53 protein-coding genes, 1 other RNA gene, 5 pseudogenes and 1 riboswitch are annotated in these 56,882 nt (G+C 37.8%); of the genes and pseudogenes, 30 read left to right on the forward strand and 29 right to left on the reverse strand.

Annotation, left to right across the window (positions count from 1 at the left end; genetic code table 11):
- Positions 1–615, forward strand: a pseudogene (locus JCM10991_RS15345) (hypothetical protein); the annotation flags it as partial.
- A 325-nt stretch (positions 616–940) separates the two neighbouring features.
- Here JCM10991_RS15345 and aroD read toward each other — a convergent pair.
- The 4 genes from aroD to JCM10991_RS02765 form a co-directional block, all read right to left on the reverse strand.
- Positions 941–1,696 (reverse strand): type I 3-dehydroquinate dehydratase, encoded by a 756-nt coding sequence (aroD, locus tag JCM10991_RS02750; protein ID WP_025020477.1) that lies wholly within the window; start codon positions 1,694–1,696, stop codon positions 941–943.
- Between the two features lies 1 nt (position 1,697).
- The gene (locus JCM10991_RS02755; protein WP_023859934.1) at positions 1,698–2,576 is read right to left on the reverse strand and encodes a shikimate dehydrogenase; all 879 of its coding nucleotides are present in this window, start codon (positions 2,574–2,576) and stop codon (positions 1,698–1,700) included.
- 57 nt (positions 2,577–2,633) lie between these two features.
- Complete coding sequence (locus tag JCM10991_RS02760; RefSeq protein WP_025020479.1) at positions 2,634–4,328, reverse strand: FAD-dependent oxidoreductase; 1,695 nt, start codon at positions 4,326–4,328, stop codon at positions 2,634–2,636.
- Positions 4,329–4,457: 129 nt separating this feature from the next.
- On the reverse strand, positions 4,458–5,348 hold the full coding sequence (locus tag JCM10991_RS02765; RefSeq protein WP_025020480.1) for a LysR family transcriptional regulator: 891 nt from the start codon (positions 5,346–5,348) through the stop codon (positions 4,458–4,460).
- A gap of 162 nt (positions 5,349–5,510) precedes the next feature.
- Between JCM10991_RS02765 and JCM10991_RS02770 the strand changes: the two genes are divergently transcribed.
- The 11 genes and pseudogenes from JCM10991_RS02770 to JCM10991_RS12365 all read left to right on the forward strand — a co-directional run bounded on the left by JCM10991_RS02770 (position 5,511) and on the right by JCM10991_RS12365 (position 16,292).
- Positions 5,511–6,350 (forward strand): sugar phosphate isomerase/epimerase family protein, encoded by an 840-nt coding sequence (locus tag JCM10991_RS02770; protein WP_023859937.1) that lies wholly within the window; start codon positions 5,511–5,513, stop codon positions 6,348–6,350.
- A gap of 15 nt (positions 6,351–6,365) precedes the next feature.
- On the forward strand, positions 6,366–7,193 hold the full coding sequence (locus JCM10991_RS02775) for an SDR family NAD(P)-dependent oxidoreductase (RefSeq protein WP_025020481.1): 828 nt from the start codon (positions 6,366–6,368) through the stop codon (positions 7,191–7,193).
- 77 nt (positions 7,194–7,270) lie between these two features.
- A complete protein-coding gene (locus JCM10991_RS02780; RefSeq protein WP_025020482.1) occupies positions 7,271–8,464 on the forward strand; it encodes an MFS transporter in 1,194 nt (397 codons plus the stop codon).
- A 179-nt stretch (positions 8,465–8,643) separates the two neighbouring features.
- A complete protein-coding gene (locus JCM10991_RS02785) occupies positions 8,644–9,558 on the forward strand; it encodes an alpha/beta hydrolase (protein WP_025020483.1) in 915 nt (304 codons plus the stop codon).
- Between the two features lie 17 nt (positions 9,559–9,575).
- Positions 9,576–10,661, forward strand: coding sequence for an SLC13 family permease (locus JCM10991_RS12360; RefSeq protein WP_202813090.1), 1,086 nt, complete (start codon positions 9,576–9,578; stop codon positions 10,659–10,661).
- Complete coding sequence (locus tag JCM10991_RS15630) at positions 10,658–10,849, forward strand: hypothetical protein (protein ID WP_202813091.1); 192 nt, start codon at positions 10,658–10,660, stop codon at positions 10,847–10,849. Before JCM10991_RS12360 ends, JCM10991_RS15630 begins: the two co-directional genes overlap by 4 nt.
- 53 nt (positions 10,850–10,902) lie before the next feature.
- On the forward strand, positions 10,903–11,733 hold the full coding sequence (locus JCM10991_RS02795) for a DUF5067 domain-containing protein (protein WP_025020484.1): 831 nt from the start codon (positions 10,903–10,905) through the stop codon (positions 11,731–11,733).
- 425 nt (positions 11,734–12,158) lie between these two features.
- Positions 12,159–12,581, forward strand: a complete 423-nt coding sequence (locus tag JCM10991_RS02805; protein ID WP_025020486.1) for an OsmC family protein — start codon at positions 12,159–12,161, stop codon at positions 12,579–12,581.
- A 15-nt stretch (positions 12,582–12,596) separates the two neighbouring features.
- Positions 12,597–14,210, forward strand: coding sequence for a peptide ABC transporter substrate-binding protein (locus JCM10991_RS02810; RefSeq protein WP_025020487.1), 1,614 nt, complete (start codon positions 12,597–12,599; stop codon positions 14,208–14,210).
- Positions 14,211–14,367: 157 nt separating this feature from the next.
- Positions 14,368–14,529, forward strand: coding sequence for a zinc-ribbon domain-containing protein (locus tag JCM10991_RS14790; RefSeq protein ID WP_081781927.1), 162 nt, complete (start codon positions 14,368–14,370; stop codon positions 14,527–14,529).
- Between the two features lie 441 nt (positions 14,530–14,970).
- Positions 14,971–16,292: pseudogene (locus tag JCM10991_RS12365) on the forward strand (MATE family efflux transporter).
- A gap of 65 nt (positions 16,293–16,357) precedes the next feature.
- Here the strand turns inward: JCM10991_RS12365 and JCM10991_RS02825 are convergent.
- The gene (locus JCM10991_RS02825; RefSeq protein ID WP_025020488.1) at positions 16,358–17,083 is read right to left on the reverse strand and encodes an alpha/beta fold hydrolase; all 726 of its coding nucleotides are present in this window, start codon (positions 17,081–17,083) and stop codon (positions 16,358–16,360) included.
- Between the two features lie 311 nt (positions 17,084–17,394).
- On the opposite strand from JCM10991_RS02825, the gene JCM10991_RS02830 reads away from it, so the two are divergent.
- From JCM10991_RS02830 to dapG, 3 genes are all read left to right on the forward strand, one after another.
- Positions 17,395–18,003, forward strand: a complete 609-nt coding sequence (locus JCM10991_RS02830) for a DedA family protein (protein ID WP_025020489.1) — start codon at positions 17,395–17,397, stop codon at positions 18,001–18,003.
- A gap of 118 nt (positions 18,004–18,121) precedes the next feature.
- The gene (locus JCM10991_RS02835; RefSeq protein ID WP_023859949.1) at positions 18,122–18,382 is read left to right on the forward strand and encodes a MerR family transcriptional regulator; all 261 of its coding nucleotides are present in this window, start codon (positions 18,122–18,124) and stop codon (positions 18,380–18,382) included.
- 824 nt (positions 18,383–19,206) lie between these two features.
- Positions 19,207–20,394, forward strand: a complete 1,188-nt coding sequence (dapG, locus tag JCM10991_RS02840; protein ID WP_025020490.1) for an aspartate kinase — start codon at positions 19,207–19,209, stop codon at positions 20,392–20,394.
- A 911-nt stretch (positions 20,395–21,305) separates the two neighbouring features.
- Here the strand turns inward: dapG and JCM10991_RS12370 are convergent.
- Complete coding sequence (locus JCM10991_RS12370) at positions 21,306–21,494, reverse strand: phage holin (protein WP_081781928.1); 189 nt, start codon at positions 21,492–21,494, stop codon at positions 21,306–21,308.
- Positions 21,495–21,692: 198 nt separating this feature from the next.
- Positions 21,693–23,006: pseudogene (locus JCM10991_RS15635) on the reverse strand (phage portal protein).
- A 51-nt stretch (positions 23,007–23,057) separates the two neighbouring features.
- Between JCM10991_RS15635 and JCM10991_RS14795 the strand changes: the two are divergent.
- From JCM10991_RS14795 to JCM10991_RS16035, 3 genes are all read left to right on the forward strand, one after another.
- Positions 23,058–23,186: an Arm DNA-binding domain-containing protein gene (locus JCM10991_RS14795; RefSeq protein WP_155889556.1), complete on the forward strand. Its 129-nt coding sequence runs from the start codon at positions 23,058–23,060 to the stop codon at positions 23,184–23,186.
- Positions 23,187–23,493: 307 nt separating this feature from the next.
- Positions 23,494–23,832, forward strand: a complete 339-nt coding sequence (locus JCM10991_RS16030; RefSeq protein WP_025020491.1) for a tyrosine-type recombinase/integrase — start codon at positions 23,494–23,496, stop codon at positions 23,830–23,832.
- 35 nt (positions 23,833–23,867) lie between these two features.
- Positions 23,868–24,221 carry a tyrosine-type recombinase/integrase gene (locus JCM10991_RS16035; RefSeq protein ID WP_369384692.1) on the forward strand — a complete coding sequence of 118 codons (354 nt, stop codon included), beginning with the start codon at positions 23,868–23,870 and terminating at the stop codon, positions 24,219–24,221.
- Positions 24,222–24,304: 83 nt separating this feature from the next.
- On the opposite strand, the pseudogene JCM10991_RS12385 reads toward JCM10991_RS16035, so the two are convergent.
- Positions 24,305–25,583 (reverse strand): annotated as a pseudogene (locus tag JCM10991_RS12385) (nucleobase:cation symporter-2 family protein).
- Between the two features lie 3 nt (positions 25,584–25,586).
- A complete protein-coding gene (locus tag JCM10991_RS02885; protein ID WP_025020493.1) occupies positions 25,587–26,165 on the reverse strand; it encodes a xanthine phosphoribosyltransferase in 579 nt (192 codons plus the stop codon).
- Positions 26,166–26,214: 49 nt separating this feature from the next.
- A riboswitch (purine riboswitch) is annotated at positions 26,215–26,310 on the reverse strand.
- A 225-nt stretch (positions 26,311–26,535) separates the two neighbouring features.
- Between JCM10991_RS02885 and JCM10991_RS02890 the strand changes: the two genes are divergently transcribed.
- Positions 26,536–26,736 carry a hypothetical protein gene (locus tag JCM10991_RS02890; RefSeq protein WP_023860312.1) on the forward strand — a complete coding sequence of 67 codons (201 nt, stop codon included), beginning with the start codon at positions 26,536–26,538 and terminating at the stop codon, positions 26,734–26,736.
- Positions 26,737–26,774: 38 nt separating this feature from the next.
- On the opposite strand, the gene JCM10991_RS02895 is transcribed toward JCM10991_RS02890, so the two are convergent.
- Positions 26,775–27,395: a DUF4097 family beta strand repeat-containing protein gene (locus JCM10991_RS02895; RefSeq protein ID WP_025020494.1), complete on the reverse strand. Its 621-nt coding sequence runs from the start codon at positions 27,393–27,395 to the stop codon at positions 26,775–26,777.
- A gap of 102 nt (positions 27,396–27,497) precedes the next feature.
- Positions 27,498–28,964 carry a cardiolipin synthase gene (gene cls, locus JCM10991_RS02900; RefSeq protein WP_035187869.1) on the reverse strand — a complete coding sequence of 489 codons (1,467 nt, stop codon included), beginning with the start codon at positions 28,962–28,964 and terminating at the stop codon, positions 27,498–27,500.
- Between the two features lie 144 nt (positions 28,965–29,108).
- Between cls and JCM10991_RS02905 the strand changes: the two genes are divergently transcribed.
- The 3 genes and pseudogenes from JCM10991_RS02905 to JCM10991_RS12390 all read left to right on the forward strand — a co-directional run bounded on the left by JCM10991_RS02905 (position 29,109) and on the right by JCM10991_RS12390 (position 34,001).
- Positions 29,109–29,960, forward strand: coding sequence for an aminotransferase class IV (locus tag JCM10991_RS02905; RefSeq protein ID WP_025020496.1), 852 nt, complete (start codon positions 29,109–29,111; stop codon positions 29,958–29,960).
- 141 nt (positions 29,961–30,101) lie between these two features.
- Positions 30,102–31,442, forward strand: coding sequence for an FAD-dependent oxidoreductase (locus JCM10991_RS02910; protein ID WP_025020497.1), 1,341 nt, complete (start codon positions 30,102–30,104; stop codon positions 31,440–31,442).
- Between the two features lie 40 nt (positions 31,443–31,482).
- Positions 31,483–34,001 (forward strand): annotated as a pseudogene (locus tag JCM10991_RS12390) (M1 family metallopeptidase).
- A gap of 114 nt (positions 34,002–34,115) precedes the next feature.
- On the opposite strand, the gene JCM10991_RS02920 reads toward JCM10991_RS12390, so the two are convergent.
- Together JCM10991_RS02920 and JCM10991_RS02925 are read right to left on the reverse strand one after the other, a co-directional pair.
- Entirely contained in the window at positions 34,116–34,943 is an 828-nt protein-coding gene (locus JCM10991_RS02920; protein ID WP_025020498.1) for an exodeoxyribonuclease III, read from the reverse strand.
- A gap of 18 nt (positions 34,944–34,961) precedes the next feature.
- Positions 34,962–35,291 (reverse strand): hypothetical protein, encoded by a 330-nt coding sequence (locus JCM10991_RS02925; RefSeq protein WP_025020499.1) that lies wholly within the window; start codon positions 35,289–35,291, stop codon positions 34,962–34,964.
- Between the two features lie 222 nt (positions 35,292–35,513).
- Between JCM10991_RS02925 and JCM10991_RS12395 the strand changes: the two genes are divergently transcribed.
- Entirely contained in the window at positions 35,514–37,244 is a 1,731-nt protein-coding gene (locus JCM10991_RS12395; RefSeq protein WP_369384694.1) for a monovalent cation:proton antiporter family protein, read from the forward strand.
- Between the two features lie 39 nt (positions 37,245–37,283).
- Here JCM10991_RS12395 and JCM10991_RS02935 read toward each other — a convergent pair whose 3' ends face one another.
- Complete coding sequence (locus JCM10991_RS02935) at positions 37,284–37,937, reverse strand: site-specific integrase (protein WP_023860303.1); 654 nt, start codon at positions 37,935–37,937, stop codon at positions 37,284–37,286.
- Positions 37,938–38,039: 102 nt separating this feature from the next.
- On the opposite strand from JCM10991_RS02935, the gene JCM10991_RS14800 reads away from it, so the two are divergent.
- A complete protein-coding gene (locus JCM10991_RS14800; protein ID WP_051527940.1) occupies positions 38,040–38,408 on the forward strand; it encodes an alpha/beta hydrolase-fold protein in 369 nt (122 codons plus the stop codon).
- 134 nt (positions 38,409–38,542) lie between these two features.
- Here JCM10991_RS14800 and JCM10991_RS02945 read toward each other — a convergent pair whose 3' ends face one another.
- From JCM10991_RS02945 to JCM10991_RS15090, 5 genes are all read right to left on the reverse strand, one after another.
- The gene (locus JCM10991_RS02945) at positions 38,543–39,178 is read right to left on the reverse strand and encodes a hypothetical protein (protein ID WP_162149485.1); all 636 of its coding nucleotides are present in this window, start codon (positions 39,176–39,178) and stop codon (positions 38,543–38,545) included.
- A gap of 8 nt (positions 39,179–39,186) precedes the next feature.
- The gene (locus JCM10991_RS02950) at positions 39,187–39,558 is read right to left on the reverse strand and encodes an acyltransferase family protein (RefSeq protein WP_155889558.1); all 372 of its coding nucleotides are present in this window, start codon (positions 39,556–39,558) and stop codon (positions 39,187–39,189) included.
- Between the two features lie 148 nt (positions 39,559–39,706).
- Complete coding sequence (locus tag JCM10991_RS15085; RefSeq protein ID WP_155889559.1) at positions 39,707–39,874, reverse strand: hypothetical protein; 168 nt, start codon at positions 39,872–39,874, stop codon at positions 39,707–39,709.
- On the reverse strand, positions 39,846–40,523 hold the full coding sequence (locus JCM10991_RS12405; protein WP_056986681.1) for an ATP-grasp domain-containing protein: 678 nt from the start codon (positions 40,521–40,523) through the stop codon (positions 39,846–39,848). Before JCM10991_RS12405 ends, JCM10991_RS15085 begins: the two co-directional genes overlap by 29 nt.
- A 41-nt stretch (positions 40,524–40,564) precedes the next feature.
- Positions 40,565–40,729 (reverse strand): hypothetical protein, encoded by a 165-nt coding sequence (locus JCM10991_RS15090; protein ID WP_155889560.1) that lies wholly within the window; start codon positions 40,727–40,729, stop codon positions 40,565–40,567.
- Between the two features lie 214 nt (positions 40,730–40,943).
- Between JCM10991_RS15090 and JCM10991_RS02965 the strand changes: the two genes are divergently transcribed.
- On the forward strand, positions 40,944–41,321 hold the full coding sequence (locus JCM10991_RS02965) for a hypothetical protein (RefSeq protein WP_156409498.1): 378 nt from the start codon (positions 40,944–40,946) through the stop codon (positions 41,319–41,321).
- A 32-nt stretch (positions 41,322–41,353) separates the two neighbouring features.
- Here JCM10991_RS02965 and JCM10991_RS02970 read toward each other — a convergent pair whose 3' ends face one another.
- Positions 41,354–42,526 carry a GGDEF domain-containing protein gene (locus JCM10991_RS02970; protein ID WP_025020502.1) on the reverse strand — a complete coding sequence of 391 codons (1,173 nt, stop codon included), beginning with the start codon at positions 42,524–42,526 and terminating at the stop codon, positions 41,354–41,356.
- A gap of 178 nt (positions 42,527–42,704) precedes the next feature.
- Between JCM10991_RS02970 and JCM10991_RS02975 the strand changes: the two genes are divergently transcribed.
- The gene (locus JCM10991_RS02975) at positions 42,705–43,559 is read left to right on the forward strand and encodes a patatin-like phospholipase family protein (protein ID WP_025020503.1); all 855 of its coding nucleotides are present in this window, start codon (positions 42,705–42,707) and stop codon (positions 43,557–43,559) included.
- Positions 43,560–43,616: 57 nt separating this feature from the next.
- Here JCM10991_RS02975 and JCM10991_RS14315 read toward each other — a convergent pair whose 3' ends face one another.
- Positions 43,617–44,138, reverse strand: coding sequence for a TetR/AcrR family transcriptional regulator (locus JCM10991_RS14315; RefSeq protein WP_025020504.1), 522 nt, complete (start codon positions 44,136–44,138; stop codon positions 43,617–43,619).
- Positions 44,139–44,427: 289 nt separating this feature from the next.
- On the opposite strand from JCM10991_RS14315, the gene JCM10991_RS02985 reads away from it, so the two are divergent.
- Positions 44,428–44,667: a hypothetical protein gene (locus tag JCM10991_RS02985; RefSeq protein ID WP_025020505.1), complete on the forward strand. Its 240-nt coding sequence runs from the start codon at positions 44,428–44,430 to the stop codon at positions 44,665–44,667.
- Between the two features lie 75 nt (positions 44,668–44,742).
- On the opposite strand, the gene JCM10991_RS02990 is transcribed toward JCM10991_RS02985, so the two are convergent.
- The 8 genes from JCM10991_RS02990 to JCM10991_RS03030 all read right to left on the reverse strand — a co-directional run bounded on the left by JCM10991_RS02990 (position 44,743) and on the right by JCM10991_RS03030 (position 52,542).
- A complete protein-coding gene (locus JCM10991_RS02990; protein ID WP_162149486.1) occupies positions 44,743–45,651 on the reverse strand; it encodes a sensor domain-containing diguanylate cyclase in 909 nt (302 codons plus the stop codon).
- Positions 45,652–46,399: 748 nt separating this feature from the next.
- Entirely contained in the window at positions 46,400–47,617 is a 1,218-nt protein-coding gene (locus JCM10991_RS02995; protein WP_025020507.1) for an ABC transporter permease, read from the reverse strand.
- A complete protein-coding gene (locus JCM10991_RS03000; protein ID WP_025020508.1) occupies positions 47,614–48,507 on the reverse strand; it encodes an ABC transporter ATP-binding protein in 894 nt (297 codons plus the stop codon). Before JCM10991_RS03000 ends, JCM10991_RS02995 begins: the two co-directional genes overlap by 4 nt.
- A gap of 262 nt (positions 48,508–48,769) precedes the next feature.
- Entirely contained in the window at positions 48,770–49,753 is a 984-nt protein-coding gene (locus tag JCM10991_RS03005) for a DHH family phosphoesterase (protein WP_025020509.1), read from the reverse strand.
- A 176-nt stretch (positions 49,754–49,929) separates the two neighbouring features.
- Positions 49,930–51,069, reverse strand: a complete 1,140-nt coding sequence (locus tag JCM10991_RS03015) for a THUMP domain-containing class I SAM-dependent RNA methyltransferase (protein ID WP_025020510.1) — start codon at positions 51,067–51,069, stop codon at positions 49,930–49,932.
- A 94-nt stretch (positions 51,070–51,163) separates the two neighbouring features.
- An RNA gene (gene rnpB / locus JCM10991_RS14805) (RNase P RNA component class B) lies at positions 51,164–51,533 on the reverse strand.
- Between the two features lie 17 nt (positions 51,534–51,550).
- On the reverse strand, positions 51,551–51,892 hold the full coding sequence (gene gpsB / locus JCM10991_RS03025) for a cell division regulator GpsB (RefSeq protein ID WP_025020511.1): 342 nt from the start codon (positions 51,890–51,892) through the stop codon (positions 51,551–51,553).
- A 95-nt stretch (positions 51,893–51,987) separates the two neighbouring features.
- Complete coding sequence (locus JCM10991_RS03030) at positions 51,988–52,542, reverse strand: SLOG family protein (RefSeq protein ID WP_025020512.1); 555 nt, start codon at positions 52,540–52,542, stop codon at positions 51,988–51,990.
- Between the two features lie 120 nt (positions 52,543–52,662).
- Between JCM10991_RS03030 and recU the strand changes: the two genes are divergently transcribed.
- From recU to JCM10991_RS03045, 3 genes are all read left to right on the forward strand, one after another.
- Complete coding sequence (recU, locus tag JCM10991_RS03035) at positions 52,663–53,286, forward strand: Holliday junction resolvase RecU (protein ID WP_025020513.1); 624 nt, start codon at positions 52,663–52,665, stop codon at positions 53,284–53,286.
- 63 nt (positions 53,287–53,349) lie between these two features.
- On the forward strand, positions 53,350–55,635 hold the full coding sequence (locus JCM10991_RS03040) for a transglycosylase domain-containing protein (RefSeq protein ID WP_025020514.1): 2,286 nt from the start codon (positions 53,350–53,352) through the stop codon (positions 55,633–55,635).
- Between the two features lie 78 nt (positions 55,636–55,713).
- Positions 55,714–56,847: a DUF998 domain-containing protein gene (locus JCM10991_RS03045; RefSeq protein ID WP_025020515.1), complete on the forward strand. Its 1,134-nt coding sequence runs from the start codon at positions 55,714–55,716 to the stop codon at positions 56,845–56,847.
- The last annotated feature ends 35 nt before the right edge of the window (positions 56,848–56,882 follow it).

Genomic DNA, 56,882 nt, shown 5'->3' on the forward strand with positions numbered 1-56,882 from the left:
AAAGCTGATAATATTAGCGTAGTGGTTTCACAAAATTTCCAACAAAACGGTTTCTCTAATTTACCTAAAGCTATTTTAAACGCCTTTACCTACGCTGGGTTCCAATGTGTAACTTTACCAACCATTATCGCTTGTGGAAAAGTTTTTCAGGGACAAAAGAATTACGGTGAAAAGAAATCTATGTGGGTTTCTTTCGTAATGAACACCGTTGCTTTAGGAATGGCTGTTATCATGTTGATGAGTTACCAAGGTATTTACTCCAAGAGTGAAGCAGGCTTAACTTTACCGACTTTGACTTCTTTAGCATCTATGCACATGGATTGGATGATGATTGTCTACGGTATTACTTTAGTGTTATGTTTAATCTCGACCGGGGTTACGACAACGTTTGTCTTTGTGAGTCGTTTTGAAAATTCCAAGGTCGTGGCTAAAATTCAAAATCCTGTTCGTCGTCGCATAACAATTTCTGCCTTTATTATTATTTTATCCATGACCATTGCGTTAGCAGGTTTGACCAATATTATCAAATTCGGTTATGGTTACTGTGGTTATTTAGCCATTGCGATTGTAGTTATTCCATTTTTAACTATTGGAGTTTACAAGAACCGAAAATAAATTTGACCTAAAAAGGTAACAAAATAAGACCATAACTTCAAAAATGAGTTGTGGTCTTATTTTTAGTTAAAAAGGTCGCAACAATTAGCGCTAAACTTGGTTTGAAGGGAATATATCTTACCAAACCTTAGTTTCAAAATCGAGTAACTGAACATTTTTGGGGGTGACGAAACTCAAAAGTCAAGCTATTAACCGCATACCAAAAATGAGTAAACAAGTATAATATCCAAGACCTAAACGACCTTCTACCAATGCTCACTTGGACTAATTAACCGAGTAGCTAGCAAAAAAGCTGAAACTCTCAATTCGGAATTTCAGCTTTCTTCTAATTAAGTTTTAAATCTGCCATGTCGTGACGTAAATCTTCGAGGCTGATTTGACCTGGTGCCGAAGTCTTACCTACAGCGCCAAAGGTGAGGGCGGAACCAAAGACTTGCCCGGCAACCCGGCTTACTTTACCTAAGTCACCCATTGACATAGTAATAACAGGGATATCAAGATCTTCTTGTGCTCTATTAGTAGCGGTGAGTAAAGTTAGTACATCAGTGACGTTGTTTGGCATAGCTGCTAATTTCGCCACATCAGAGCCAAGTTCCGCCATTTCTTTAAGACGGCTAAAGATATCTGTTTCAGAAGGCGTTTTGTCGAAATCATGGTTTGACATAATGGTTTTTAGACCATTACGGTGCGCCAAGTCTAAAACTTGCTTAATTTCCTGGCGATCATGTTCGAGTTCGACGTCTAAGAGGTCTGCCATCTTGCCTTTTGCAATTACTTGGCAAAGTTGGAAATATTGGTCATCAGCTAAAGTTAGGTTTCCACCTTCACCTTTTGTCCGGAAAGTCATAAGAAGGGCAATATCACCTAAAACTTCACGAATAGCCGTAGCTGTTTGACCTAATTTATCGTAGTCAGTTACATCTTGATAGAAATCAATCCGCCATTCGACAACATCAGGCTTTAAAGCAGCGACAGTTCGGGCTTGTTTGACAAGTGCTTCACGGTCTGTATCCACCAAAGGAACGGCAATTTTAGGAATACCTTGGCCAAGAGTAATATTACGAACTTGAACTGTTTTCATATTATTCACCATCTTTAAAGAGTAATTCACGAATGTAATCAACCGGCATATCTTCACCAGTCCATAACTTGAAGGCTTCGGCACCTTGTTCAAGCATCATACCTAAACCATTGAAGACATGTTCAACACCCGCTTCTTTAGCCACTTTCATTAGCTTAGTTTCCCGTGGTGCATAAACAGTATCATAAACAATCATATCCTTGTGGAACCATGAGGGATCATTAACCAATGACATGTCTTCAAGTGGTTTCATACCGACCCCGGTTGCATCACAATAAATATCACAATCAGCAATCGCTTGCTTAAAGTCTTCTTGATCTTCTAAGCGATGAAGGGTAGCCTTGCAATCCGTCTTTTCATTGATAATCTCAACATTCTTCTTAGCTTGTTCCCATTGAGGGTCATTTTCACGGTTGAAAATGGCAATTTCAGCCACACCATCTAAAGCAGCTTGAATGGCAATTGGAGTACCGGCACCACCAGCACCTGCTAAAGTCATCTTCTTGCCGATAATGTTAAGTCCTTCATCTTCAAGTGATTTCATGAAACCAGTTCCGTCAGTTGTGTAACCAGTTAAGACGCCGTTGTCGTTGACGATGGTGTTAACTGCACCAGTCATTTCTGAAGCAGGAGATAATTTGTCTAAATAAGGCAAAATCTTTTGCTTATTAGGCATGGAAACGTTAGAACCGCGCATGTCTAATGTCCGAATAGCATCCACAGCTTTTTCCAATTTTTCGTTGTCAATTTCAAAAGCTAAGTAAGCATAGTTTAGGCCTAACTTAGCGAATGCGTGGTTATGCATTGTAGGTGACATTGAGTGGCGAATGGGGTATGCCATCAAACCAATAAGTAATGTGTGTCCGTCAATTCTTTCCATGATAAATTCCTCCTAGAAATTTGATTATTTTAATTTAATAATTAGTTAGCATATTATTTAGGCTTGGCTTGCTTTTGTTCCAGCGACAAAACCAGAGGCAAAGCTCCAAGAGTTCATCATACTTGGCATGGAGTCGTGGCCGTTAGCACCGCCGACAATTTCCCCAGCAGCGTATAAGTTAGCTACTGGTTGATCACTTTCGTCCAAGAGTTGCATATCTTGGTTGGCCATGTAACCACCAAGGGTGGTTGCGAAACGGTCGCGTTGTTCAATCAAATAGTAAGTGTCGCCTTCAAAACTGTGTAAAAATTCTGGAGCACGTCCAAATTCTTCATCCTTATTATTGGCAACGTAACCTTCATAATCAGCAACAGTTTTTTCTAAGCCAGCAACATCGATACCCGCTTTTTGGGCAACTTCTTGTAAGCTACCTTCAACTAAAACAGGGCGCTTCTTGCCATCGTTTGCCAAGTATTCAGCAATTTCAGTCTCAGAGAAGTCGTGTAAGACCAAGAGCTTGTAGAACTCATCCCAAGTCCTTTGATCCATTAGTAAGTAAGCAACTTGACCATCTTGTTTGAGAACTTGATCACGTAACTTAGTGTAAACATCAGATTCGTTAACAATCCGCTTCCCGGCTTGGTTGACATAGATGGAACCCATATCAGTTGCTAATTTAGAAGCATAAGTGGTTAATTTGGCAATTCCAGGTTCAACTTCCAAACCGTGAGGGTAAACCTTGTACCAGTCTAAGTCGTGAGTTTTTAACTTCAACTCCTTAGCATAAGTGTAGGAATCACCCGTTGAAGTTAAGGGACCGTAATAGTTAATTCCATTGCCACGACCTTCATTATAAACTTTAGCCCCATAACCGCCGGCAGCTAAAATAATCTTATCTGCATAAATCTTAGTTTCGGAGTGCTTACCACCACACCATAGACCAGCTAAAGTGCCGTCGCTGTGTTTAAGTAAACCTTCTACCCGACAATCTGTTAAAATTGTGCCACCTTTGGCTTGGAAAGCTTTTGCTACTTTAGTGATAAATTCATAACTACTTGAAGTAGGTAATTCAATTTGACGTTCTACTGAGTGCTCTGGCGTTTGTGTTTGCGCCTTTTGGTAGTTTAAATCGGCAAAATCAGAAATGAAGTCGATAGCTTGGCCGATATTGTCTGCTAATAATTGGGATAATTCTGGGTAATTAGTATTTTTTGATTCATGTGCAATGTCGGCAGCTAAACGCTCTGCGGAATCTGCTTTGGAAGCATCACCAAAGATTTTAGCAGATACTTGCGAGCCAGTACCAACTACGTTTGAACCGTTTAAAATGGTAGCCCCGCCAAGGTAACCATTCTTTTCGACCAGAATAACTTTTTTACCCAAGCTTAAAGCTCGACTAGCAGCAACCAAACCAGCTCCACCAGAACCAACAACTAAAACATCAGTTGTAAATGTCTTTTCTTCTTTTGGCTTAGGAGCCGGAGCAGGAAAATCTATACCATTTTCCTTTAACGTCTTGTCAGCTGAATCTAAGATAGACTTAGTCATATCGCTGGCCCCAGAAATGGCATCAACTTTAAAAGATTGTTCGGTAAGAATATCTTCCTTTAATTGATTGAACACTTGTTTAAAAATAGCAGGCGTTTCAGAGTGTTTGTCGATGGTGACATCTTGAATTTTTTCATTTTGAACATCAACAGTTAGATCAATCTCCCCGTTATGTCCATGAGCTTTAACGGTATACTTACTCATTAGCAAAACCTCCTAATTTTTCATTGGTTTGTTATTTGTTTCACTAAATGTTTACAAGAAAATTGTAACCGCTTTTTATCGATAAATCTAATTGATTATTTTTGACTTTCTAAAGAAAAATTCTATGGATTAACAAATTAAGCATTTTTTCTTAACGTAAGCAATAAAGGACTGAGTTGCTGGACTTTGGTAATGTTCACGTAAAATAGCCATGTACAAGAAACGGTGCCATTGTGGGTAAGCAATGGGAATTTTCTTCAATTCCAAATCGTCAAGGTTATCTAGTTGAGGTACAATCCCAATCCCAAAACCCGCGGCAACTAATCCCGCAACTTCCACGTCTTCAGAAACAGAATAGGAGGATTCAGGATGTTGACCACATAAGTTATAAAGATGATTTAATTCGTTAGCTAGACCGGTATTATTAGCGTAAGTAATATGAGGATAGGCAAAGGTATCTTGCAAATTAATAGACTTTCGATTAGCTAGTGGATGATCTTTAGGAGTGATTAAATAAAGTTTTTGTTCCAAAATTGGATAGTAGATAATATCATCCTGATCATCAACTTTAGAGCAGAAGCAAATATCATATTTTTCTTGTCGTAAGCCTTCTATCATAGCCTGAGAAAAACCTGGGGTGGGGGCAAATTCAAAGTTTATTTCTTGGTCATGAACCTCATCTAAAAATTCTCGTAACAATTTAGGGAGAAAAGATGAACCTAGAGTTCTTAAAGAAGTTATCCTAATGCTATTATTTTCCTGATCTAAATGATGGATTTTTTCAACTGCCTGATTTAAAATTTCCAAGGCTTTATTGCTTTCTTTAACAAAAATTTTGCCACGTTCAGTTAACTTTACATTACGCCCGACTTTTTCGAAAAGAGTGGCATCAATCTGTGTTTCCAAGGTTTTTATAGCATACGATAAAGTTGGTTGGGTAATGTTAAGAATTTCCGCAGCTTGTGTATAGTTTTCGGTTTGTGCTAACACCGCAAGATATTGAAGTTGGACTAAATTCATAAAAAATTCCTTTCTTTCATTGTCAACAAAAACGTTAATCTATAGAAATTTTAAATCTATTACACGAATAAATCAATTAGATTTTTTCTTGAAAACGATTTATATTATACGTGTCAGAAAGATTGATAATAAAATCACAAAATATCCAAGGAGGAATTTCTTATGAGTAAATCACATCCAATTACTGTTAGTTCATGGACACTAGGTGACCAATGTAGTTTCGAAGATCGAGTAAAAGCAGCTGCTAATGCTGGATACGATGGCATCGGTTTACGAGCAGAAACTTACGTTGACGCTTTAAACGAAGGTTTAAGCGATCAAGATATTCTTGATATTTTGGCTAAGTACAACGTGAAGTGCACTGAAGTTGAATATATCGTTCAATGGTGTGAAGAACCACGCTCTTACGAACAAAAATATAAGGAACAAGCTTGTTTTCACATGTGTGATTTGTTTGGGGTAGAACACATTAACACTGGTTTAATGGAAGATTACTCCGTAGAGTACACTGCTAAGAAATTGCAAGAATTAGCTGCTCGGGCAGGTAAGTACATTATCGCCTTAGAACCAATGCCATACAGCGGAATGAACAACCTTAAGAAAACTTGGGACATTGTGCAAACTGCAAACTGCGACAACGTACGTATGTTGCTTGATACTTGGCACTGGTTTAGAGCTGGGCAACCATATGATTTGTTAACTAAAGAACAAGCTAAGTTAGTTATTTCAATCCAATTAGATGACGCCTACCAACGTCCGTACGCCCAATCTATCTTACGTGATGAATCAATGCATGATCGCTTGGCACCCGGAACAGGGGATGCTGACACCGTAGCCTTTGTGAAGATGATTAAGGATGCTGGAGTTGATCCTAAGGTAATTGGGGTTGAAGTGATTTCAGACCAATATATGGCTAAAGGTATCGACTGGGTGGCTAAATACACTTATGACAACACCGTTAAGGTTCTAGAAGAAGCTTGGCCAGAAATTTTGAAGGATTAAGAGGAGGATAAAAGTATGACTGAATGGTTAGGATTAAAAGATAAAGTTGTCGTTGTTACTGGTGCTGTCGGTGGTATGGGAACTAAGTTTACCGAAGACTTTGCTAGTCAAGGAGCAAATGTAGTTTTAATGGACTTAATTACTGATAAGCTTGAAGCTCGTGCTAAAGAATTGGCTGACAAGTATGGTGTAAAAACTTTAGCTATTACAGCTAATTCAACTAATGAAGATGACATTAATACTGCCGTAGCTAAAGTGGTTGAAACATTTGGTCGTGTTGATGTTTTGGTTAACACGGCTGCTATCTTGCGTTTCTCACCATTAGAAGACTTGTCCGTTGACGAATGGAAGACTGCTGTTAATATTAATTTGAATGGCTACTTCATTACTTCCCAAGCTTTTGGTAAACAAATGATTAAGCAAAAGAAGGGAACGATGGTTCACATTTCAACTGTGGCTGGTATTTTCCCTGAAACGTACTCTGGTGCTTACTCCACAACTAAGGCCGGGGTCTTGATGATGTCTAAACAAATGGCTGCTGAATGGGGGCAATTTGGGATTCGGAGTAACTGTGTTCTTCCATGTTTGGTTGAAACGCCATTGTCTCATGACTTCTATACCGACCCTGAAGTTGAAAAAGGGCGTTCCCGTTTAGTTGCAAGCAAACGGATTGGTAAGCTTGAAGATATTTCTAATGCTGTTTTATACCTAGCTAGTGATCGTTCAGATTACACTAATGGAGAAGAGTTACGTGTTGATGGTGGGTTAGGTATTATGATGCAAGACATGATTCCTAAGCCAGGTGGTCGCCGTCAATATGCGATTGACCACCACAAGAAATAAACTGTTCTAAAACGGTGTTGAGGCAGGCGTTTGAAAGAAGTTGCCTGCCTCTTTTTTTAAAGACAGAGGTGTTATTTATGAAAAAAACAAACTATGCTGGTGTTGCAACATCGGTTTATATTAACTTCGCCATTGTGGGGATGGCAACAATCTTCATCTCCCAATATAGCACTTATTTCCAAGAAGCATGGCATACTGACGTTAAAGGAATTTCTTTAGTCCTGGCAGCCGTTGGTTTAGGACGGGTGTTCACAATTTTTCCAGCTGGAACAATTTCCGATAAACTAGGTCGAAAGAAAACAATGACTATCGCCATGATGTCTGACATTATCTTCTTATTAGGAGCAGCTTTTGCTCACAATGTGTACATGGCTGCTATCGCTGCTTTATTCTTTGGTTTTACCAATTCATTTGGGGACACATCTTGTTATCCTGCCTTAACAGATGCTTTCCCAACGCGGGCAGCATCTATGAATTCCTTGGTCAAGGCTTTCATGTCCCTAGCACAATTCCTTTTCCCATTTTGGGTATCTACGGTAACCAATGCGACTGTAACCGCCATATGTTTGGCTATTTTCTTGGCTTTAGATATGGTCTTTATGTGGAAAGTACAATTTGCTTCTCAAGATAAAACAGAGCAATTAGCAGAAATTAAGGAAGAAGAAGGGCAAAGAGGAGTTGACGGACCACAACCATCTATGGCTTTAGATGGATCCTTATTGATTGCTATGGGCTTTACCATCTGTTTTACTTTCTATGTATTTTCCCAATATTTACCAAACTTTGGGATTAACGTGTTAAAGGTTAGCCCTGAACAAGCTAAAACATTGGTTTCCTTCTACGCTATGGCTTCAATGATTTCTGTATTTGTAACCGCCATTTTAGTTACTAAAATAAAGCAATTGTTTTTAATCTTAATTTACGGTACGATTGCCGCTTGTGCTTTATTCATGATGATTTTAGCTCCATCATTGACGACCGCTCGGATCGGAAGTGCTTTATTAGGTTTCTTCGCTGCCGGAGGGATTTGGCAAGTTGGTTTAGCAATTTTAACCAGCTACTTCCCAACCGGTAACGGAAAGCTAACTTCCTACTACTCATTTATGGCTTCTGTGACTTACTTCGTTGGTCCTTTGGTATCAAGTTTCGTGATTAGTAATACTGCAGAAAGTGTTTTGGCTGTTTTTTGGATTACGGCAATTATTGCAGCCATAACGATTGTTTTAGCCGCAATCTTACTCTTCCGGCAAAATAAATACAAGTTTGGCTAAAACAACATTTTCAGATCCGACTTAGTCGGGTCTTTTTTTATCGTTTCAATAGAGAGTTTGAATAATTTAAATAATTTATTTAATTAGTAGAAAGCGTTACCACGAGTTAAACTTGATATATAAGTTAAATTAATCACAAGTAAAATAAAAATATATCTATAGAATAGGAGTTGATTTAGATGGTTAAGATGATTACAGATTTCGAAAAATTCGCAGCTAAACTATTAAATAGTGATGGTGAGCACAAACTTAAAGCGACTGGTAAGGAAATGTATGGCTTATACAAACCAGATGTTGTTTATGAAACAATTGATGGTGTAGAAAGAACCTTACAAATGGTAGTACCTGAAACCAAGGAAGACAACCAACAAAAGTATCCTTTACTTCTTTGGGTACAAGGTTCAGCTTGGTTTAAGCAAGATAACTATAAACGGATAACCGTCATGTCACGCTTAGCTCAAGCGGGGTTTGTTACGGGAATTCTACAATATCGTGAATCAAGTATTGCTGAATTTCCAGCCCCTGTGCAAGATACCAAAGCTGGTTTGCGTTATTTGCGAGCTCATGCTGAGGAATTTAAGATAGATACCAATAATGTTTTTATTTTAGGTGATTCAAGTGGTGGTAACACGGCTTTACTTACTGCTTTCACGCAAGACGATGGCCGTTTAGATTCAGATTTATACCGTGATTACTCAGCACAGGTAAACGCCGTCGTCGCCTTTAATCCAGTGATTAATATCTGTATTCCTGAAGATTTTCCAACTACACCAAATGCAGGACAACCTGATTCACCTGAAGGGCAAGAAATTGGTCATCTAAATACTTTGGAAAATCCAGAAATTTCCGCCAAGGTTAACGTTGATACTTACGTCACTGCCGATGCACAATTGCCACCAACTCTTGTAATGCATGGTACAGCTGATACGACTGTCTCTTGTCGTCAAAGCATCCTACTTTACCAAAAAATGCTCCAAATGGACAAAGAAATTGAGTTTTATTTAATTGAAGGGGCTGAACACGGGGATGTAGCCTATTATACCGATGAAAATCTCGCTCGAGTCTTAGAATTTATTAAAAAGCACATCAAATAGTAAAGGAGAAGATGCTCATGACATTACTAATGGCAATTCTACTGATTATCATCGTAGTTATCACCGTTGTGACCGATAAAGTGTTTAATTTTGTGTTACTAACGGTACCAATTATCTTTGCCTTTATTTTAGGCGACAATATCTTTAAAGTCTCAACTTATGTCGTTACACAGTTCGCATCCCTGATGCAGTCAACTGGTTTTATGCTCTTATTTGCCTTTTTGTATTTTACTATGTTGACCAAAACGGGGATGTTTAATACCATCGTTAATTTCATCACTTCCAAAGTTAAGATGAATGCCGTGGTTTTAATGATTTTGACCACTTTAATTGGGGGCTTTTCAATTTTGACTGGGAACTTTACTCCCGCTTATCTGATTACCTTCCCAATTTTGTTACCTCTATACAAGAAGTTCAATGTTGATCGCGGCGACGCCTTTATGATTGCCCAAACCGCGATGTCTGCCATGTGCTTTATTCCTTGGGGCATTGGGATGGCTTACACAGCATCTTCTGCCGGCTTAAATGCCACCCACTTGTCCAAAGAAGGAATGTGGTGGGGATTATGTTTTATTCCTGTCATCGTCTTACAATTAATTTACTTTGCCATGCGCCATAAGAAAATTAACGGGACTTTTGGGGCAGTTAATCACGAAGAAACAGCCCAAGAAAAGCAAGAAGAAGCCGAATTTGAACGGCCAAAGATGCTTTGGATTAACCTTGTGATTTTCGTGATTGTGATGATTGCCTTGGGAATCTTCCAGATTGCTCCTTACCTGGTCTTTATCTTTGCGACTGTGGTAACCGCCATGCTCAATTACCCTAAAGACTACAGCAAGATTTTTGCAGAAGTTGGTCCTATGTATGTCAACATTTTGATTATGTTACTGGCAATCAATGTTTACCAAGCAATCTTTAATAATACAGGGATGGTCAAGGCTTTATCCGATGCCTTGATTCAATATACACCACACTTCTTATTGCACTACCTAAGCATTATTATGTTGCTGTTGTGTACGATATTCCCTTCCAAATTTTTAACGCTTTGTACCCAATTTTCATCACCATTGGGGCAAGTTTTGGGATTCCAGCGGTTGCGATGATTGCACCATTTATCTGCAACCTTTCCTTAGCAACTTCTGTCACTCCAACCAACTCCTCGACTTACATCGGGGCCGGGCTCTTAGATTTGGATGTTCCTTCCTACACCAAGCGTGCCGTCCCAATCATGACGGTCACAAACGCCTTAGTCATCCTGGTCGCCGCCGTCACCGGAGTTTTGCACATTTAATAATTTGATGAATTGCGTGTGATATAATGAAAAGTAAGGGGGACATAGATATTATGAAAAAAGTAATTTTATTAGGTATGTCTGCTTTAACAGCTTTATCATTATCGGCTTGTCAAAGTAGAAAGCAAAATTCAAGTAACTCGAGCTCGGCTCAAGTTTCATCGATTTCAGAAAAGAAGAATAAAAAGTGGAGTTATAAACACGGTAAGATTATTACCAATGATCAAACTTTCAAGCAAACCAAATCTCAACTGGCTAGTTCCGCTGACGGTAAGGAATTTTTGATTTTATCTTATGATGTAACGAATACATCCAAAAAAGATCAAGTATCAACAGTACTTAAATCGATTGTGGAACCATCCCAAAACGGGAAAAAACTCCAAAGTGTTGAAAGTGATTTTCCAGAAAATGATGCTTTAAAAACGCAGGTTAAAAATCTAGAAAAGAAGCTACAACCCAGTGAAACAACGACAGTGTCTTTAATTTATAAATTGATCGACCAAAGTGAAGTGACTCTGAAGTATAAGGGAGAAATGTATCAAAAAATCGGCAGTTCTAAACTTGATGTAACTGATTTATCCCAAATGGAAGTCCAAGCTTCTTCTTCAGCTCAGTCAGGCTACGACCAACCATCTACTGCTAGTCAAGCTTCTACTACGACGGATACAAGTAGTGTAGAGGATGATGGTGACACATATGTTGATGAAGATGACGGGGAAAGTTACGAGGACGATAGTTCGGCCTCTCTTAATTCAATATTAGAGCAATGGCACCGTGAAGAGCAAAGAGCTAATGAGTATCAACAAGATGAGAATGGTCAATGGTATCATGAAATTAACGGTAGTGCATATCCAGTGGATGCTCCACCAGCAGATTGGCCTTGATAGTAAAAGTCGGCAGAAATGTCGGCTTTTTGTTTATCAGCTATATTTTCGCAACAGGCTTCTTTTGCTATAATGGAGAAAAAGGGGGATGAATCTAATGTTATACACTTTAACTCAATTGGTCGTCTGTATCTTGTGTGTTGCCTCAACGGTTTACAGCTATAAAAATCGGGCCAAAGCCTTTAAAGTTGATGTGAAAAATGCTAGACGCAATATTATCATCAGTGCCATCGTCTTCATCTTAATGATTCTCGCAATTATAGCGCACTCATTAATACTCCAAATTTGTGTAGCACTTGCCTTAATCTGTGAATATCTACATGGAAGACTCCTTTACAAAAAAATTAAGTGAGTTTGATGGTTTTACTAACAAAAAATAAGTATCTGTGTTATACTTAGTAATAATTTATTCGGGAGGTAAGATTATGTCAAAATATGTTGTTTCTTCAAGTTTACGTAACATCGGTTATCAGGTTGGAACCCAAGCAGGCGTGCACCGCTTTTTAATTGATGAACCTGTCAATTTACGAGGAACAGATGCCGGTCCTAACCCGGTCCAATACCTTTTAGGGGCGGTCAACGGCTGTTTAGCGATTACAGCAGAATCTGTAGCTAAAAGACAAAAGCTCACCTTAGACAAATTTGATGTGCGTTCAGTCGGCAATATTGCCCGCTTTGAAGACGGCTCTTCAGCGGTTGACCACATTAAGGTCACTATCACTTTTAAAGCTGATATTGAAGGGCAAGCTAAAGAAGATTTCTTGGCTGAAACTCTAAAAAAATGTACCGTTCACAAGACCTTAGCACCAGGGGTCAAATTTGAATTCGACTTTATTCAAGAAGATTAACATGGGGAAAGTTTTATGCGTAAAATATCTAAGCTCTCAATTCCGTTAGCCTTGAGTTTGCTGGTTTTAGCTGCTTGTGGTAATAAAGACCAAGCCAGCCAAAAAACAACTTTAAATCTCATGCAATCCTCGGAATTAACTACTTTAGACAATACTAATCAAGCAACGATGCCAGAGTTTTCAACCTTAACCAATTTGGACGAAGGTTTGTACAAACTCAATAGCAATAATAAAGTTGTTCCGGCCATTGCGACTAAGATCGTCAAACCTACCAACAATGGCAAAACTTACACAATTAAGTTAAGAAAAGATGCGCGCTGGTCCAACGGGGACAAGGTTACAGCACAAGATTTTGTTTATTCTTGGCGACGGTCTGTTGATCCTAAGAATAAACCAGTTTACACTTATGTCTTCAGCGGTATCAAGAATGCGGATGCGATTGCAGCCGGGAAAATGTCCGTTGAAAAGTTAGGGATTCAAGCTAAGGGAAAATACACTTTGATGATTGAATTAGAACATCCGATTCAGTCTTTCAATAAGTTAGTTACCATGCCTACTTTCTTACCGCAAGACCACAAGTTCGTCCAAAAGGTTGGCACTCAAAAGTATGGAACCAGTGCGAAGACCACCGTCTCAAATGGGGCCTTTAAGATTACTAACTGGACGGGAACCAACACTAAGTACAAGTTAGTTAAAAATAAGTATTACTACGCTAAAGATAAGGTTAAGTTACAGACAATTAACTACCAAACCGTCAAGGACGATACTACTGCTTATAATTTATTTAAGACCGGTAAGCTTGACGATACAGTGGTCTCTGGCGTTGTCGCCCAAGGATTGCAAAATGACAAGAACATGAAAAAAATCCCACGGGCTTGGACTTACTACCTGCAAGTTAACCAAAGCGGAGATGCTCCGTTAAGTAATGCTAAATTACGGAAGGCAATTTCCTTAGTCTTAGATCGTAAGGAACTTACACAAAAGGTACTGGCTGATGGTTCCACGGCTGCTGGGGCCTTTGTTAGTCCTAAGACTGCCACCGACCCAACAACCGGCAAAGACTTTAGCTCTGAAGTGTCTGCCTCAACTAAGGCCAATGTCGCTCAAGCTAAGAAACTTTGGCAAGAAGGTTTAAATGAAAGTGGAAAATCTTCCATCACTTTAAACGTAATTGCTGAAGATACTAGTCAACAAAAGAAAGTCACGGAATACCTTCAATCGACCATCGAAAGTAAACTAAGTAACGTCACGGTAAATGTATCTAATCTACCATCAAAGTCCTTGTCTAACCGTAAGGCCGATGGCGATTTTGATTTATCATTGTGGTACTGGTTAGCTGATTATGCCGACCCAATTAACTACTTAGGAATCTTAACGAGTGGTAACTCGATGAATCCAGGTAAATATGCTGACAGTACTTACGACACTTACATCAAGAATGCCCAAAATGCTGGTAATCAAAAGACTTACTGGCAAAACTTGCAGAATGCGGAAAAACAACTCCAAAACTCAACAGGTATCATCCCACTTTATTATGTCAAAGAAGACCACATGGTGAAATCAAACTTAGCAGGGGTTAATTACCATACTGCCGGCTTTGCTGATTACACCCGGGCTTATTGGAAATAATTTTTAAGTTCTAGATTAATTTCTAGAACTTTTTTTGTTTAAATTTTCGAGAAAACGTTTTGCAATTTTAAATTTCTCTAAAGATGCGCTCTAACCCGCCTTAACAAACACGAAGTAAGCTTAGAAGTAGAGAAAAGTTTTATCGTGAGGTGATAATATGAATAAGCAAATTTTCTGTCCAAACTGTGGGCACGCTAACAATGCAGACGAAAAGTTTTGTGCCAATTGTGGCCAAAGTTTAGCAGATGTTGTGCAACCAACACCACCGACAGAAAATAACACTACTAGTCAAGCTAAGACTTGTCCAAATTGTGGGTAGGTTGTCGAAGCGGGGACTCTTTTCTGTGAAAACTGTGGGTTTAATTTAGCTAATGGACACAAAGGAGCCCGTGTTTCTGCTCGTAAGTCTAAAGGAAATAAAAAACCTTTGTATCTGGCTATAATACCTTCTTCAGTAACTAATATTAAAATGTACATCTGCGTTTTTATAACATTTGGAATTGTTCTATATTACGTACGGGAAGGAATTGTTCAAATATTCACATTGAAAAATTATATAACGGAATAATCAAAACATAGTTATTGAAATTTATTGCTCTACTCCATAGGTTTCACAATAAAAATATAATGTAAAAAAGACTTCAAATTCCTGTGTAATTCCAGTTTTGAATTTCACAGGAATTTTTTCATGAGAAAAATTTGACAGATAATGGTACAATAAGTATTTAGATTTTAAATACGAAGGGATGTTTCATACCTTATGGAAGAACTTTTTGAAAAGGCACCGGTTAAAAAGGTCTACTATCAATTGGCCTTGCCGGTGGTTTTCTCCATGGTCGTCTCCATGATCTATAACTTAGCTGATACCTTCTACGTTGCCAAAACCGGGAATACCGACCTGGTTGCCGGTGTCACAGTGGGCTCGCCACTTTTCACCTTTATGATTGCTGTCGGCGATATTTTTGGTTTAGGTGGGAGTGCCTTAATTTCGCGTCTTTTTGGGCAAAAACGCTATGAAGAAAGTAAACACGTATCAGCATTTTCATTTTATTGGGCTATTATTGTCACTGCAATTTTAACCGTGCTCTTATTAATCTTTGAAAGTCCTATCTTACACTTGATGGGGGCGACAAACGCTACGTATTCCTATGCAGCAGGCTTTTACCGGGTCTTAGTCCTGGGGTCAGTCTTTATCACTGTCTCCTTAGTCCCAGGAAATATGATTCGAACAGAAGGTTTGGCTGTAAAGTCCATGATTGCCACGATTGCTGGGACAGTCGCATGATTATCCTAGACCCCATTTTTCTTTTTATTTTCAACTGGGGCGCCAGTGGAGTTGCCTTTGCCAATGTCTTAGGTTACGCTTTAAACACCGGTTTATTAGTATGGTTCACTTACAAGGATAGCAAGTACCTATCCTTTAATATCAAGTACATCTCTTTGGGATGGCAACACATCAAAGATATCATCGCCATTGGGATTCCTGCTTCGATTACCAACTTCATGCAAACCTTTGCCATGGCTTTTCTAAATAACTACCTGGTTGTTTACGGAACAGATAAGGTGGCCGCTATGGGGATTACACAAAAGATTTACAGTATCGTAATTTTAGTCTTAGTAGGCTTTGCCTTTGGAGCACAACCACTAATCGGATACAACTATGGCGCTAAGAATGCCAAGCGTTTCCGTGAAATCTTACGCTACGATTTGAAAGTTGAAGTTGTTTATGCAATTGTAGGGGCCTTGATTTTAATCATCTTTGCGCCCATTATCGTTCGCCTCTTTATGAACCGGCCTGATATCATCACCAATGGTTCTTACATGTTGAGAGCTTGTGTCGCAACGACACCATTTATTGGAGCAATTTTAGTTTATACGACGGTTTTCCAATCAGCTAATATGGCTGGTAGTGCTTTAGCCATGTCAATTTCACGGCAAGGAATTGTTTATCTGATTACCATGATTGTTTTAGCTAAAGCATTTGGCTTACACGGGGTTATCTGGGCACAACCATTGGCTGATGTTATTACCTTTGCGATTGGTTTTATAATCTACCGTCACAATTTCAAGGATTTCAAATAAGTATGAAGAATCTTCTTCGGAAGGTTCTTTTTTTTTGCAAAAAAGCCCTTAGCAGAGCCAAGAGCTTAGTTAAAGTGCTTTTGTAACCACGAAATAATAGTTTGTGCAACTAATTTATTTTGTTGTTTACTGCTTATAGTAGCTTTTCCATCGCCTTTTTGATGACCGTAAGAGCCAAAACCTGAGTGATTTCCGCCATCAAGTGTTACGAAACTTGTCTGACGTGGAAGATAGATTTTGTTATGGCGATACTTTTTCCAGTTGAGAACTTTATCATGACCGGCTGTAATCGATAAAGCTGGGATATTGAGCTTTCTTAAGGAACCTTTTTGATCGGGATAACTGGCTAAAAAGAAAATTCCTTTAATTTGTTGTGAATGGTTAGCAGCATAGCGACTAGCCATGGCGCCACCTAAAGAATGACCTCCTAAAATAAATTGCTTAAGTTTTTGATTGTGGCTTATTTTTTGCGCCTTATTAGGAGAAAGCACCGCTAAATTAAGGGGAAAGTAGGCCAAATAGACATCATAGCCAGCTTGACTAACCCTTTTAATCCAAGGTGCATAACTCTTGGGCGCTACCAAACCACCGGGATAGAAGACAATGGTGGTTTGGTGCTTTTTACCTTGTGCTTTAAACAGGAGTCCTTGATGGGATGGTAGGACTTGAGCCTTTTGACTTGCTTTTAGTGCAACTTGACTAGGTTGGTAAGTTTTACTTTGGAGTAAACCATAACCCAAACCTAAAAGAGCCAAAATCGTTATGCAGACATACAGTAATTTCTTCTTCAAAAAAACAACTCCTCTAAAAAATGCAATGTAATAAGTATAGCATAGACAAGTTTTGATTTGTTATTTCTGTTTTGTAATAAATTCAAAAGACATTTTTTGAACTCAAAGTATATATTTAAACTCTAAATATAAAGTATATATTTAAACTCTAAATATATAGTAGATAAGAAAAAATACAAGTCCTCTATCAGATGTGGTGCAGGAAATTGTTAAAAATATTTGGAAGTCAGACGTAAGCTGGGGGATAATGCTTGCTTTTTCTGGAAATTAGGGCTATCTTAAAGTTAGAAAAAAGTGAAGGGGGCTTGCCAATGACAACAGCATTGATTACATTTTTACTTAGTAATTACGGTCTAAAGACTTATTTGATAATTTTCCTTTTTATCTTTGCAGAAACCGGGTTTATCTTCATGCCATTTTTGCCTGGAGATATGATGATCTTTTTGGCAGGTGTCTTTCTTGTCGGCCACCACGTTAGTCCATTATGGGTAATTTTAGCCTTTGCGTCGGCTGCAATTGCCGGTGACACGCTTAACTTTTCTCTTGGACGCAAATATGGCCGGCGTTTACTAGAAAAGCCTTTTATTCGTAAGTTCGTTAAAGACGAGCATTTAAAAAGGGCAGATGCGTTCTTTGAAAAACACGGTGGTCTAGCTGTTACCTTAGGGCGCTTTATTCCAGTCGTGCGAACCTTAATCCCATTTAACGCTGGTACCAGTAAGATGTCAAAGACAAGCTTCATGTTTTTTAACATTTTAGGTGGAGTAACTTGGATTAGTTTATTTGTGGCTGGAGGTTACTTCTTAGGTGGAGTAAATTTTGTCCAAGAATACTTCGAATTTATCGTCATTGGTTTCATTCTGGCTTGTGGTTTAGTAGCAGGTCTAGGCTATTTATTAAAGAAAAGAATTACAGTTTAAATCTAGGTGGAGACATCTGGATTTTTTATTTTGCACAACTTATAACGTAGACAAAAAGTGGACATAAAAACTCTTAGGCCGTATAATATATGTACAAAAATGTAGACAAAGGTGAATCATGTTAAAACCCAAAGAAGTTAGTCAAATTTTAGATGTCAGTGTTAAAACCTTACAAAGATGGGATGCTAAAGGAATCTTAGTGGCGCAAAGAACGGGACATAATCGACGGTTTTATAGTCAAGATCAGATTGACAAGTTTTTGCAAAATAATAGTGAACGCTTGGAAATCGTTTCATTAAAAGGCTTGACAAGTAGACAGCAAGCCATTATTAAGGATTTACTAACAGATTTTAGAAAAGCCAATCAAGTGACACGCTAAGTTCAAAGCTTAGCGTTTTTTATTGTCTCAATAGCTAAATGATTTTAGTACTGAGTAGTAAGTCAGCAATAATTTCAAACTAAAATGCAAGCAAAGTATCTGTGACAAAGCAAGCAAAGTATCTGTGACAAAGTATGTAGAAAAATCAAAAAAGACTTACTGATAAAAGCAAGAATTTAGCACATTAATAGATATGGACTATATGGTGAAAATCTAGGGGCCCTTAATAAAATTCTTCGCTATCTTTCCGAAAAACTAACATTTTTTAGAAAGATATTTAAGCCTTGAAATAGTCCCTTTTATTGGTGCTTACGAATTTCTTCGTTCTTTATTTGCGCAACATTATTAGGATTTTTCATTATTAGGATTTTTACTAGACGTGTCATTTTAAATCAAATAAGCTGGCATCAATTTCCTACAACCTACAAAATTGTCCAAAAACTTATCTTGAATACGTATTTCTAATTTACCAAGAGCACAAGTTGGCTTCTTAATTTTCTTTTATTTATGGGATAGTTTGCTACTTTTCATCAATCATAATTATTTCAGAATGGCGACGCTTGATATTTACAATCTAAGACATAAATTTTATGCATCTTAGCCCCCTCAATTCTCCCATCATTTTAAATATACAATTTTTTAAATTAAATTTGGTTGCACACAATATTCCTCACTATTTTTAATTAAGATAAGCGTCCTGATCAATTTTTCCGATAATAACTAAAATTCATTAAGTTTAACATTAAAATGTTATTGACAAAACATGGAATTTGGTGAGAAAATTATTAAATAAAAGCATTATTATTTAGATAGGAGAGTTGAGCATGGATATTATTGTTAAAAAGTTCGGTGGGACTTCCGTTCAAGACGATGAAGCCCGCCTACATGCCTTAAGACACGTAAAGGATGCTGTGTCTAAAGGTTTTAAAGTTGCCGTGGTTGTTTCTGCAATTGGCCGCCAAGGAGCTCCTTACGCTACCGACTCCCTACTTAGTTTAGTTGGAGGCAAGGACACGCTTCTAGATGAACGTGAGTTAGATATGCTGGTTTCTACCGGAGAAATTCTTTCAACCGGTGTCTTCACAGAACTTTTAAAACAACATGATATCAAAGCCATTGGGATGACTGGCCCTGATGCCGGGATTAAAACTAATAATGAATATCAAAATGCCAAGGTCCTAGATGTTGATACAAGGTCTATCTTAGATGCCTTTGCAGACAACGATGTCGTCGTCGTTGCTGGTTTTCAAGGCTTATCTCAAGAAGGAAGAATTACGACCCTTGGACGTGGTGGTTCTGATACTTCAGCTGCCCTATTGGCGGCCGCCTTACGGGCTAAATATTGTGACATCTTCACTGATGTTTCTGGGATGATGACTGGCGACCCGCGCGTTATCAAGCACGCCCGCTTCTTAAATGAAATTTCTTATGATGAAGTAGCTAACATGGCGCATGAAGGGGCTAAGGTTATTCATCCCCGCGCTGTGGAAGTCGCCCAACAAGCTCACATCCCAATGCGTATCCGTTCAACTTGGGATGACGTCGATAAATTGGGTACGGTAATCTCCCAAAACGGTATCAAACATCCCGTAATTGGTGTTACCCACCAACTCGGCTTGACCCAATTTAGAGTACCAACTGAACATAGTGATAAAGTGCTCTCACTACTTGCCGACCATGATATTAGTGTCGACTTCATTAACATTAATAGCGAGGCAGTTGTCTTTAATTTAACTGGTAAAGCTAGTGAACGTGCGAAGTCTTTGTTTACAGCTCATGAAGTTGACTTTAGCTTTACTGACGATTGTGCCAAAGTTTCAATCGTCGGTTCTGGGATGATGGATACTCCAGGGGTGGTTGCAACCTTAGTTACCGCTTTATCCCAAAAGGATATTGATATCCTCCAAACTTCAGATGGTTTCTCAACGATTTGGGCACTAGTTACTGGTAGTCAATTTGCCAAGGCCGTCAATGCCTTACATGACGCCTTTATTTTAAATCAAACTATGTAATATAACTAAGGCAAGCTGAACTGAGAACTGTCAAATAAAAAAATAAAGTTTTTCTGTTGCTTGATTCCAGGTATTCTACCAGGATCAGGCTTTTTAGTTTTTTTACGAATCGCTAGGTTTAACTTTAATCAATCTAAGGAATCCACAGCATCCCGTAAAGAACCAAAAATTGTCATTTAAGGGTTGACCACAGGATTCTGCAATTAACCCAAAAAAACCACCTCCTAAATAAGGAAGTGGGTAATTATATAAAAGTCGTTGTGAAGACAACGACCAAACGAACATAGACTATGCACTGAAATAGTTTAGGCTCAAAATTCAATTCTTTAACAACTGTATCTTACAATATATTGTTAAAAAAATCAAGTCCAAATATGTACGCGAGGCACGACTCGCCTTGTTAAAGAATCTAATTTATGAGCCTACAAAACTACTTTTTCTTAGAAAAGTAGAATTCCACCACTGTCTTAATAGTTTTAGCAACTACAAGAACTACTGGTGCGTAGGCACATAACACATCGTTCAATGTGCTGTGCACAATTCCACCTCCTAATCACCGGTGAAACCGATAATTTGTCGTGCCAAATTATCAGCATCACTACTCCGGAGTAGTGTGCCCAATTTAGGACACGAAACCATTATACATTCAAACATTCCTGCTATCAAGAATATTTGAACGTACCAAGTACGTTTAATCGCTTCAAGGTTAAACTGCGGAATCACAGGATTAATCAGTCCCCTCCGTCACTTTAACAATGCTCCAAGTGACTTGTAGTTCACAACGGTTAAATCTACTTAGTAACTTGCCAAATCTACAATAAATTCTCGTGTCATCAGCGTTTTCCTCCCTTTGTTTTGTCATAAATTCAAGGTGTTGCCAAGTCCTTTTGAGTTGGGTCGTTAAGAGAGTTTCATAAGCTTACGGTGACTAGCGATAAAACGTAAGGGGTACCGATTGCTTCCATCAGGACCGTTCCTAACGTTTGCCAGCTTGCAAGTTCTTGCGCACTAGTGGCGTATCCTAGGATTGGCGTTAAAATCGATAGAATTAATTGCACGACAAAAATCAGATTCTTGATCCGGACCTTCAAGTTAGTCATTGTATGTGTTTCTCCAGTCTAATAACACGCTTTTCTTGTTCTACTACGTCATTTTCTATTTTGATAGACGTTCAGTAGTTTTTTTCAAATCGTTAATCATATTTTTTAATTCCTGCAGATTAATTCGTTGTAGCGTTCAAGGTTGGCATTTTTAAATTGAACTCGTTCTTTACTGTTTGTCGGTTACATTGTCCCGTTCTAGATACCATCAGTTAGCCCCCTATTGTCAGCGATAACTTGCATGTTAGTCGCTAATTGGTCTTGTTGCTCCTTGTCAATCGCTTCAGACTCTGCTTGAACATCATTAACGATAGATAAAGCTTTAAGCCATGTCTTACGCGATACAAGCTCCGATAAGGTTTGTGCGTCTTTGATGTTATGTGGTAGATCGTAATGGAAACTTACGTCTATATCATCCCACGCTTCCGGGTCAACCCCTTTAATAAGCATGGTTTTAAAAAGAACCCGGTAAAGCTCTCGGAGTGACTTGGTAAACTTCCGCGCCTTGCTGGTATCCAGGTTAAGCACTGGTTTAAATTTCATTTCCAAGGCAACTCCACTGGCATTCCCGAAATCTTTATCATTAAGGTTAACAATCATACTAGTTTGATATAACGCGTCTAACAGCCTGTTAATGAGGTTTTCTTGCGTTGTGTCTGCGTCTGGCTTTGATAAAAAGTCAACATCTAAGGTTTCTACAGGTTCATCCTCGTCCATTGAAGATTTAAGGTTAATAATGCGAGTGTCTCTTAGTGCGTTTAAGTCTTCTTGTTCTAAGATCGTGCCTAGGACTTTCATATATGCACCCCCAAAGTAATCCACATCATTAGACTTCTCACTAATAGCTTTGTTTAACTCGTTAACGATACTTAATACATTTTCAATTACACCAACTCGTTCAGAGTTTTCTGGTGCCTCAATAATTGGGATGGCTTTAAACTCGTTGGTTTGACCTTCACCTAATCCACCACCGGAATTTGAAGTGTTTAGGTTCCATGTTTTTTCCGTTGAAAAAAAGTTCTACATTGTAACCAACACCGAAACTCCCTTGATTGCAGTATCTTACACCATAAAGTGGCGGTGCAAAACAGTATCGTCGTAAATCACAAAAGCTTCATCAGGAGTGGTTGATGTTAGATAAATTTCCCCCTTTTCGTCTGAAAACACAAAAAAGTATGATTTCCCGTAAATATCCGCTTGTTTAGATACTTCCGCGACTGCTTCTGGAACATTTTTTCGACGGTTAAACTCGGATAACCCCCTATTTGCCACGTCTTCCTCCAGAGTAATTTTAACCGGGTTACCTGTGAGGAAACCGTTGAAGGTGTCCACTAACTTTTTAGCAAAATTGAGGATTACTCGATTATCCGGCTTGCCATTAGGTTTGGCGAGTGCTTGGATAATAGTGACATATTTTCCTTGGTAGTAGTCTTTATATTTCTTGTAGTCAGGAACGAAACGACTTTCATTATAATCGATAAAGATAGTACGCTTAGATAAATATTCCGCCAATTATAATTTCTCCTCGAAAATAGACTTATCTCATAGAAAAGAGGAATGCTCATGGCGACATTTGAAAAATACACAACAAAATATGGAGAGAGATACAAATTTAAAGTGTATCTCGGAACAGATAAAGTTACCGGCAAAAGAATCGAAACCACCCGACGAGGTTTTAAGACTAAGAAATAAGCTCAATTAGCATTGAATTCACTAAAATCTAGGTTTGATGCAGGTTTACTTAACAAGACTGACGGCATTTCCAAAACCTTTGATGCTTTATTTCAAATGTGGCTAAAGAATACCGAAAGAATGTAAGTACTGCCGAATATCGTGAATATTGCTACAAGAAATATTTGTAAACAGACATCGGTAACCGACAGTTGGCTAAAATCACACCCGCTACGTTGAATACATTGCAAATAAGCTTGGTGCGAAATATCGTCAATTCGACAGCTACTTGGTTAGTTTAAAATTACCTTTGAAGTACGCTTACAGAATGGATTTCATATCAAACAACCCATTTGATAAAGTCGTTTTCCCCAAACGGGTTTCTGAGGGAGTTATTAAGAAAATAGATAAGAAAGACAACTTCTTCACTAAGCAAGAATTAAATGATTTCTTAACTCGACTACAAGTAAAATCGCATGCGGAACAAAAATATACTCTCTTTAGGTTATTAGCTTTTTCAGGAATGCGAGTTAGCGAAGCTTTGTCACTTAACTGGCAAGATATTTATTTTGATAACAGCTCAATCCAAATAAACAAAACAATTTATCGGGGAGCCATAACACAAAAAACATCGTTTCTTCATCCCCTAAGACATCTTCTTCGATAAGAACTGTCTATTTGGATAAAGAAACGATGCAGACCTTGTCCAAATGGAGATTATATCAAAATAAAATTTTAGCTGCAATCGGCCACCCTACCATGACTTTGGACCAATTAGTCTTTTCAAACCCAGAGACCAATTCACTTTATGCAGTCTCTGCTCCAGCTAAGTGGTTATCAGTTTTGCTGAAAAATTTTAATATGAAAAAGATTACTCCACATGGTTTTCGACACACTCATGCTACATTGCTTTTTGAGACTGGCGTTGATGTCAAAGAAGTTCAAGCCCGGTTTGGCCACGCGAATTCACAAACAACTTTAGATATCTATACTCATATTACTGAATCACGACAACATAAAACTGCTGATAAGTTTTCTACTTTCATGTCAAACTAACTTACAAAAAGTAAATGTGGGTTTTTTTGTGGGTTTTTCTTAAAAATGGCCTAAAAAAAGGCCCAATTTTCAGTGCTATAAATTTAATTTTCTTGATGTAATCCATTGAGGATTAAGTTCAATAGTACGGCTGAAATAGAAGCAATTACAATTCCGTTTGCAAGTAGTAATTGTAAGGCTTGAGGGAGGAATTGGAAGATATTGGAGTAAACTGAGACCCCAAGTCCTAGACCCATAGAAACCGCCATAATAATCAGATTTTTTTCATTGGTAAAATCAATTTTTATTAACATACGGATACCCTGGACGGAAATCATGGAAAACATAAAGACCATGGCTCCCCCTAGGACTGGAGTGGGGATGATGGTTGCTAAGGCCCCAGCCTTGGGGAAAAGTCCTAAAATCATCATAAAGGCTGCTGACCAGTAAATTGGGGTCTTGGTCTTAATTCCTGAAAGCTCTAATAACCCAACATTTTGTGAGAAGGTTGTATATGGAAAAGTATTGAAAATTCCCCAAAACTGCAGCTAATCCCTCAGCCCGATACCCTTTCTTCAAATCCTCCGTGGATAATTCCTTATTTAAAATGGAACCTAAGGCAAAATAAACCCCCGTGGATTCCACCATAGAAACTAAGGAAATGATAATCATAGTTAAAGATGAGGACCATTCAAATTGTGGCAAACCAAAATAAAATGGACGTGGCATATGAACCCAGTCAGCACTCATCACCGGATTTAAGGAAACCATTCCAAATGCCCAAGCAATGGTTGAACCTAGTACTAAACCAATTAAAACAGCGATTGAGCGTATGAACCCCTTACCCCAAATTTGACAAACCAGGATAATTGCCACTGTAAGAAAACCTATTCCTAGGTTAGGTAAGTTTCCAAAGTCTTTAGCGGTAGCAGCCCCACCCCCAATGTCGACAATCGCAATGGGAATCAAGGTCAAACCAATGACAGTGATTAAAGTTCCTGTTACTACTGGTGGGAAAAGTTTGCGAATACGGGCGAATTGACCAGCAACTAACATAGTGAAAATTCCCGCTACAATAATTGCACCGTACATGGTAGCAATTGAGAAATTTCTTCCAATCATCTTTAAAGGTTCAACAGCTTGGATGGCACAACCCAATATAACCGGTAAACCAATTCCAAAGTAACGATTACGTAATAATTGTAAGAAAGTAGCCAATCCACACATGAAAATATCAATCGAAATCAGGTAGGTCATTTGATCTTCAGAAAAATTTAGGGCCGTTCCAATCAATAAAGGTACGGTAACGGCTCCAGAATACATAGCCAATAAATGTTGAATTCCTAAAATAGCAGCTTTTTTATGACTTAACTTGTTTTCCATTATTTATTCTTCTCCTAGAAAGTGGACTTGGTTATCAGTAAATGAGGCAATTTGAGCCAACGATTCAACTCTTAAGCCCGCTTGGCGAAGTGCTTGGCCCCCATTTTGAAAGGCTTTTTCAATCACAATCCCAACACCTACAACTTTGGCTTGAGCCTGGTTGGCAATTTCAACCAGCCCCTTAACCGCTTCACCATTAGCCATGAAATCATCGATGATTAGGACTTGATCATCTGCTTGTAAGAACTTTTTATCAATACCCACAATATTTTCAACCTGTTTAGTGTATGAATAGACCTTGGAACTGTAGACCTCACCATTTAAAATCGCACTTTTTTGCTTGCGTGCAAAGACAACAGGCACATGCAAGGCTAATCCCACCATTAAAGCCGGGGCAATTCCTGAAGATTCAACCGTTAAAATACGGGTAATCTTTTCGTTGTCAAAACGTTTGGCAAATTCTTGACCAATTTCATACATTAAATCAGAATCGATTTGGTGATTTAAAAAAGAGTTCACCTTCAAAACATTGCCCGGTAAGACCTGACCATCTTGTTTGATTCTATCTTTGAGGTTTTCCATAAATAAAAAATCCTTTCCAATTCCTAACAGAAAAAGGCACACTACACAAAGTATGCCTCCAGTCGCTTATAGTTCGAAGTTACGGCTCCGAGTAGAGACTTTCCTCCAATCAGGAAATTATATAAACTTTGTATTTTGGGAATTTTTCCCGGATATTTAATTGTCATCAGATAAAAGCCGACTTATTAAATCGTTATAGATGATTATAATTCGTTTTTTATCTAATCACATGCTAAATTCTACCATATTTTAGAATGATTGTCTGTATTTTTCTTAAAATAATTTTCTTAACACACCAAATACGCTTATTGGCGTACACTAAAAACTTTGCTACAATAATGGTTAAAATAGAAAAGAAGGAGAATTTAAGATGGTTGATATTGAAAAAGAATTTCCTAACATGGATGACCCGGCAACTTTAGAAAAATATGCCCGAGAATTCATGCAAGAACAAATGTTTGGTTTTGTTCAACTGGCCCAAAAAGAAAACCCTGCCCTTTTAGCCAAAATTCGGAAATCTACACCGACTTGGCCAATTATCAAAAAGGCCTTAGAATTAGCCGAAAAATAAGAAAGTCCAGCTAGTCAAATTCTAGCTGGACTTTTTACTTACTTGGTTATTTCGATGTTACCTGCTTCTGTTTCAGCCTCTAAAACATTGTTACTGTGCTGTTTTTTACGGTAGGTCCCTCCCTTATCTTGATTATTTAGACTGACCGTTCCCGTCTCGGCCTCCAAATGGTAACCACTAAACGTAGTGTGGAGGCTTCGAATATTCCCTGTATCAGCTTGAAGTTCAAGACCCCGCTTAACTCGCAACTTTTTAACGGTAATATTCCCGGCTTCTGTGCTCAATTCAGAGTGCTTTGAAAGTGATAATCCCTGCACTAAAATATCTCCAACGTCTGCTTCCACGTCTAACTTAGTCAATGGAGTCTTTGTTGGGACAATAACTATAATCTGATTATTCTGGTCCTGACGACTATCCCGCACTTCTTGTTTAATTATCAAACGTTTATTAAATTGGCTGACTTGTGGTGTGAATTTCTGTTTTCCTCGATACTTAACTTGATACTTATCTCCTGTTTTGACAGTAACTTTAGCCATGTCGGCCTCAATTTGAATGCTATTGAAATCTTGGTTAGAGTAGTTTTGCGAAGCCTTAACTTTTACAACACAAGATAATAATACCGTCATAGCAATAACTAAACTAAAAACATACCGTTTCATTTGCAACGCCCCCTTATTCCAAAACCTTGTCTTTACTACTAAATTTAGTATATCATGGTGGCGTTTTCTAAGAAATAAAAAAAGAACAGCTTTAAACTGTTCTTAAAGTGTAGCTGATAGAAGACGAGAAAAATCTTGTTTAAACTTGCGCCATAGGGACTGTGATTGAAAGTATGCTAAATCTAATTCCGTCGCTTCTTCAATATCAGCTTCAAAAATTTTCTTTAATTGCTTGGCCTTGTGGTCATTATACATAAAGGCATTAACTTCGAAGTTCAAGAAGAAACTGCGATAATCCATGTTAGCCGATCCGACTGAAGAAATATGATCATCAGATACCATAGTTTTAGCATGTAAGAAACCTTTATCATAACGATAAATTCGCACACCGTTTTCTAAAAGATAGTGAGCATAATATTCTGTTGCTCGATAAACAAACGCGTGGTCTGGCATACAAGGAATCATAATCCGCACATCAACGCCTGATTGAGCGGCAATAACCAAAGCTTCAAGAACCGCAGCATCTGGAATTAAGTATGGACTTTGAATATAGAGATAATCTTCGGCTGAAGAAATCAATTTTTGATACCCCCGCTTAATGGACACATGTTCATTATCAGGACCTGAGGATACAATTTGAATAGCAGTATCACCTTCAGAAGGAATTTTGTCGAATTTAAAATACTCTTCAGTGAAAGGTAACTTTTCTTTACGAGTCCGCCGACAAGACGTATTCCAGTCCATGGCAAATCTTAATTGCATAGCAGCTACGGATTCACCAATAATACGCAAGTGTGTATCACGCCAGTAACCAAATTTTTCATTCTTACTAATATATTGATCAGCAACGTTAAACCCTCCAATATAACCAAGTTTTCCATCAATAATCACTAGTTTACGGTGATCATGGTAATTTAAACGTGGTACTGACGTCCAACGACGCGACTTAGGTGTCGAAACAAAGGCTTGCGCTTGTCCGCCTACTTTTTCAAATTCCTTGAAGGTTTTATAATTCGTTCCGTGGGAACCAAACAAGTCATATAAAATCCGTACTTTAACCCCACGTTTTTGAGCGTTTGTCAATTCTTTTAAAAGTTGCAGGCCTAAGTTATCAGAGTAAAATGAATAATATTCAACATTGATAGTTTCTTGCGCTTGCCGAATATCTTCGAATAAAGTGGCAAATTTTTCTTCCCCATCTGTAAAAATCGTAACGTGATTATTTTTGGTCAGGACAGAACCATTTGACTCTAAGAAAAAATGCACTAAACCACGTCCACTAGCTGTAATATCCGTATCATTGGTCAGCTCACGAGCATCCCACTCATCTTTTTGACGAGCGATTGCGGCTTCTAAAGTTAGTTTTTCTTGCTTTTTAATTTCAAAAATTTCTTCACTCGACATTTTACGTCCGGCAAAGGCATACAAAATAAAACCAAAAACTGGTAATACCACCAGCACCAACAACCAAGCCCAGGTAGCTGAGATTTCCCTTTTTTCCCGAAAAACCGTCACAATAGCTGCTAACAAGTTTAGATGCCAAATTATTAACAATATATTTATCAACATGTGGTTTTCAACCCCTATTGCATATTTAACTAAAATTATAGCACAAAGCTATTTTATATTCGGTAATCCATCAAAAAATTATTGACAAAATTAAACTAAAAATAGAAAATAATGATAATTAGATAAAGTGGAGGTTTTTTTACGATGAAAAAAGTTGGTTACTACAATGGTAAAATAGGGCCCTTAGAAGAAATTCAAATGCCCATCACGGATCGAGCAGCTTACTTCGGGGATGGCTGCTATGATGCGACTACCTACTATAATAATAATATTTTTGCGTTTGAAGAACACCTAGATCGTTTCTATAATTCTTGCCGTCTTTTAGAGATTGACTTTCCTTTAAGTCGCCAAGAATTGAAAAAAGAAATCCAAGCTGTCGTTGATGCCAATGAAGAAGACCACGGGATGGTTTACTGGCAAACTTCACGTGGAACAGGTGTCAGAAACCACGTTTTCCCTAAAAATGCCAAGGCTAACTTAATGATTTTTTCTGTTCCAGCTGAATTGGTTGACCAAAAGACAAATTTCAAATTGATTACCCTTGAAGATACCCGATTCTTACACTGTAATATCAAGACTTTAAACCTTATTCCTTCTGTGATTGCCAACCAAAGAGCAACTGAAGCAGGTTGTGATGAAGTGGTCTTTCATCGTGGCGAACGGGTTACCGAATGCGCCCACAGTAATCTTTTAATTATCAAAGATGGGGTACTTTGGTCTTCTCCACGTGATAACTTAATCTTACCTGGAATTACCCTCAAGCATCTTTTGGAATTAGCGGAAGAAAATGGTATTCCAACTCGGGAAGAAGCTTATACTTTAGATGATGTGTGGAATGCTGACGAAGTCATTGTTTCTTCTTCTATCTGTTTTGGAATCCGAACGACCGAAATTAATGGCAAATCTGTCGGAGGTAAAGACGAAGCAACCCTACGTAAATTACAGGAGGCCTACATGAATAAATACTGGGCTGACGTTGCCGAACGCCATTACTAGAAATGATTAATCTCAAGTTCTTACACTTGAGATTTTTTTATATCAATTTTGATAATTTGCTGTATAATTTTGACATGTGTCTACGTCCTATATGTGTTAGAATCAACATGTATATCTTATAAAATTATGGGGGAATTAAATATGTCAAAAATCTTGATTGTTGGTGCCAATCATACAGGAATTGCTGCTGCCAACACGCTACTAAGTCGTTATCCTGGCCATGAAATTACCATAATTGACCAAAATGATAATATCAGTTATCTCGGATGTGGGACGGTTTTATGGCTACAAAAATATCTTAGTGACTTTAATAGTCTTTTCTATACAAGCGCTGATGATTTCAAAAAATTAGGCGTTGATATTCACTTGCGTACACAAGTCATTGACTTAAATTTAGAGCAAAAAATTGTCACAACTAAGGACTTAGCTACTGGGGAAAATAGTCACTTAAATTATGATAAATTACTCCTTGCAACCGGATCGTTACCAATTGCACCACAAGTTTCTGGTTTAGAATTGCGAGGTATATCTTATATTAAATTTGCCCATGAAGTGCAAAATTTAGATGAAAAATTAGCGGACGAAAGTAAAAAGACAGTGGCTGTAATCGGAGCGGGTTATATTGGTGTTGAACTAGCCGAAGCCTTACAAAAACGGGGTAAAAAAGTTCTCTTATTTGACAAAAATGCTACTTGTTTAAGTAATTACTTCGATCCCGAATTTGCTCAAATTATCGACAATAAAATGAAGCAAGCAGGAATTGAACGCCACTATCAAACTGAAATTACCGCCTTTAACGGTCAAAACGGCTGGGTTAAGGAAGTTGTTACCCAAGATGGCAAAAAGTATACCGTGGATTTAGTAGTTAATGCTATCGGTTTTAGACCAAACACTAATTTAGTGCGGGGAAAACTAGATATGCTAGCCAATGGTGCTATTTTGGTTAACGAGCATCAAGAAAGTAGTCACAAGGATGTCTTTGCAGCTGGGGATTGTGCAACTAGCCACCATAACGTCTTAGATAAACCCGTGTACATTGCTCTCGCTTCTCATGCTATACGAGAAGGTATTTTAGCTGGTCATGGTTTAGCTGGGGGTAGTCCCGTCTCTCCAGGTTCTCAGGGGGCAAATTCCTTACAACTTTATGACACTAACCTAGCTGCGTGTGGTTTAACTTTGGAAACTGCTAAAGCAGCTGGATTTCAAGCGCAAGTTAGTGACTATGACGGCTTACAAGAATTAGATTTTATGAAAAGTAACTTTAAAGTAAAGATGCGCTTAGTTTATGACCAAGCCACTCGTCGCCTTTTAGGAGCACAATTAGCTGGCAACCAAAATGTTACCTACTTCGATTATCTCTTCTCCTTAGCTCTTCAAAAACACATGACCATTGATGAGCTAGCCTTTTTAGATTTACCATTCAACTCATTTTACAGTCGTCCTTACAACAGTATTAATTTAACTGCACAAAACGCACAATAATGTTATAATTTGCTTAGAAAAAATGAAAGAAGGTCTAACCTTGACTGTGCCAAAACGTCTTTTAGAAAACTTTACACCAATTAACTACCAGCTCTACCTTGATATTAATCGCTCAGCAAAACTAATCCAAGGTAAAACCACCATCAAAGGGATAGCTAAAAATGATAAGATTTACTTACACCAAAAATTTCTCACCATTAAAACTGTGAATTATCAAGGACAAGCTTTGAAATTTAAGGTTGACGATGAAAATGAAACTTTTAGCTTTCAGATACCACAGACTGGTGAAATTGAGCTTGAAATTACCTACCAAACTCAATTAACTGATACAATGATGGGAATCTATCCTTCTTATTACCAGCTTAACGGTAAAAATAGGCAAATTATCGGAACTCAATTTGAAACTACCTTTGCTCGTCAAGCCTTTCCTTGTATAGATGAACCAGCGGCTAAAGCTACTTTTGAGTTGGCCTTGAAATTTGATGAGATGCCTGGTGAAACAGTTTTGGCTAATATGCCTGAAAAAGCCTGTCAAGATGGAGTGCACTACTTCTTACCAACAGTTAAGATGTCTACCTATCTCGTAGCCTTTGCTTTTGGAGAATTACAGGCAAAATATGCTGAAACTAAAAGTGGTGTAAAAATCGGTGTCTTCGCTACCAAGCTCACCAGGCTAAAGAATTAGAGTTTGCCTTGGATATTGCCACCCGTTCTATCGAGTTCTTTGAAGACTACTACCAAACTCCATACCCGCTTCCTCATAGTTGGCAATTGGCTTTACCTGACTTCTCAGCTGGAGCCATGGAAAATTGGGGCTTGGTCACTTACCGTGAAGCTTACTTAACTCTTGACCCTGATAACACCCCGCTTTCAACCAAACAAGTAGTAGCATCTGTGATTGCCCACGAATTAGCACATCAATGGTTTGGGGATTTAGTCACCATGAATTGGTGGGATGATTTATGGCTTAACGAAAGCTTTGCCAACATGATGGAATACGTGGCCTTAGATGCTCTCCAACCAGACTGGCATATCTGGGAAATGTTCCAACAATCCGAAGTTTCTGTTGCTCTTAACCGAGATGCAACTGCCGGAGTCCAAGCTGTCCATGTTGAAGTTGAGGACCCAGCTGAAATTGATTCTATCTTTGATAGCGCGATTGTTTATGCCAAAGGTTCTCGCCTCTTAGTAATGGTACGCGATTTAATCGGAGATGATGCTTTACGGACGGGCTTGAAAAATTACTTTGCCCAACATCAATATGCTAATTCGGTTGGCGACGACCTCTGGCAAGCTCTAGAAGATGCTTCCAACATGGAGATCAAAAAAATTATGCACGCGTGGCTACAAGAGCCTGGTTACCCGGTCTTAAAAGCGAGCGTTCAGAACGGGCGCCTTATCTTAGCACAAAGTCAATTTTTTGTGGGGCAACATCCAGAAAGTAAAAATATTTGGCCTTTACCACTCCATGCTAATTTTGCAACTCCAAAACTAATGGATCAAGCCCAACTTGATTTAGGTGATTACCAAACCTTACGGCAAGCCGTAGGGCAACCATTACGCTTCAATTTAGGAGCTAACAGTCATTTTATCGTACAATACGACACTACCCTGTGGAAAGATCTCAAGTCTCATTTGGCTGACTTAGATGCCATTAGCCAGAGACAAATTCTTCAAGACTACCAACTCTTAGCTAAAGGAATGGTAGCTTCTTACGCGGATATAATTGACTTACTCGAAATTTTAGCAGATAGCCACTCAGCTATGGTCACAGCCAAGGTTTATGAAGTAGCCCATGATTTGAAACAATTTGTCACACCACAAAGTACTGAAGAGACTGCCCTCAAATCCTTCTACAAACGCTTATCAGCTAAAAACGCTCAACGTCTTGGTTTAACCAAACAAATTAGTGAAAGTAACGACGATTTACTTAGTCGCCCTATCGTACTCAAGGCTGCACTTTACGGTCACAATGAAGAAATCATTGATCAATTACACCAAATCTTTATCAGCCGGGATAATCTTTTAGCCTTACCATCCGACATTCGGGGCTTGATTTTGAGTAATGAGGTACAAAACTTTGGGACGAAAAAACTTTTAGATAACTTCTTTGAGACCTATCAAACTACTAGCGATCCTTCCCTAAAGGTTGACTTACGCGCCGCTCTATGTGGTAGCGATGATCAAAAATTCTTGAAGAAGCTTGTTGGCGCTTTTAAAGATGCTAGCTTAATTAAGCCACAAGATTTACGAGCTTGGTACTCTGGCCTTCTCGCTAATGGTCAGGGTCAAAACCTCGCTTGGAACTGGATTCGTGATGATTGGACTTGGCTAGAGGCTACCGTTGGAGGAGACATGTCTTTCACTTCTTATCTGACCGTCACTGCTAATATTTTAGCGACTAAAACTCGACTCCAAGAATTCAAGGAGTTCTTCTTACCTAAGCAAAATCAACCAGGTTTGGGAAGGGAAATCACCATGGATATCAATGTGATTGAAAATCGAGTTAACTTAATCTCTCAGCAAAAGAAGGCTGTTTTAGCTCAATTATTATCCTAAACTCAAAAGCCTCATAACTTAAAAACCTTAAGAAATTCCGTTTTCAAAGACGCCTATTTCTTAAGGTTTTTATTATTGATAACTCTTAAAATTTCTAGCCTTTTTTGCTAGTGACTACAGATTAATTTCAAGTTTAATAGGTGTATGATCTTGACGGTCACCAGAATCGAGCATAACCGAAGCAGTAACTTTATCTAAAATGTTGTCACTAACTAGCCAATAATCAATCCGCCAACCAGAATTATTAATTTTACTAGTTTTAGCTCTTTGAGCCCACCAAGAGTAAACATTCTTAGTATCAGGATGCAAAGCTCGGAAACTATCGCTAAAACCAGCCGCTAATAGATTGGTAAAGCCCGACCGTTCTTCATCAGTGAAACCGGCAGAATGATGATTACTAGCAGGGTGAGCTAAATCAATTTCTTGGTGCGCGACGTTGAAGTCTCCACTCGCTAAAACTGGCTTACGACTTGCTAAATCAACTAAGTATTGGCGGTACTTTTCATCCCAAACTTGTCTTGAAGCTAGACGTTTTAGCTCACTACCAGCATTTGGAGTATAAACTTGGGTTACATAGTAATTCTCAAATTCTAAGGTAATAATTCGACCCTCTTGATCCATAGTATCGGGAGCCCCAATTTCCGGATAAGTAACTACGGGCATTAATTTTTTACGGTAAAGATACATCGTACCCGCATACCCTTTACGTGCCGGTTCAATTGAAGAACGCCACACAACTTCATAATCAGGAAAGTATTCCCTTAAGATTGTCAGATGTTTTTTCGTAGGACCTTTGGCCGATAATTTAGTTTCTTGAATGGCTAAGATGTCAGGGTCTTCAGTTTGAATAGTTTTTAACACTTGGCGACTCATTTGCGCTCGCGCAGAGTCACTCGTTAAAGCTGCGTTAATGGAATCAATGTTCCAAGATATAAGTTTCACTTTTTCACCTACTTGTTTTTATTCTTTAAAATATTTAATCGCAAAAATTCCAGCTTCTGCTAAAGCCACAATCACTAGGCCAAAAATTACGACTTGCCAGTCTCCAAAATTCTTGTATGAAAAAATTAGAATCCACACAGCCAACATGAGACTTGCTAGCAATGCAAGATTGCGCCCAATAATGAGAACGAATTTTAAAATTTTAAAACCAGACTGTTGAAATTTCTCTTTAAGAGTAGTGGGCTCAGCCTGATGGGTTCGTCTTCCTTGAATTGTAATCACCCTTTCTTTACCTATAAGTATAGCACAACCTTTACTTTTCATAAGTTCTACCATCTTGCTTTTCATTAAAATATTCTCATGAAATCTACCTTCTCTTAGCGTTATAATAAAGGACAATTATATATTATTTATAGAAGGGAATATGATTATGGTTTCTTTATCCTTTGTGATTGTTGCGCTCGCGGCTTTCGCAGTCCCCATGATTTTAACTCGTTTTAAAATCAGTGCCATCCTGCTTCCGTTGGTGAAGTTGTCATTGGGATTCTCTTAGGTCAAAGTGCCCTTAATATTGTCCATACTAGCGACTTATTAAGCAACTTCTCAACCTTTGGTTTACTGGTGGTCATGTTTTTAAGTGGGATGGAAATTGACTTCAGTTTATTCGCTAAAAACAGTACGAATCTCTCCCCCCTTGAAGCTAAGCAAAAAGCCAATGAGGAGAAAGTGATAACACCTCTTTTTGTAGCCCTCATAACCTATGGCCTTGTGATTTTAGGAGCTTTCCTTGTTTCACTAAGCTTCTACTATCTTAGACTTTTTGACAATATCGCTTTAGCCACGATTATGTTTATGACAATTTCCTTGGCAATCGTTGTTTCGGTTTTAAAAGAAAATGAAGTCTTAAACCGCCCTTTCGGCCAAACCGTTCTGCTAGTCGCAATTTTAGGACAAGTTGTACCAATGATTGCCCTGACGGTTTATTCTTCACTGATTGCGGGAAAAGGGGGGAGTTTATGGTTAATTGCTATTTTAGTAATCACCGCAGCCTTTATGTTTCGAAACTTCCGAACTTTCTTCGATTTTTTTGAACGTATCAATAAGGCCACCACACAAGTCGACGTACGATTAGCTTTTTTTATTTTACTGGCACTTGTGTGGGTTGCTGAACATGTTGGTGCCCAAAATATTCTCGGTGCCTTCATCGCCGGAATTGTTTTCAAACTGCTACAGCCTGCTGAAGATACCGAACGACGACTTGATGCCATTGGATATGGTTTCTTCGTTCCATTTTTCTTCATTATGACAGGGGTGGGCTTGAATTTGCCAGGTTTGTTAGCCTCCAAAAAAACTGTCATCTTGATTCCGTTAATTCTTTTAGCTTTTGTTTTGGCTAAATTACCAGCCTTTCTAGGTTTAAAGTTGCGCTTTTCGAGTGGTAATTCCTTGGCAGCAAGTTTTTTATCTTCAACCACTTTAGCCTTAATTTTAGCAGCCTTGACTATCGCTAAAGGCTTAGAAGTTGTAACCGAACAACAAGCTGGTGCCTTTACCGTAGCCGCTATTTTAACTTATTTGGTTGGACCTGTACTCTTTGGGCGAATTTTCCGAGTATCTAAGGAAAATCCAAAGAAAACTCAGGTTCACTTTATCGGAGTTAACTTACTGACGGTTTCAACTGCTCAGCAACTAGATGACTCACTTTATGAAGTTAACCTTTATACCGACGTGCAAAAAAGTTTTAAAACCTTTAATTCTGAAGCCAATGTACATGCTATTGACTCCGTAGACGCGGACTACTTAATTAAAAACGATGTCTTGGATACAGACATCTTGGTTCTTGGTTACTCAGCTAATCCTGAGGTCAACTATAACTTGGCTCTTCGTGCTAAAGAATATGGGATTAAACGAGTAATTATGCGTTTTGATAACGTTAATCCTGAAATTGACCAAGATCATGAAAGCCATCTTCAAGAAGCAGGTGTTGAATTCTTTACAACTTTTGATTTAGGAGTTTCCTCTATGCGGGCTATGGTTGAATCACCATCTATGTTGGAAATGTTAACCAGTAGCGATGCTCGACTTTACGAAGTTACAATTCAAAATGCTAATTTTGATGGCTTGGAAATCCGAAACTTACCATTGGTTGATAAAATCACCATTAGTCGAATTTTTCGTAACCATAAGGCGATTGCCCCTCATGGAAATACCCGCATCATGCTAGGTGATCATATGGTTTTCTCCGGCAATAAAGAATTTGCCCAAGCCATCCGTAATTCCCTAGGTAAAGAAAATGAATAGATCAAAAAAGGTAACTGTTATTAGGTACAGTTACCTTTTTTAGAGATTGAAATTAAAGTTTTCCACGACTTTATCCAAATCTTCTTGTTCGATCCCCAAATAGTGACGGGTAACTCTTTGGGAAGAATGGTTAAATAATTGAGAAATAATCTCAACATCCGTCCCATTTTGATATAGTTGTCGTCCAAAAGTTTTGCGAAATGAGTGGGTACCAATTTTAGCCGCCAACTGTTCATTACCTGTTTTCCGCGCAATTCGCACCACCATTTGATAAAAACCATGGACTGAATAATGCCCGTTTTGATTGCCTGGAAAGAGAAAATCATTTTCATCTTGATAGTCATAGCTTTGTAAGTAATCTTGAATTTCAGTCTGGCAATTATTCCAGAAAAGTTGTTTAGTTTTGCCAGTTTTTTGTTCAATAATTTTGACCCGCGTTTTATTCAAGACATGCCCAACCCGTAATGTTACGACGTCAGAGGCACGTAAACCATTATTTAAAGCAATCGCTGTAAGCAAAACATTTCTTTTGACCAAATGTGGTCGTGAATATTGTCGCATTGCTGCGATTAATTCTTGATATTCTGCCTTGGTCAAATATTTAACGTTTTCGACCCAAATTTTCTTATGGCCTTTGACTTGACCATTTTGTTTATTCTTTGGGATATACCGATTTTCTTTTGTCTTTACCATTTTGACTCCTCTCATTCATGTTCACTTCATTGTAGCATGCTTGCTTTAGAATGTGAAATTAGTTATTCTACAAGAAATACCACTTTCGTGAGGTGAAAATTCATGGCTGATAACTACTTATATTTAGAACAACATTGGCTCGAGGTACCTTATTATCAAAGTAAACGTCGAGTTCGGGTCTTGTTGCCAGCTAATTACTACGAACATCCCGACAAAAACTATCCCGTACTATATATGCACGACGGACAAAATGTTTTCTATAGTAAGGAAGCTTTTGCGGGGTATTCTTGGAAAATTATTCCACTCATCAAACAGCCTCCCAACTTACCACAAGTCATTGTAGTCGGGATTGACAATGCCGAAGCCAACCGTCTCGATGAATACACACCTTGGCCTATCAATGACCACCATTTTAAAAATCTCGGTGGCCATGGCTTTGCCTACAGTGATTGGGTTGTTAATACGGTTTAACCCTTTATTGACCAAACCTATCGCACTCGCTCTAATTGTCAAAATACCCTTTTAGCTGGTTTTTTTTTAGGGGCTTGATTACCGCTTTTATGGGGTCAGATTATCCAGATATTTTTGGAAATTTAGGGGTCTTTTCAAGTGCGGCTTGGCTCTGTCAGGATGCTTTTAATGACTTTGTGATTAAACATCCCTTGCGTCTTTAATTTCCTAAATATTAGGTTCCGCACATAATCTAGTAAACAACCGGCTAATAGCCACAAAATTGCCAATCCTAAAACCGCTAAAACCAGCCACCATGGCTTCATAATACTTAACCGTGTATAAGCTCCCGTGATGATGGTGTAGACGAAAGGGTTGGTTTGTAAAAGATAGGCGCCAAAGGACAAAGGACTAAGACTTAATAAACTTTTTTGTAACCATAAACTTTTAATTGGAAAGCGAAGTAGCCAAATAAAGAGGCACACTGCTTCTAAAACCAATAAAGGATTAGTATAAGCAATTACCACTCCTAAAAACAATTTATCATCCCCGTGTAAGAAACGGACCTTCACCCAACTTAAACTATCACTAATCAATAAATTAGCTAGACTAGCCAAAAAGTAAATGCCTAGATATACCACGTTTTTTAGGTGGGGATAACCATGTAATTTAAGATATGCCCCTACAAGATACATCATCAAAAGCCATAAAATAGAGTAGCCTCCCGCTAACCCATAGCGATCACTACCTGGAATAGAACCTAAGACACTAAATAAAAAGAGGCCAGCCAAAATAATTTTCAAAAAGCTAGCTTTTGGGATAATTGTTTGAGTCCTGGTTTTAATAAGGGTGCTAAAAAACAAACTCCTAAATAAGCATTAAAATACCAGTGTTGCTGAAAGACGGTCGGAAAAAGTGCCTTAACTATTTCCATTAAGCCTAAATCACGCTGACTTATAATCATCCCCCACAAACATAACCAAGAGTAAAAGAGCACTTGCAACCATAGTTCTATAATACGTCGGCGCTTAAAACAACTATTAATGCCTAAATACCCCGAAAGCAAGGCAAATAGATTGACCGCTACAACACCTAAGAAATACAAACAGGCGACTAGCTGAGTATTTAACTGTGTGAACGCCTGGGCCTCCAAAATACCTCCATTTAACAAAATACCTCGACAAAATTCTTATTATATCAAGGCCATATATTCTTTCCTGAACTGGCACTTGCTTAATAACATTTTCTTTCAAACTGACAACACCTTTTAAATAATTTTTGTAAGAAAAAACTGCGACAATACTAGCGCAGCCATTTTCCTATTTTAATTCATCCACATAACGGCTAATTTCGGCAATGGTTTCTTGGGCTTCAGTATTAAAAATTAAGCCGATATTTCCCATAACATCGGAAAAAGCATCTGGGATGTGCTGAATTTCTTTAAGATACTGACCATATTTAGTCTGGATCTTCCAAACTATGCGCATACTCATGCCCATTGAAACGTGAGAAATAAGTACTGTAGTAATTATTTTTAATTTCTTGGGTAAAATGATTTTGTGTTACTATCTGCGCATAAGCTTCAAACAAATTAATTTCATGACCGTAGTTCATTAAATCAATGGACGAACCTCCTGCCGGCCGACAGTTAACTTCCAAATCATATAGGGTCCCATCCGCTAAGCGGAAAAACTCAATATGGAAAAATCTTTCCTTAATTTCAAACGCCTTCACAGCCTTTAAACCATACTTTCTCACGTCAGGCGCCACTTTACGATCTTCGTAGAAGTACATTTCATGGTGTCCTTCTAGCGTTTCTAAAGCCGGTTCGCTGTAAGACATCGAAGAATAGAAGACGACTTTTCCATCTTGATCGGTTAAACCATCAAAAGTGACAATGTTACCATAAATGAAACTTTCCATAAAGTAAGCAGTACCGTGATGACGATTAGCAATGAAGTTATCTAAACTCTCTTTATCAACAATCTTGTGAGTATCACTAGCTCCTACTCCATTATCTGGTTTGGCAATTAAAGGAAAACCTAATTTGACGAAGGCCGCTTGAATTTCTGCATCAGTTTGGACTCGATAACCGTCAACCACAGGAATTTGGTGAGCTTTAAAGAAAAGCTTCATAGTTATTAGAATTAACTGTATAAAATTGAAGTTTACCACGATCAATAAAATCGACAAGCCGCAATCATGTTATTGTCAGCAAATTCATTTGCCATTCCATCAGAGGTCGGAAAAACCAAAACTGGTTTGCCCGTATGACCATAAACATTGTAATGTATTTCGCGACCTAAATTAAAACTATAATGCACATGACTTGCAAACTTCATCCTAAAGCCTCTTTTCCTATCTTAATTTTAATCTCATTAAACGTTTAAAAAATATCGGATGCAATCAAATATTTATATTTTTTTTAGAAAAGCTATTTATATTTACCCGTCAAGATGGTTATAATAAGAGAGGATATTTATTAGGGGAAAATATGAATAAAGAAAACTATTTCTTTTAAACTCCCAATGATTTTTATTTTGAAAGGATTTTTATTTGATGGAATTATTTGGAAATATTTGGGTTGCACCTGATGTTGAAAAACAAACAGATGAAATTAATAACTACAACTTTAACGCTACAGCTACAATCGAAGGCCTCCCTTTCCCTACAAAATACACTATGGATGCTTTGGTTTCTTTAGCCGGTTTGGATACCAATACTAGTCATGTTTTAGAAGTACGGATTGATAATGAAGTTGTTTACACGGAAGAATTACCTGTTGACATGCTAAGAAGTGACGCTTCCAAGAAGGGAAACCTTAACATGACCGTGACTCTCAAGAACTTTGATCTTAAGAAATCAGGTATACATACTTTCTCTCTTTGGATGGATAAGCAACGTCTTGATGATTTCAAATTGTGGTTTGTATAATACAAAAAGCATTTCCGGGTGGAAATGCTTTTTTAGAACCCTGGTACGTATTCACGAGGCTTTTGTCGGCCTACTTTTTTAGCAATCTTAACCCGATATAAGTCAGTATCAGCAGTTTCAAACAGAGTACGGTATTTCATACCTTTCTCACGATGAGCTAAGCCAATTGATAAATTTAAATCAAAAGGGAAATCTTCTTTTTGACTTAATTGATCGATATTGTGATTAATCTTGTTCTTAAAAACTTTAGCATCATTTTGATTTTTAAAAACCGCCGCAACCACAAATTCATCCCCTGCATAGCGGGCAATGGTTAATTTTTCAACCTCTTGCGGTACTGATAATTTTAAGGCATTCGCTACTGTCATCAAAGCCGCATCCCCAGAAATATGTCCATAGGTATCATTAATATTTTTAAAGTCATCAATATCAACAATATAAAGATAAGATTCATAAAATGTACTATCAGTAAAAAAATCTTCAATTTCGCGTTCAAAGTGTGCACGATTATTTAATTTTGTCAAAGTATCCTCTGAAATTAGCTTATTAAAAGCATCAATTGAAATTGCTACCACCCCAATTGTTACACTAGGTGCGAGGACTGCATAAATATTATCAAAAATCGATAATAATAACCCTAGCAAAACAGGAATGGGATAATAAAGGTAGCCTCTAAAATTTGTTCGATACAAGTAGGTCCGATATATGTAGATGTTCTTTATGATAAAGAACATCCCATAAAAAAGGTAAGCTGCCGGTGCAATAACTAGCAATAGAAAGAAGTTTTCATTAATTAAAAAACCATTACTATCAATTCTAAAAAACCATTGTGTTTGATAGTTTAAAAATAAGAGAAAAGCCTCAATTGACATCATGCTCATAAAAATCCACAGACTATCAAAACTCGTATTTCCCATGACTGTTGTAAAATAACGATTCCAATAATAAGAAGCTAAAATTCCCACAATAAAGGTCAGCGAATTTGTAAAATAAGACCACTCTACAATATTACCCAAGGGCCATAGACCACGTGTACATAGGCGGGCGACACTACTTACTAGGTAAATATTGCCTACCCAAATAGCCATCACTGTAAAGTCATCAACATAGCTTTGCCGATTATTAAAACGATAATTAGCAACTAAAATTAAAATTATCAAATAACAAAAAATATTTGATACCATATAAGACATCGATAATGCCATAATCCGCCTCCCCTCAAAATAATACCAAAACTTTCTTCCTTTTATATTTTAGTCCTATTTGTCTTTACATACAAGCTATTTTCTCCGGCCTCCATTTTTTTATCATTCATAAAATTAAACTTATTGTTACTTAAGTAGAAAAGCCGGAGTATAATATACAGCAGAGAGGAGAATTTTTATGTATTATAATGCTGCACTAGTACTTGAAGGCGGTGGCATGCGTGGCAATTACACTGCCGGTGTTTTAGATGCGTTCATTGCTAATGATATTCAATTTAAGTGTGTTATCGGAGTTTCAGCCGGAGCTTTGGCTGGCGTTAATTTTGTTTCCAAGCAATTCCGTCGAACCTTTGAAATCAACCGTCGTTATAGCAAGGATAAGGACTATATTTCTTTTAGTCGTCTCTTAAGAAAAGAAAATTTCTTTAATTTAGAGTTTCTTTTTGCAGATCATGGTTTTGAATGGCATAATTTCGATGAACGGGCGTATTTACGTTCAGAAACTAATTTTATTCCTGTTGCCACTCGACTTAATGATGGCAAAATGGTTTATTTCGAAAAGCCTATAGGTCAAGAACTAGAAGATGCTCTCTGTGCGTCAGCTACCTTACCATTCATTGCCAAGCCCTACCAAACTTCTCAAGGTCTCTGCATGGATGGTGGCTTCTCTGATTCAATTCCCTATGACTTAGCTCAAAAACTAGGCTTCAATAAAATTGTCGTCGTACGCACCCAAGAACGTTCTTACCGCAAAAAGCCCACTTCTCGTGTTATGAAGGAGCTTTACCTGCACGAATTCAAGGAATACCCTGACTTTGCGAAAGCAGCTATTACACGACCTCAAGTTTATAATCGTTCTCTAAATATCTTAGATGGTCTTGAAGAGTTAGGAGAGGTTTATTGCATTGCTCCTCAAGAAGAAGTCAAAGTGGGACGCTTAGAAAGAAATCCCGAAAGAATAAGTGAACTCTACCATGTTGGTTTTGATGATGCGATAAAGGCCCAAAGTGAAATGTTAACCTACTTACGTTAACATTTAAAAAGTCCCACCAAATTACGAAATTTATTTGGTGAGACTTTTTAATTTTCATTAAAATAAATATTTGTGTAGAAAATGGTCATAGTTAGTTAGGCTTTCTTGAATTTGTTCTAAATCACTTGGAAGGTTACCACTTCTAAGTAAAGCTAAAATTCCTGCTATATTTTCTACAAATAAATCAATCCCCAAAAGGAAATCAGCTTCTACGAAATGCTCCAATAAAATTTGTCGTAAAGTTAGTGTAAATTTACTTTTGTATCCAGGAATTGCCAATAAAATTTGATATTTTTGTTCTAAAGGTAGGACAAGTTCTAGAAGACTTTTTCCTTTTTGGTAACTAGTCAACTTGAGGCGAAGACTGTCACGATACTCTTGCAAAGATTTAGTCACAATTTTTTCGCTAAAAGTGTTTAAATCTTTATAGTGTAAATAGAAGGTTCCTTTACCCACAACCGCATGATCAACTAATTCCTTAAGTGAAATTTTTTCTAATGTTTTTTCAGAAAGTAATTCTAAAAAAGCATTTTCAAGTGCCATTTGCGTTTTGAGAACACGTAAATCTGTTTTAACCATGTCCCATCACCCCATTTCCTTTGTCATTTTATTAGGCGAAAGCCCCGTTAGATATCCCTATATATAAGCGAATTTACAATGTGTACCTAAACTTTTATTTTAGTAAGGCATTAACATGTGACAGATGAGCAACTTCCGATATGGCTAAGGTTTCCCCGTCCATTATTATACGCTATATCATATTAAAATTACTAACCTTTCTTGTTTTTTGCTTAAGATTTTTTAAATTATTGCTAAAATTGTTTTTGAAAATGAAAAATGTCAACTCAGTTTACGAGGAGGAAATCTAGTGTTAATTAAAGATAACTGTACTAAAAGTATAGCGGATGAAAATATAGCTTCGACTTCAAAAGAAATTGCACGTGTTATGGCAACCAATGTTTCTTCTTCACTACATATTGTTGATGATTTATATGATTCATCGATAGAAGTAGTTGTCGCTAAAACTTCAAAAATAAAGAAAAAACAAAATAAATTAGGTTTAGATGGAAAAACCTTAATTTTGCCGATAGTTAAAATGGTACACTAAGAACCGCTAGAAATAAACGTTTTTACAGCGAAATTTCTAGCGGTTCTTACTTTCTTAAAATATTCCTAATTTCAGTTAACTATCCATCACAATGTTGCCTGCATTATTTTTCGCATTAAACAAAGTTTTATCAGTTTTAATAAATAACTCATGGACTGTTTGCTTCGCATCAACCTCTGCAACTCCAATGCTAACTGTTACTCGTGTTTCTTCTGCGATTCTCATCCGAATAAGTTCGGCTAGCTTTTTCGTCTGGTCATAACTAATTCCTTCGAATAAAATGAAAAACTCGTCACCACTATAACGAAATGGCTCAGCTTTATTGTCGATACTATCTCGAATAATGTCGGTAACTTGCTTTAGCATGCGATCACCACCGAGCCGACCAAAATGATTATTATATATTTCAAACATATCGATGTCAATTAACATCGCTGTAGTGTAAGTTCCTACCCCACTAGGACCATCTACCAAAGATGACAAAGTCTTACGGTTATAGAAACCTGTAATATAATCTGTATTACTTGACTGAATTAAAATTAAGTGGTCCTCAATTATTTTAGCCATTTTTAGCATCATTTCTCTAACTTCTGGCTTAAAGACTTTTTCACGATCATCTAGAAGACAAAGTGTCCCATATAATTCCCCATCAGGATTATGAATCGGGCATCCAAGATAAGTAATGAGTCCCTTCTTAGCCCCGATAGAGTGTTTCCAAATGTCATCTTTATCTGCATTCGTAATTTCAAAAAAGTCATCCTCTGAAATAACTCGTTCACAATAGATTTGGCAATCTTTCAACACACCAAGACCACTAACATTGTAATACTCAAGACCGGCTTCATTTACAATCATATTTTCAAGTTCACCATTATATAGGCGGTTAATTAGCGCAACTTTCACATCTAGCAAACTTGCTAATAATTCTACAATTGATTGCCATTGTTCTTGAACCTCATCATTAATTGGAAGGAGTTGATTCATGTTTTTCGGTATGCTTTTCACATTCATCATATGCTTCCCCCGTTGTTATATTTTAGATAAATCACATATTATTCGGCCTTCATTATCTCATTTATTTTTTGAATGTGCAAGTCAATCTTTAAGGTAGATAGTCAAAACTTTTTGTGGGTAATTCACTTTTATTGGTGATATGACGGCATTTGTAAGTTTTTGTATTTTTTCCCAACGTTAACTATTGCCCTGTTCAATCTAGAATTTGACGTTAAAACCCTAGTTTGAGGGTTTTCGTAGTACTTATCATTCTTCGTGTGTTTCTTTAGCTTTTGCTTACGGATTTCGAAAATATCTATTTTGTTGTATACAACATCCGGACCTCAGCTAATGTATTGACTCCTTCGACGCTCCACGCTATAGGGCGTGAACTGAATTTTTCTGATAAATAGAGATTTATGTGCCCTTCAATAGAATCTCATATAGCTTTATTGTATCCCTCGAGATAATGATTTTTTGTAAATTTAGTTAAAAAAATTTATCCATAGAACTTTTGTCAGTCTTTAAAGTATTACATGGAGTTTTGCAAAATATCGTCCTAGACTTTTTCACCTAATTGCTTTTTTTATTTTAATTTAAGTTAAAGTAACTTTTACTTGATAAGTATTAAAACAAAAACCCTAAAAATTCCGTTCTAAAAACATTGACTTCTTAAGGTTTTTAATATTGTTATTCTTGTATTTCTAAAAAACTAGTTATTTCCCAGCCTCATCTTCCCTTACTTGATGGTTAAAGCCTTCTTGAAACTTCGCCACAAGCTAATGTCGTCATTTTGTAAAATTAAACCAAAATAAATTTTCGCAATGTAATTAGCAAGTAAGAAGATTGTCATAAGTAATAAACTCAATGATATTAGTACCTGCCCTCCACCTACACTGCCATCAATCAAACGTAATGGCATAAAAAAAGAAGATAAGAAAGGAACATAGGACAATACTCGTACGATAATATTTTCTGGATAAGCAGCCAGCGCCATCACTCCAAAAAAGCCTCCCATAATCAGATACATCAATGGTTGCACAGCCTTATTCGAATCTTCAACACGTACAACCAAGGCACCACAAAAAGCAGATAATATTGTATACAGTACCACTCCTAAAACTACATAGAGGAGACTAACTGATAATAAATTTTGAATAACATCAGTAATTAGACTTTGATTAGTCTTTAACCAGTTAAACTTTTCGCCAAGCTTTGGCAAAAAACTATACAAAATTCCGCCACCCAGTAAATAAATTGAAACCTGAGTAAAAATCACCCCGAAAAGTCCCAAAATTTTGCCATAAAAATAAGTTTTGGCTGGAATACTGGAAAAAATAACTTCCATAATTTTGGTCCCTTTTTCAGCCGCAATCTCTTGGGCAGTGGTTGCACTATAATTTAGCAAGATAAAGTACATTAAAATAATTAAAATCATTACTGATAATAATTTAACTGTTTCTTTATTATTATACTCAGAGTCTATTTTTTCATTAAAAACAGGGACTTGCTGTAACTGTTTTTGTTCTTCTACAGTTAAACCAACTCGAGCATAATTAAGCGCTAACTGCCTTTGATTTAACACCGTAGTTAACTTTTGCTTAAGTTCTGTATCTAGTGTCTTTACACCCTGATAAGTTGCCACTAAGCGTTGATCCGCTTGATTATCGATTACCACGTAGCCAGCAATTTTTTGTGCAGTAAGGGCTTGATCTGCCTTAGCAACTTTTGTATAAGCCAGAGTTAATTGTTTATCTTTCTTTAAACTTTGCCTCAACTCTCTATCATTAGTAATCACCGCAATTCTTTGATTTGTAGCCTCTTGATGACCGATAAAATAGCCAATTCCTAAGGAAATTCCAAAAAAGATAAAGGGACTCAATAATAGCAAAACAAAGGCCCAAGATTTAACTTGACGTACATAAGTTTCTCGGGCCACAATCATTAATTTTTTCACATTTCCACCCCAGCTTTCAACTTAAAAATTTCATCAAGTGTCGGAGGTTGCTGATCAAAGGTACGGATGGGACCTTGTGCAGCCAAAATTTGAAAAATGTTTTGCCCCTGGCTCGGGTCACTTAATTCTAAACGATAAGCCCCACTTTTTTCTAAATTTACCTCTGCCACTCCGGGTAATTTGGCTAACTCTGCAGCAGTTAGACTGGCACGTACAAAAAGACGACTAAGTCCAAAGCTCTCTCTAACTGACTGAATCGGTCCATCTAATACCACCTGTCCCTGATTAATCATAACTACATCATCACAAAGTTCTTCGACATTATTCATAGAGTGATCAGAAAAAATAATCGTTGCCCCACGTGCTTGTTCCGATAAAATTACTTGTTTTAGAATTTCCGTATTGACCGGATCTAAACCACTAAATGGTTCATCTAAAATAATAAAATCCGGTTGATGCAATAAGGTTGCAATTAGTTGAATCTTTTGCTGATTCCCCTTAGAAAGGCTCTTGATTTTATCATCAATTTTACCCACTACTTGAAGACGTTCCATCCAAAGTGGGAGTTGCTTTTGAACCTGAGATGTAGAAATTCCTTTAAGGTTAGCTAAATAACGAACCTGATCAAAAACAGTTAATTTAGGCATCAAGCTCCGTTCTTCAGGTAAATAGCCAATTTTTTCATAGCTTTCTTTACTAATTTTTTCTCCATTTAAACGAATCTGACCTTGGTAATCCAAAAAGTTTAAGGCACAGTGGAACGTCGTAGTCTTTCCAGAACCATTTTTACCAATCAAACCCATGATACTCCCGCTTGCAACTTGAAAAGTTACCTCTTTTAAAACTTGTTGTTTACCAAAATATTTATTTAAGTTTTTCACTTCCAACATGGGTAATCATCCCCCCTTCACTTTAAGTTTAGTTGAACTAAAGAACTACTGTCAACGTAAAAAATACTTCCGTTTAACTTAAAAGTATTTGTACTTAATCAACAATAACATATGATTTAATATTTCCCAGATAGCTACTTCTCTTGGTCAGCTCGATTAATTCCATCAATTAGATTATCAATAAAAATTTTTGACCTAAAAAGGCGAGCTTTCCCGTGATGATAAACCATCGCGACAAAAGCCCGCACGATAAAAACAAAAACTATTTAACCGTCTTTAGCCTGGTAATCAATTCCATTAGCTTCGCTTCTTCACCTGCTTTAAAACGAACCCCTGAAGCATATGGATGCCCACCACCTGCATATTCTTGAGCTAAGACGTTAATCACCGTGCTTTGAGAACGGAGACGTAATCGCCAACCTAAATCCTCATTTTGAACACACATAACCCATTTTTCTACACCTTCAACACTCCCCAAAAGGTTTACAAAATTGGCAATCACACTCGCTGACCAACCCTTGGCTTTGAGTTGTGCTTGATTAATTATTATCCAAGCTGTATCACCTTCAACTCGGAGATGTTCGTAAATATACCCTTTCATCCGACTTTCTTCTAAACTAGCTACTGATAATTGGTGGTTGATGTTCACCAAAATCTGAGCCTCAAACCCTGTCATCATTTGAGCTAAAACAGCCATGGTGGTATGGGAAAAAGCATAAGCCAAACGTCCAGTGTCCCCCATAATTCCCTTGTAAAGTAAGGTAATAACTTCCGAACTCACTTGGTCACCTTGTACCTGGAACAAATCTGCAATAATTTCCGAGGAACTGGAAGCGCTAGTCACGATTAATTCTTCCGTTTCAGCCGGATACCCGGCATCCGTCGTCTTAGGATGGTGGTCAAGTTTGATAATCCGATTAGCTTGGATAAACATCTCGTCGGCTGACATACTATCAGCTAGATTACCACGGTCCATCCGCGCCACATTGGCAGTATCAACCACAATAAGCAAACTATCCGTAAAATCTTGTGGGGTCAAGGTATCCATTTCACCAAAGTCTGCTAACTCATCAGGACGCAAACCGCCCACCTTTAAATTTAAATTTCTGGCTTGTGTCCTTTCACGAATAATTTGCGCTAAACCTAATTGAGCACCTAAAGCATCAAAGTCAGGACGTTCGTGTCGCAATATCACTATTTTCTCAGCACTCAAAATTTCTTGGCATAACTGCATTTTTAATTCCATGATTATTTCTCACCTTCAAATTTTTCTTCTGCTTTAGTATAGCATTTTTTGTATTTAAGATAAAAATTAATTTTTAAAGCGAAAATTTTTATCAACCATTCATCAGTTTTCAGTCTAAACTTTCTAAATTTCCCAAAAGAAAAAGGCACTCTCTTGTGTAAAGAGCACCTTCTAGGCTAATTACGGATTCGCTTGCCCCAGTATTGAAAATAGTCTGTTCGTAAGGAGCCATTGTATAATTTTCGTTTCTTACTAGCTTTTTTCCCGTAATATTTTTCAAACTCAAGATCAGAGGTCAAAATATATTCACTCCAGCTTTCATGCGGTAAGAAAACTTGTCCCATCTGCTTATAAAGTTGGCGTACAGATTCCTGATCACTTAATCTTTCCCCATATGGTGGGTTGGCTACTACAACTCCATTAATTTTATCCGTCTTAAAGTCTTTTACTGCTTGCTGCTTAAATGTGATACTATCTTCTAAATTCGCCGCCCGAGCATTTTCCTTAGCAATTTCAATCATCGAGCCATCAATATCGTAACCTGTAATATCTAATTCAACGTCAAAATTAGCTTGCGCCTTGGCCTCATTTTTAATTTGCTTAACTAAAGTAGGAGTTACAAAGCTCCAATTTTCAAACGCAAAGGAACGCATCAAACCAGGGGCAATATTGTACCCAATCATAGCTGCTTCAATTGGTAAGGTTCCCGAACCACATACAGGATCTACAAAAGGCTTTTCAGGGTACCAATGGGCTAGCAAAATTAAAGCTGCAGCCATATTTTCTTTCATCGGCGCGCCCCCCTTGGCAACCCGGTAACCCCGTTTAAAAAGCGAAGATCCAGTCGTATCTAAGGTTAACATAACCTTATCTTTATTGATCGCCACTTCAATAGGATAAAGTGCTCCCGTTTCAGGTAAACGGGTTCGGCGATGGTATGCTTCACTTAATTGGTTAACAATTGCTTTTTTAGTAATAGCTTGTACAGAAGGAACATTGTGTAGAGCTGATTTCTGTGATTTACCGGAAACAGGGAAAGCTGCATCCATTGGTAGTAATTCATCCCAGGCTACAGCTTTAGTTCCTTGAAATAATTCTTCAAAAGTTCGTGCTTCGAATTCAGCCAACACAATCTTTACGCGATCAGCAGTCCGTAACCAAAGATTGGTTTTTATGATGTCAGTTACATCTCCTTCAAAGCGCACCCGACTATTTTCTACTTGAACCTTTTCATAACCTAAGTGGCGTAATTCATTTCCAACAATAGCTTCAATCCCAGCTGCAGCAGTAGCAATTAATTTAAATTTTTTGGTCATAAAATTTTCCTTCCATAAATAAAATAGCATAAATTTTCATTTGTTCATTAAAAAAGGTCGAGACAAGTCCCGACCCTTTACCTGCTTTGTAAATCTCTATAAGCCAAGTTCCGTACGTCAACTAGCCCAGGTCGGCTAATCAACGTGGTAATCATCTATCTCCAAGTATTTCTACTTGCCCCCAAGGTTTGTTCATTTCCGCCTTGAAGCGCCCCTACCAAAGTTTGGGTTACCTGCTCGCAGGGTTTACCGCGTTCCACCTGCTTTGTTTCCAAAGCAGCTTCGTCACTGTGGCACTTTTCAGGACTACTCAAGCTTAGCTAAGCCTTAGCTCTTTTATCCGCCGTCACCAAAATGGTGCCCCACCTTATTTTTTCAGTGAGTACGATCACTACAGACATCGCAGTCTGTGCAAGCCTGGACTTTCCTCAGCATATAAAAATATGCCGCGATTACCCGAAATTTACAAAATTATTTACTTTTAAAAGCGATTACTCTGACTTTCGTCGTTAAGCTGTGTGCCACCAAAAACGTGACGCTCTAAGTTGGACAAACGTTTTAGGATATCCATGTTTGTCGAAGCAGAAGCAGAGCGACTTATTTGATTAGTCCCACCAACTTCTAATTGCTTGGTTAATTCATCAACCTTAGCCACCAATCGTTCATTTTCAGATTGGAGCCGTTGAAATTCCTTAGTATAGTATTCATAGTCTTGAATAATAATATCTAAAAATTCATCGACATCAGCCGGATCGTAACCACGAACCTTATTTCTAAAATTTTTGTTAATGATGTCTTTAGGTGTAAGATTAACATTTTCCACCGGAATGCACCTCATTTCCTACTTAGGAACTTAACTCATAACAATAAAATTATAGCAAATTTAAGTGTTTTTGACTAGTATTTTTTTAATATTTTTTAGTAATCATTTTCTCTTTGTACTTTTTCTTGATAAAGTTCAGCCTCATTTTGTAACTGATCCATATCGATTAAGCTTAAATTTAAATCTTCTCGTTCTTTGAGAACCTGATAATCATATTTACTCTTGCCCTCAAATTCGGGATCATAAACTAAGAGCGCTCCATGACAATGGGACAACATGAAATTTTGATAGTTACGCAACTGTTGCGGACTTCGGTAAGGATTTTTACTAACCTCGCCAAAAAAATCGACTTGACTTTTAAGCTGAACTAACTTACTTTGGTTAACTTCTTGCCACTGCTGACCAAAATTGCTAAAAGCTACCAAAGCCCCAATTTTTAATTGGGGATATTCCGATTTGAGTTCCAAACAGACTTCAATTCCCCATTGTTCAACTCCCAACTGTAAGCCTGTCAAAACCCACTCTAACCCCCGATCCAATAAGTTGATTAACTCTTTACGTAGTGCCTGCTTAATCACCGTTACTTTAGGATCATTATCTTTAAAAACACCTAATTCATAACTTCGATAGCCACTTAGCCAGATATTCACGGTTATCCCCCCTCTCTTACTTTAATACCTACCTTATATTTTAGACGTTTTTTTAAATTAAACAAGACGCTTTTATATTTGCCAACATTTGGTATAATGGAGTTATCAGGGGGGATTTTTATGGTTATTCATTACCCAAATGGAAAAACTTTTCGTCCACAAAACATGCCCACACAAAAAATTAAAGCATCGCCTAGTAAAGTAAACTACGGTAATCGTGGGATGACCCTTGAAGAAGAAATTAACGATAGTAATCAGTATTACCGTGCTACACAAAAAGCCGTTATTCATAAGAAACCAATTCCGTTACAGATTGTCAAAGTTGACTATCCTAAAAGAAGTGCTGCGGTCATCAAAGAAGCTTACTTCAAGCGTCCTTCGACAACGGACTATAATGGCGTTTACCGGGGATACTACTTAGATTTTGAAGCTAAGGAAACACGAAATTTAGCTTCCTTTCCTCTAAGTAATTTTCATCCCCATCAAATCGAGCATATGCGTGCTTGCCAAAAGCAAGGTGGCATTTGTTTTACTATTGTGCGTTTTTCAAAAAGTCAGGAGGTTTTTCTAATGCCAGCTGACCTGCTCTTTACTTATTGGGATCAACAGACTACCGGACGAAAGTCAATTCCCAAAAACGAAATTGCCCAGGTCGGTTGGAAAATTGATTATCGTATTAAACCACGTCTCCCATACCTCGATTATGTTGACCAACTAATTGAAGTTTCAAAGAGACATCTTTAATAAGGAGGAGAAAGCTAGCGAAATAAGGGTAATTTGCCTTTGAATTCGTTTAGCAGATTATTTATGAGTGAGCAAGAACCAAAATACTCGCGCACTTCACGACGACAAGCCCAGGAAAACGTGCGTCGCAGTCGTCGCAAACCAAGTAAAGGTGGCGAACTTTGGAAAAAAATTATCGCTATCGTTTTCGCTTTATTTGTTCTAGGTTTCGTTATTTTAGGAACGGTATTTTTTGTCTATGCTAAGTCCGCACCAACCTTAAATGTTGATAAATTAAATAGTTCAAGTGAAACTACAATTTACGATTCCCAAGGTAATAAAATTATTTCTTTAGGAGCTGAAAAAAGGCAAACCATTTCTGCTAATCAAATGCCCTCAGAGCTTAAGGATGCGGTAACTTCGATTGAAGATAAACGTTTCTATAAGCATAATGGGGTTGACCCTTACCGAATTGTAGCTGCTACCTTGGCTAACATTACCCACGCCTCAGCAGGTCTCCAAGGGGGGTCTACTCTTGATCAACAATTAATTAAGTTATCCTACTTTTCAACCAAGCGTTCTGACCAAACCTTAAAACGTAAGGCCCAAGAAGCTTGGTTAGCCCTACAACTTGATCGCCAATACAGTAAAGACGAAATCTTAAATTTCTATGTCAATAAGGTTTATATGGGGAACGGAATTTACGGGATGGAAACTGCTGCCAAGTATTATTATGGTAAATCCCTAAAAAAACTTAATTTAGCCCAAACAGCTCTAATTGCTGGAATTCCTAACGCCCCTTCATCTTACAACCCTTATGCCAGCATCGAGTACGCTACTAGCCGTCGCAATGATGTCTTGTTAGCCATGTACAATAATGAAGAAATTAGCAAGTCTGAATATCAAGCTGCTAAAGCGCAAAGTGTTAAAGAAGGCTTGATTCCTCAAGCTGAACAAGAAGATACCCATAGAAGTAAGCGTGCCATCTGGGCCGATGCTTATTTAAAACAAGTTATCAAAGATGCTAGCGATAAAGGATATGATCCTTACTCTGGTAACTTACAAATTTACACTAACGTTGACATGGATGCCCAGGAAAAATTATATGAATTAGCTAATTCGGAATTAATTGGTTATCCTGACGATAATTTACAAGTTGCTGCCACGGTAGTTAACCCCAACAACGGTAAAATCGTAGCCATGATTGGGGGACGAAATAATTCCGATACAACTTATGGTCTAAACCGAGCGGTACAAACGAACCGTTCTACAGCTTCAACAGCTAAGCCATTAGTAGATTATGGCCCTGCTATTCAATACCTAAGTTGGGCCACATATCACAAATTGAGTGATACGGCCTACAATTATCCCGGTACAAGTGTGGCGGTTAATGACTTTGACCATGCCTATAAAGGGGATATGTCCATGCAACAAGCTTTAATTGAGTCACGTAATATTCCTGCCGTCAAAACCTTAGAAAAGGTTGGAATTGATAAATCGACTCAATTCCTGTCTAAGTTAGGTTTTAATATAAAAAATCTACACTACTCGAATGCTATTGGTCTTGATGCTTCAAGTTTACAAAACGCCGCTGCCTATGCCGCTTTCGCCAATGGTGGGACCTATTACCAACCAACTTATATCAATAAGATTGTTACAGCAAACGGTGACGTTAAGGAATACGCTAGTGAAGGGGTACGTGCTATGGACCGTTCCACGTCCTTCATGATTACCGCCATGTTAAAGAAAGTTATCACTTCAAGTAACGGAACAGGTAATTTAGCATCTATCTCTGGCCTTTACCAAGCTGGGAAGACTGGAACTAACGGTTACCCTTCAGACTCCAAGGTTTATGTTCCAAGCAATTCCATCATGGACGGGTGGTTTAATGGTTATACTAAGAATTACTCCATTTCTGTTTGGACTGGTTACGATCAACCTTACAAGCACTTTATGTCTGATTCCGTAGCTCGTAGCATACCACTTTACCTTTACCGTGATATGATGACTTATCTTTCCCGCGGAGTTACCAATTCCGATTGGACACGACCAAGCAATGTCTATCCAAAACGAATTGATGGGGATACTTACTACTATCTTGCTGGCTCTGAAGATCCTGACATTATTTCAAGTAAAATCAAGAGTGTTTCTTCTGTGCTTTCTTCGATTTCAGCTTCATCTAAGTCCTCTCAATCGAGTGAATCAAGCTCATCAGAAGAAAGTTCTAGCGAAAGTAGCTCTACTACTGAACCTAGTTCCTCAGCAGAATCTTCTGCTAGTGAGTCTTCTCAAACTAGCACGTCAACTTCACAACCAAGTAGTGCTTCACCTCAACCAAGTGCACCTGCGGATGTACCTGCAAATAATTGAAAAACAACTTAAAAGTTGATTGTTTAGATACAGTCGACTTTTTTACTGTACAACTAACCCAAGGAGAATAGATAGTTTATGAAAAACGACACTCAATATTTACAAGCAGCGCTTAAAGCCGCGGGATTTACTGGTCAAGATATTTTAGAACTTACAGTCAACCAAGGTAGTATTACTATAAAAAGGAAAGAATTAAACCAACAAGTTGATTTAACGTTAACCCTTTGGCTAACCTTCACCACTAGTGTTCTCTTCACGATATTACTTTGGAAACAGCCATATTCGCAAATTTCTCTTACAGGTCCTAATTCTATCGCGAGTTACCTACTAATTCTCGGAACCATTAGTGGCTTAATTGCTTTTACGTATGAGTTCTGCCAAAACGTAGCATTTAAAACTCAAAAAAAGATTATTTTTTGGCGTAACTTCCCGAGTATTATTCTTAGTTTCACCGCAATTTTAGCAACTTCAATTGTAGGCTTTTTTGAAATCATTAAGCTCCTCTTTAGCGGAGCATCTTTTGATAAAATTACTACCCTAGTCATCTTCATGAGCCTTAACTTAGCTCTTAATTATCTCATGGCGGTGATTGGCTACCGTTTAACAATTCCTTTTTTACGCAGCCTCTTCACTGTCGTAATTATTGGGGGAGTTGTCTTAGCTATGGCTACCAACCAAAACTTGCATTGGTGGCAATATAATCTTAGCTACCTTGGTACTAACCAATCAAACTCTTGGTGGCAATTTAACCTAACCTTAATCTTAGCAGCAGGAATTTTTTTAGCGCTAATTGATTTTATCTTCGTCTTTTTGCCTAAAACTCAACAACTCATTTATTTACGCATAATTTTATCATTAATCGCCTTGAATTTAGCAGGTATTGGGCTTTTTCCCAATAATCCCCACCTCCACTTTTGGCACGTACAAGTAGCCAACTTCTTAGTTATTATGATAATCATCTTGATTGTACTCATTAAGTGGCTCCTACCCAACATAAGTTCGCGTTTTTTACATCTTTCTATTCTTAGTGGCGTTGGCTTAATCGGTTTAGAAATTTTATTTCAATTTATTGGTTATCTCTCTCTAACAGTTTTTGAAATTTCAGCTTTTTCCTTAGCTTTCGCCTGGTTAGTACTTCTCTTTGATCACCTTTTTATCCTCGCTAACCGAGGAACTATTAGTTATGAACTCACACTTAAGCAACTTCAGTAATTCTAATTGAACAAACTCAGCAGTCAACTACCCCC

Source organism: Ligilactobacillus equi DSM 15833 = JCM 10991 (assembly GCF_000615765.1).
Taxonomy (GTDB): Bacteria; Bacillota; Bacilli; order Lactobacillales; family Lactobacillaceae; genus Ligilactobacillus; species Ligilactobacillus equi.

What these genes read in the sequence shown, in the direction of transcription:
- JCM10991_RS02905 (WP_025020496.1), top strand. Translation starts at nt 29,109, where the DNA reads ATGAAAAAAGTTGGTTACTACAATGGTAAAATAGGGCCCTTAGAAGAA.
- JCM10991_RS14315 (WP_025020504.1), bottom strand. Translation starts at nt 44,138, where the DNA reads ATGGTTAAAACAGATTTACGTGTTCTCAAAACGCAAATGGCACTTGAA.
- aroD (WP_025020477.1), bottom strand. Translation starts at nt 1,696, where the DNA reads ATGAAAACAGTTCAAGTTCGTAATATTACTCTTGGCCAAGGTATTCCT.
- JCM10991_RS02765 (WP_025020480.1), bottom strand. Translation starts at nt 5,348, where the DNA reads ATGAATTTAGTCCAACTTCAATATCTTGCGGTGTTAGCACAAACCGAA.
- JCM10991_RS02795 (WP_025020484.1), top strand. Translation starts at nt 10,903, where the DNA reads ATGAAAAAAGTAATTTTATTAGGTATGTCTGCTTTAACAGCTTTATCA.
- JCM10991_RS02970 (WP_025020502.1), bottom strand. Translation starts at nt 42,526, where the DNA reads ATGGCATTATCGATGTCTTATATGGTATCAAATATTTTTTGTTATTTG.
- JCM10991_RS02780 (WP_025020482.1), top strand. Translation starts at nt 7,271, where the DNA reads ATGAAAAAAACAAACTATGCTGGTGTTGCAACATCGGTTTATATTAAC.
- JCM10991_RS02775 (WP_025020481.1), top strand. Translation starts at nt 6,366, where the DNA reads ATGACTGAATGGTTAGGATTAAAAGATAAAGTTGTCGTTGTTACTGGT.
- JCM10991_RS02910 (WP_025020497.1), top strand. Translation starts at nt 30,102, where the DNA reads ATGTCAAAAATCTTGATTGTTGGTGCCAATCATACAGGAATTGCTGCT.
- JCM10991_RS02785 (WP_025020483.1), top strand. Translation starts at nt 8,644, where the DNA reads ATGGTTAAGATGATTACAGATTTCGAAAAATTCGCAGCTAAACTATTA.
- cls (WP_035187869.1), bottom strand. Translation starts at nt 28,964, where the DNA reads ATGTTGATAAATATATTGTTAATAATTTGGCATCTAAACTTGTTAGCA.
- JCM10991_RS03040 (WP_025020514.1), top strand. Translation starts at nt 53,350, where the DNA reads ATGAGTGAGCAAGAACCAAAATACTCGCGCACTTCACGACGACAAGCC.
- JCM10991_RS15630 (WP_202813091.1), top strand. Translation starts at nt 10,658, where the DNA reads ATGATTGCACCATTTATCTGCAACCTTTCCTTAGCAACTTCTGTCACT.
- JCM10991_RS12370 (WP_081781928.1), bottom strand. Translation starts at nt 21,494, where the DNA reads ATGACTAACTTGAAGGTCCGGATCAAGAATCTGATTTTTGTCGTGCAA.
- JCM10991_RS03045 (WP_025020515.1), top strand. Translation starts at nt 55,714, where the DNA reads ATGAAAAACGACACTCAATATTTACAAGCAGCGCTTAAAGCCGCGGGA.
- JCM10991_RS15090 (WP_155889560.1), bottom strand. Translation starts at nt 40,729, where the DNA reads ATGAAGTTTGCAAGTCATGTGCATTATAGTTTTAATTTAGGTCGCGAA.
- JCM10991_RS02990 (WP_162149486.1), bottom strand. Translation starts at nt 45,651, where the DNA reads ATGAATCAACTCCTTCCAATTAATGATGAGGTTCAAGAACAATGGCAA.
- recU (WP_025020513.1), top strand. Translation starts at nt 52,663, where the DNA reads ATGGTTATTCATTACCCAAATGGAAAAACTTTTCGTCCACAAAACATG.
- JCM10991_RS02755 (WP_023859934.1), bottom strand. Translation starts at nt 2,576, where the DNA reads ATGGAAAGAATTGACGGACACACATTACTTATTGGTTTGATGGCATAC.
- JCM10991_RS16030 (WP_025020491.1), top strand. Translation starts at nt 23,494, where the DNA reads ATGGATTTCATATCAAACAACCCATTTGATAAAGTCGTTTTCCCCAAA.
- JCM10991_RS02805 (WP_025020486.1), top strand. Translation starts at nt 12,159, where the DNA reads ATGTCAAAATATGTTGTTTCTTCAAGTTTACGTAACATCGGTTATCAG.
- JCM10991_RS02925 (WP_025020499.1), bottom strand. Translation starts at nt 35,291, where the DNA reads ATGAAAAGCAAGATGGTAGAACTTATGAAAAGTAAAGGTTGTGCTATA.
- JCM10991_RS12360 (WP_202813090.1), top strand. Translation starts at nt 9,576, where the DNA reads ATGACATTACTAATGGCAATTCTACTGATTATCATCGTAGTTATCACC.
- JCM10991_RS03015 (WP_025020510.1), bottom strand. Translation starts at nt 51,069, where the DNA reads ATGACCAAAAAATTTAAATTAATTGCTACTGCTGCAGCTGGGATTGAA.
- JCM10991_RS03000 (WP_025020508.1), bottom strand. Translation starts at nt 48,507, where the DNA reads ATGTTGGAAGTGAAAAACTTAAATAAATATTTTGGTAAACAACAAGTT.
- JCM10991_RS14790 (WP_081781927.1), top strand. Translation starts at nt 14,368, where the DNA reads ATGAATAAGCAAATTTTCTGTCCAAACTGTGGGCACGCTAACAATGCA.
- JCM10991_RS14795 (WP_155889556.1), top strand. Translation starts at nt 23,058, where the DNA reads ATGGCGACATTTGAAAAATACACAACAAAATATGGAGAGAGATACAAA.
- JCM10991_RS12405 (WP_056986681.1), bottom strand. Translation starts at nt 40,523, where the DNA reads ATGAAGCTTTTCTTTAAAGCTCACCAAATTCCTGTGGTTGACGGTTAT.
- JCM10991_RS02760 (WP_025020479.1), bottom strand. Translation starts at nt 4,328, where the DNA reads ATGAGTAAGTATACCGTTAAAGCTCATGGACATAACGGGGAGATTGAT.
- JCM10991_RS15085 (WP_155889559.1), bottom strand. Translation starts at nt 39,874, where the DNA reads ATGCGCATAGTTTGGAAGATCCAGACTAAATATGGTCAGTATCTTAAA.
- JCM10991_RS02810 (WP_025020487.1), top strand. Translation starts at nt 12,597, where the DNA reads ATGCGTAAAATATCTAAGCTCTCAATTCCGTTAGCCTTGAGTTTGCTG.
- JCM10991_RS02890 (WP_023860312.1), top strand. Translation starts at nt 26,536, where the DNA reads ATGGTTGATATTGAAAAAGAATTTCCTAACATGGATGACCCGGCAACT.
- JCM10991_RS02975 (WP_025020503.1), top strand. Translation starts at nt 42,705, where the DNA reads ATGTATTATAATGCTGCACTAGTACTTGAAGGCGGTGGCATGCGTGGC.
- JCM10991_RS02770 (WP_023859937.1), top strand. Translation starts at nt 5,511, where the DNA reads ATGAGTAAATCACATCCAATTACTGTTAGTTCATGGACACTAGGTGAC.
- JCM10991_RS02885 (WP_025020493.1), bottom strand. Translation starts at nt 26,165, where the DNA reads ATGGAAAACCTCAAAGATAGAATCAAACAAGATGGTCAGGTCTTACCG.
- JCM10991_RS02935 (WP_023860303.1), bottom strand. Translation starts at nt 37,937, where the DNA reads ATGGTAAAGACAAAAGAAAATCGGTATATCCCAAAGAATAAACAAAAT.
- dapG (WP_025020490.1), top strand. Translation starts at nt 19,207, where the DNA reads ATGGATATTATTGTTAAAAAGTTCGGTGGGACTTCCGTTCAAGACGAT.
- JCM10991_RS14800 (WP_051527940.1), top strand. Translation starts at nt 38,040, where the DNA reads ATGGCTGATAACTACTTATATTTAGAACAACATTGGCTCGAGGTACCT.
- JCM10991_RS03005 (WP_025020509.1), bottom strand. Translation starts at nt 49,753, where the DNA reads ATGGAATTAAAAATGCAGTTATGCCAAGAAATTTTGAGTGCTGAGAAA.
- JCM10991_RS02895 (WP_025020494.1), bottom strand. Translation starts at nt 27,395, where the DNA reads ATGAAACGGTATGTTTTTAGTTTAGTTATTGCTATGACGGTATTATTA.
- JCM10991_RS02830 (WP_025020489.1), top strand. Translation starts at nt 17,395, where the DNA reads ATGACAACAGCATTGATTACATTTTTACTTAGTAATTACGGTCTAAAG.
- JCM10991_RS02835 (WP_023859949.1), top strand. Translation starts at nt 18,122, where the DNA reads ATGTTAAAACCCAAAGAAGTTAGTCAAATTTTAGATGTCAGTGTTAAA.